Here is a 56,273-nt window from a genome sequence, read left to right as displayed (position 1 = left end):
CACGCATGATTTTGGCGGTCTGCCAGTCGGTAATGTCTTTTCCATCAAACACAATACGTCCGCTGGTGGCGCGCGGGTCACCGCACAATGTACCGAGCAGCGTGGTTTTACCCGCGCCGTTTGCCCCAATCAGCGTAACGATTTCACCCTGATTGATATGCAGGCTGACGTCGTGCAGGGCTTGGATTTTGCCGTAGTGGGCATTCACCTTGTCGAACGTTAACATCGCTTTTTCCATCTTATGCCTCACCGAGGTAGGCGCGGATCACGTCCGGGTTGTTACGAATCTCTTCCGGCGTGCCGTTCGCCAGCGGCGTGCCCTGGTTCACCACGTAAATACGGTCGGAAATCCCCATCACCAGCTTCATATCATGCTCGATCAGCAGGATGGTGGTGTCGTGATGGTTACGCAGCTCGACGATCAGCTCGTCCAGCTCTTTGGTCTCTTTCGGGTTAAGCCCCGCAGCCGGTTCGTCGAGCATCAGGATCTCTGGCTGCGTGACCATGCAGCGAATAATCTCCAGACGACGCTGGTCACCGTAGGCCAGGTTACTGGCCTGACGGTTGGCGTGTTGCAGCAGGCCGATACGGTCAAGCCAGGTGGCGGCGCGATCCAGTGCTTCATCCTGCGCCCGGCGGAAAGCCGGGGTTTTCAGCAGGCCAGCGAAGAGACCCGTTTTCAGCTGCTGATGTTGCGCCACCAGCAGGTTTTCAATCACCGTCATCTCACGGAACAGGCGCACATGCTGGAAGGTGCGCACCACGCCCATCCGTGCGATTTGCTGGCCCGGCAGGCCTTCAAGATGTTTGTCACCCAGCATGATGGTGCCACCCGTCGGCTTATAGAAACCGGTCAGGCAGTTGAACACCGTGGTTTTCCCCGCGCCGTTCGGGCCAATCAGGGAGACGATCTCTTTTGGGAACAGGTCCAGCGACACGTTGTTGACCGCCAGCAGGCCGCCAAAACGCATCATCAGGCCATTTACGGATAATAAGGGCTGGCTCATGCCTGCTCTCCTTTTGCCTGAGCGCTTTTTAGCTTCAGCTGCGGACGGGTCATCGGCAGCAAGCCCTGCGGACGCCAGATCATCATCAGCACCATCAAACCACCCAGCATCAGCATGCTGTATTCGTTAAAGTCACGCATCAGCTCGCGAGAAACCACCAGCAAAATGGCCGCGAGGATAACGGCGAACTGCGAGCCCATCCCGCCCAACACCACGATCGCCAGCACGAAGGCCGACTCTGCAAAGGTGAAGGATTCCGGGCTGACAAAGCCCTGACGCGCGGCAAACAGCGTTCCTGCAAAGCCCGCAAACGCGGCGCTGATGGTGAACGCGGTCAGCTTGATACGAGTCGGGTTCAGGCCCAGCGAGCGGCAGGCGATTTCATCTTCGCGCAGCGCTTCCCACGCGCGGCCCAGCGGCATACGCAGCAGACGGTTAATCACGAACAGCGTAATCACCACCAGCAGCAAAGCCACCAGATACAGCCAAATCACGCGGTCGGACGGATCGTACTTGATGCCGAAGAAATTACTGAAGGTATCCCAGCCGCCTTCGCGCGCGGTGCGACTGAACTCCAGACCAAAGAAAGTGGGTTTCGGGATCTGGCTGATGCCGTTCGGCCCGCCAGTGATCTCGGTATTGTTGAGCAGCAGAATACGGACGATCTCACCGAAGCCTAAAGTGACAATCGCCAGATAGTCACCGCGCAGGCGCAGTACCGGGAAGCCCAGCAGGAAGCCCGCAGCGGCAGACACCAGCCCTGCCAGCGGCAGACAGGTCCAGAATCCAAGACCGTAATAGTGGTTCAGCAACGCAAAGGTGTAGGCACCGATGGCGTAAAAACCACCGTAACCCAGCACCAGCAGGCCGGACAGCCCGACCACGACGTTCAGGCCCAGACCCAAAATGACGTAAATCATGGTCAGCGTGGCGATATCTACCGTACCGCGCGAAACCACAAACGGCCATGCCACCGCCGCAACCAGCAGTGCCACCAGGAACAGCTTCTGCTTAACGCTTGAGCCATCAATGGCGGGCAGGACAAACTTCGGCCCAGAGACGTTTTTCAGCGTCTTCTGGAAGATTGGCCGCAACAGCTGGAACAGGAACACGACACCCGTACCGACAAATACCCATTGCCAGCGGATATCACCAGCGGTATCGACGACCAGCTTAGTGCCGTCGAGTTCTAGCTGAACGCCCATAAAAACGCCCGCCAGCACGAAGAACATGGCCGCAGAAAGCAGCGCCATCGCAAAATGCATCGGTTTCATACTTTCTCTACCTCCGGGCGACCCAGAATCCCGGTCGGCATCACCAGCAGCACCACGATCAGCAGCGCGAACGACACCACGTCTTTATATTCGGTACTCAGATACGCAGAGGAGAGCGCTTCGGCCACGCCTAAAATCAGGCCGCCGATCATTGCACCTGGAATACTACCGATCCCGCCCAGCACCGCAGCGGTAAAGGCTTTCATCCCGGCCATAAAGCCGATATACGGGTTGATAACGCCGTAGAACTGCCCGAGCAGTACACCCGCCACCGCCGCCATCGCCGCGCCAATCACAAAGGTCAGCGCAATCACGCGGTCGGTGTTAATCCCCAGCAGACTCGCCATTTTCAGGTCTTCCGCGCAGGCGCGACAGGCGCGTCCCATGCGGGAATAACGAATAAAAATGGTCAAGGCGAGCATCGCCAGGAAGGTGACAATCCAGATAACCAGCTGCATGGTGGTGATGGTGGCAGAGAAGTTTTCGCTGGCACCGACGGTCCACTGGCCGTTAAACAGACTTGGCAGCGCCACGTCGCGCGAGCCTTCAGTCAGGCTGACGTAGTTTTGCAGGAATATCGACATCCCGATGGCGGAGATCAGTGCAATCAGACGTTTGGAGCTGCGCACCGGGCGATAGGCCACGCGTTCGATACTCCAGCCGTAGGCGCTGGCAATCACAATCGCGCCAACGAAACCGGCGGCCACCAGCATCCATCCTGTATCAATGCCCATCATCATTAGCGCGGCGATGATCATAAAGGAGACATAGCTGCCAATCATATAAACCTCGCCGTGGGCGAAGTTGATCATGCCAATAATGCCGTAAACCATGGTGTAGCCGATGGCGATCAGCGCATAGGTGCTTCCCAGCGTGACGCCGTTAAACATCTGCTGCAAGAAGTAGAGAAACTGCTCGGACATAAGGAAACCTTTTCATACCCGCCCGGCATGACCGGGCGGTGGGATAATTATTTGGCGACCGACGATGACCCGTCGGCGTGCCACTGGAAGACACCAAATTCAAATCCCTTTAGATCGCCTTTCTCATCCCAGTTCAGCGGCCCTATCACGGTGTTTGCCCCGTGCGCTTTTAAATCTTTCACCAGGTCCAACGGCGCTTTACTGCCGGTACGTTCCAGCGCGGTGGCCAGAGACTGTACGGCGGCATAGGTGATCCATATGTACGGACCGCTCGGATCTTTCTTCTGCGCCTTGAGCGCCTCTACGATAGCCTTGTTGCTCGGATCCTGGTCATAGCGTTTTGGCATCGTCACCAGCATGCCTTCACCCGCACTGCCCGCGATGTTGGACAACGAGGCATTACCCACGCCTTCCGGGCCCATGAACTGGGTTTTCATTCCGGTAGCACGCGCCTGACGCAGCATCTGGCCCATTTCCGGGTAGTAACCGCCGTAGTAAACGAAATCAATATTCTCTTTTTGCAGACGGGCAATCAGCGCCGAGAAATCTTTCTCACCTGCGGTAATGCCGTCGAAGAAGACGATATTTGCGCCGCCTTTTTTCAGGGCATCCTGTACGGAACGCGCCAGGCCTTCGCCGTACTGCTGCTTATCGTGAACAATTGCGATGCGCTGTGGCTTCACTTTTTCGAGGATGTATTTGGCCGCAGTCGGCCCCTGAGAGGAGTCCAGACCGGCGGTACGCATGATGTGCTGATAGCCACGCTGGGTCAGTTCTGGGTTCGTTGCGCCAGGGGTGATCATCAGAATGCCTTCGTCTTCATAGATATCGGACGCGGGCTGAGTCGAAGAAGAACACAGGTGGCCGATGACATACTGAATGCCATCGTTCACGATTTTGTTGGCCACGGCGACGGCCTGTTTAGGATCGCACGCATCGTCATATTCCACGCCGACCAGTTTATCGCCTTTGATTCCGCCTTTGGCGTTGATGTCTTTGATTGCCTGACGCGCACCGTTGAACTCCATATCGCCCCATTGGGCAACCGGACCGGACATCGCACCGACAACAGCAACTTTAATCTCTTCCGCCATAGCCGACTGCGAAATCGCCAGTGCAACCATTCCCGCGATAAAAGCCTTCGCGTTCCTTTTCATCTCTGAGTCCCCATTCGTGATGTCGTGTATATATTTTGTTTTATTATGGTTAAAAAGCATTCTGTACTTTTAATGCACAACACTATTTTTACCAGTGCCTTTAATGGTTTAGCGCAGTTTTTTGCTAAAAACCAGACTAAAATCTCTATTTTTCAGGCGATTAAGCAAAGATAATATTCTGAAATCAGACAGAGATAAACAAATAAAAGTGCAGTTTGCAGCATAAAATAACGGTACAAAGCGCCGAATAAATCACTACGCCTTAGGTTAAAATTCTGCTTATTTTTCGATCCCTGCGTTTTATAACCAGACATCACGCCGCTAAAAAAGTAATCACCTGGAGAATGCTTTGAAAAAGTGGAAGCCTCTGTTCAAAGAAATTGAGTACACTGCTTCACTCTTTTTGATTTGGACAAGCTGCTAATGAAACTGACTATCGTTCGTCTGGTGACCTTTAGCGACCAGGATCATATTGATCTTGGCAAAATCTGGCCGGAATATTCCCCTGCTTCACTGACCGTCGATGACACGCATCAAATCTATGCTGCCCGCTTTAACGAGCGTTTGCTGGGCGCGGTACGCGTGACGCTGAGCGGAACGGAAGGGGCATTGGATTCACTGCGCGTGCGCGACGTCACTCGCCGTCGTGGCGTGGGACAGTATCTGATTGAAGAAGTGATCCGCGAAAATCCGGGCGTAACGTCCTGGTGGATGGCGGATATCGGCGTGGAAGACCGCAGCGTGATGGCGGCATTTATGCAGACGTTAGGCTTTACGGCGCGGGCAAACGGGTGGGAGAAGCACTAAAAGAAAGCCGGGTAGCGGCTGCGCCTTACCCGGCCTGGATTCTCCACAACATTTTCCCAAGCATTTCGTGTTGCAGGAAGGCGGCAAGTTATGAAATCCCCGGGAGCTTACATAAGTAAGTGACCGGGGTTGAATAACGCAGCCAACGCACCTGCGGCGCGAAAGGCGACGGGAAAATTATTTTGCGTCAGTCGCCGTGCCGTCCGCATGCCAATCAAACACGCCGAACTCAAAGCCTTTCAAATCGCCCTTCGCATCCCAGGACAGCGGCCCCATTACGGTTTCAACGGTATTCGCTTTCAGGTATTTCGCGATTTCAGCCGGATCGGCTGACTGGTTCAGACCCGCCTGCAGAGATTGCAGCGCAGCGTAGGTGGTCCACACGAACGCGCCGCTTGGATCCTGTTTCTTCGCCTTGATCGCCTCAACGATAGGTTTGTTCGCCGGAACCTGATCGTAATTCTTCGGCTTGGTCACCAGCAGGCCTTCTGCGGATTCGCCAGCGATGTTAGACAGGGACACGTTCGCCACACCTTCTGGACCCATGAACTGAGTTTTCAGGCCAGCAGCACGTGCCTGACGCAGGATCTGGCCCATTTCCGGGTGGTAGCCACCGTAGTAAACGAAATCGATATTCTCTTTCTTCAGACGCGCCACCAGCGTGGAGAAGTCTTTCTCACCGGCAGTGATACCATCGAAGAAGACCACGTTAGCGTTGGCTTTCTTCAGGTTATCCTGCACAGAGCGCGCCAGGCCTTCACCGTACTGCTGTTTATCATGAACAATCGCGATGCGCTTTGGCTTCACTTTTTCGACAATGTATTTTGCGGCGGTTGGGCCCTGATCCGAGTCCAGACCGGTAGTACGCATCACCAGTTTATAGCCGCGCGCGGTCAGTTCCGGTGCGGTTGCTGCTGGAGTGATCATCAGAATGCCTTCGTCTTCATAGATATCAGACGCAGGCTGGGTAGAGGATGAGCACAGGTGACCGATAACGTATTTGATACCGTCGTTGATCACTTTGTTCGCTACCGCGACCGCTTGTTTCGGGTCACAGGCATCATCATATTTTACGATCTGCAGTTTTTCGCCTTTGATTCCGCCCTTGGCATTAATGTCTGCAACCGCCTGTTCTGCGCCAGTAAATTCCTGGTCGCCGTACTGTGCTACCGGACCGGACATTGCACCGACAACGGCCACTTTAATATCTGCCTGCGCCATCGTGCTAAATGCTAACGCGATACATCCTGCCAGCAGCGCTTTACCCTTCATATTCATCCTGAGATTCCCCATTATTATGGTTATTTCGATTGTTGTGATGTTGTTGTGTAGCGCTTTATTTCAGTTATAGGTGTACCACTCGCGCTTTTTCAGCACACTCTGCTAAAACATACCCCATTTTTATAGTTTTGGAATAGCTAATTTGAAATGAATATATGATTGGCCCGACAGGGATTTCTGCCGGGCAGATGGCTTTAACGAGTCAGCGTCACAGAAATAATATCCAGCGCTTTACGGAATTGCGCTTCAGGGATGGTGAGCGGATAGAGAAAACGAATCACGTTGCCATAAACGCCGCAGCTCAACAGCAATAATCCTTCCTTCAGGGCGCGGTCCTGCACCTGACGGGTGAACTCCGGCGAGGGCTCGCCGGTTTGTGGATCGGTAAACTCCACCGCCACCATTGAGCCTTGCGCGCGAATATCCGCAATAAACGGGCAGTCCGATTTAGCCTTGTTCAGCACTTCCACCAGATGCTGACCGAGATGCGCAGCGCGGGTACAAAGATCTTCTTCGTCAATGACCTCCAGCACCGCCAGTGCCGCCGCAATCGCCAGCGGGTTACCGGCATATGTCCCGCCGAGACCACCCGGCGCAGGGGCGTCCATCACCTCGGCCCTGCCGGAAACGGCAGAAAGCGGCATTCCACCCGCCAGACTTTTCGCCATGGTGATGAGATCGGGCTTCACGTTATGGTGTTCCATAGAAAACAGTTTGCCGGTACGGGCAAAACCCGTTTGCACTTCGTCGGCAATCAGCAGGATGCCGTGGGTATCGCAAAGCGTTCGCAGCCCCTGCATAAAGTCGGCTGGCGCGATATTAAAACCGCCTTCGCCCTGAACCGGTTCAAGAATAATGGCTGCAACCTGGTCTGGCGCGATATCGGCTTTAAAGATGCGCTCCAGGCTTTTTAGCGCATCCTGCGAGCTAATGCCGTGCAGTTCGTTTGGATATGGCGCGTGATAAACCGAACCAGGGAACGGGCCGAAGCCGATTTTATAAGGAGCCACTTTGCCGGTTAGCGCCATGGTCATAAAAGTACGGCCATGGAAAGCACCGCCGAAGCTGATAAGCCCTGGGCGTTTGGTGTAGGCGCGCGCAATTTTGACGGCGTTTTCGACGGCTTCTGCACCGGTTGAGAAGAACGCCGTTTTGGCAGGACCCTCGATGGGCACACGGGCGTTAATACGTTCCGCCAGCGCGATATACCCCTCGTATGGCACAATTTGATAGGCCGTATGGGTAAACGCGTGGAGTTGTTTTTCAATGGCGGCGACGACTTTGGGATGGCGATGGCCGGTATTCAGCACCGCAATCCCGGCAGCGAAGTCGATGACCTCGTTACCTTCGACGTCCCACAGCGTCGCGTTTTCAGCTTTATCAGCGTAGAACCCGCACATTACGCCGATACCGCGCGGCGTGGCCTGCAATCGCCGTTCGTTTAATTCGTTGTTTTTCACCCTGTCCCCCTAAGATGTCGCATGCTTAGCGCATCTGTAAGTGTTTGCCAGGGGGGAGGAATTCGCCAGAGCAGGCGCTAAAAAAACAAAACCCCCAGATTTTCATCCAGGGGTTATCGGGGACTTCGCGGAAATTACGCTTCGATAGCGATGCGAAGTTTTTTCATGGCGTTCTTTTCAAGCTGACGTACACGTTCAGCGGACACGCCGTAGCGGTCGGCCAACTCCTGCAGCGTGGACTTGTTATCTTCGTCCAGCCAGCGAGCGCGAATAATCGCCTGGCTGCGCTCGTCGAGACCTTCCATCGCGTGAGTCAGTTTGTTGGCGGCCTGATCTTCCCAGTTGTCTTCTTCAATGCCTTCAGCAAAGTTAGACGTTTTATCCTGGAGATACAGTACCGGTGCCATTGGATGGCCATCCTGCGCATCGTCGTCGGAAGACATATCAAACGTCATGTCCTGCGCGGCCATACGGGATTCCATCTCAAGCACATCTTTGCTGGATACACCCAGCTCGCGCGCCACCATTTCGACTTCATCCTGATTGAACCAGCCCAGACGCTGCTTGGCTTTACGCAGGTTGAAGAACAGTTTGCGCTGCGCTTTGGTCGTAGCGACTTTCACAATACGCCAGTTACGCAGGACGTATTCGTGAATTTCAGCTTTAATCCAGTGCACGGCGAAGGAGACCAGACGCACACCCACTTCTGGGTTGAAGCGACGTACTGCCTTCATCAGGCCGATGTTGCCTTCCTGAATCAAGTCCGCCTGCGGCAGGCCGTAACCCGAATAATTACGAGCAACGTGAACAACAAAGCGCAGGTGAGACAGGATCAGCGTTTTTGCTGCTTCCAGATCGCCCTGGTAATGCAGCTTTTCAGCAAGCTCCTTTTCTTCCTCGGCCGTCAACATAGGCCAGGTGTTAGCAGCCCGGATATACGATTCCAGATTACCAATAGGGGCTAAGGCTAAAGTTTGCATTTCTTTGGTCATTCATTCCTCTCAATTAATTCTCTTCTGGTCCAGGTTATCCCCATCAGGCAACAACCATGCCAAAGCATTTGAGCAACGAGAATATCATTCACACTTTTATCAGACAGTGATTTTATCCACAAGTTCCAGGTGCAACAGTGAACAAATTACGCACAAAATGTGACACGGAGATGGTTCTGCGAGGGAGAGACAACAGGGATCTCTTTCCCTGCAGAGCGAAGTACTCATTGCAGGGAAAGATTATATCAGAAAATTTTTATTGGGGAGTAAAGTGGCGTAAATGTTGTACCGTGGCAAGCCAGGCGGCGATCCAGCCGATCATCGAACAAACCAGCAGCAACAGCAGGCACTCATCAAAAGCTAAGCCACTGATATCAAACTTAGTTCCGAAAACCTGCGCCACTTCGGTCACGGCAGATGAAAGCCGCATCACCAAAATTTCTGACAAAATTAGTGAAAGAAATGCACCGGAAAAACCAAGCAATGCGCCGCCGTAAAGGAACGGACGCAAGATGAATCCATCCGTCGCACCAATCAGTTTCTGCACGTTAATGCTATCGCGACGCGAAAAGATGCTCAGACGCACGCTGTTACCGATGACGAGGAACACCGCCGCCACCATCAGCACGCCGATCATGGCCGCAACGCGCCCTACCAGCCCGGTCAGGGAGGCCAGACGAGCAAACCAGCTATCATCCATCCGCACTTCATCAATGCCATTTACACGGCTGATGCGATCACGCAGGGTATTGAGCGATTCTGTCCCCTGAAAATCGAGCTTCGGGATCACTACCGCCACGGCGGGCAGCGGGTTCTCTTCCAGCATATCCAGCGCGCCGCCAAAGCCGGACCAGTTGCGGAATTCGCCCAGCGCTTCGTCGCGCGACAAATAGTTAACCTTTTCCACGCCCTGCTCGGACTGGAGTTGCCCGACAACCTGTGCCGCCGCATTGTCGTCCAGCGCTTTATCCAGATACACCGTAATCTGCGGGGATGGATAATATTGCGAAGCCGCCTGGTTAACGTTTTTGTAGACCATGTAGCATACGCTCGGTAGCGTCAGGGAGATGGCGATAACCATCACCGTCAGGAACGTCGCCAGCGGTTTACTTTTCAGGTCTTGCACAGCGCCATGAAAGGCGTAGCGTACCTGTTCGTTAAAGACGTTGGTTTTACGCGAATTCGGCTTTGTTGTCGGCTTTGCACGCTTTGGCGCATTACGATTGCCATCCCCGCCCTGCGGCTTACGGAACCGATCGAAACGATTACCGAACTGCCGAATCTGGTTTATTGCATCACGCTTATTCACTCAGGCCTCCGTGCAAATGACCGTCGCTCAGGGACAGCATGCGGTACGAACGACGGGAGATAAGCCCGATATCGTGCGTTGCCATCAATACGGTTACCCCTACGCGGTTAAATTCCTCAAACAGACGCAAAATCCCTTCAGAAAGCGCATCGTCCAGGTTACCGGTCGGTTCATCTGCCAGCAGTACGGCGGGTTTGTTCACCACCGCACGGGCAATACCCACGCGCTGCTGTTCACCGCCGGAGAGCTGAATCGGGAAGTTCCTCGCTTTGTCCAGCAATCCAACTTTGTCTAATGCCGCCGACACGCGACGACGAATATCATCATAGCTGGCTCCCGCGATAATCAGCGGGATGGCCACGTTATCAAATACGGTGCGATCCATCAGCAGGTGGTGATCCTGGAAAATCATGCCGATCTGGCGACGTAAAAACGGCACCTCGCGGTTTTTCAGGCGGCTAATGTCATGGCCGCCAAACAAGATTTTCCCGGCACTTGGCCGCTCGATCCCACAGATAAGCTTGAGCAGGGTACTTTTCCCCGCGCCAGAGTGGCCGGTCAGAAATGCCATCTCGCCTGGCTTCAGGTGGAATGTGACCCCCTGTAGCGCTTGTCTCCCACCGAGATAGGCCTTGCTGACATGTTCAAAGCGAATCATTGTTAATCCTCTCGGGCAAAAAGTGCCTCAATAAAGTCGCCCGCATTAAACGGACGTAAATCCTCGATACGTTCGCCGACACCAATGTAGCGAATAGGAATACTGAACTGATCCGCAATAGAGAAAATCACCCCGCCTTTGGCGGTGCCGTCCAGTTTGGTCAACGTAATGCCGGTCAATCCAACCGCTTCATTGAACAGCTTCGCCTGGCTAACGGCGTTCTGCCCGGTGCTGGCGTCTAGCGTCAGCATAACTTCATGTGGTGCATCTTCGTCCAGTTTCTTCATCACACGGACGATTTTCTTTAATTCTTCCATCAGGTGCGATTTGTTCTGCAAACGCCCTGCGGTATCAGCAATTAGCACATCCACGTTACGCGCCTTCGCCGCCTGAATGGCATCGAAGATAACGGAAGCGGAATCCGCGCCAGTGTGCTGGGCAATTACAGGAATATTGTTTCGCTGTCCCCAAACTTGCAACTGCTCAACCGCTGCTGCACGGAAGGTATCCCCCGCCGCTAACATCACCGATTTGCCCTGCTGCTCAAACTGACGCGCCATTTTGCCGATCGTGGTGGTTTTACCCACGCCGTTCACACCCACCATTAGAATAACAAAGGGTGTTTTGCCTTCAATATTAAGCGGTTCATCAACTTTTGCGAGAATTTCGCCCATCTCTTCTTTCAGCAGACCGTACAACGCTTCGGCGTCACGCAGCTGTTTGCGGCTCGCGCCTTCCGTGAGGTTGTTGATGATTTTACGGGTAGTGTCCATTCCCACGTCGGCAATCAGCAGCTGTTCTTCCAGCTCTTCAAACAGATCATCGTCGATTTTTTTACCACGGAACAGACTGATAAATCCGGAACCGAGGTTTTCTTTGGTTTTAAGCAGGCTGCGCTTCAGGCGTGCGAAGAAACCTTCTTTGGTTGGTTTTTCCTGTTCCTGAGCAATTTCCTCAACGGGTTCTTCAATGTCTTCCACCGGAACGACAATAACCGCTTCTTCTGCGGCCACGGCGGCAAGCGCCTGTGCTTCCAGTTCGTCGTCAGAGACCGGTTCTTCTTCAATCTCTTCCGGCAGCGGCAGTTCTTCGTGCTCGACTACCGCTTGCGGCGCTTCTTCGACAACCGTCTCGATAATCTCTTCAACGACAACAGGCTCAGGCTCGATCGGCAACAGCTTCTCGCTTTCCTGTACCTGTTCGGTGACCTCTACCACCTCTTCGGCAAAGGCTTCCGTCTCGGCTTTACTGTGCGTTGGTTCTTCGGCTTCTACTTCCGCCACGGTTTCAACAGGTGTTTCTGGCTGAAGCGGTTCTTCAACTACCTGTTGTTCTTCAGTTTTTTGTTCTGTCTCTTGCTCTTTTTCACCAAAGCCCAACCAGGAAAAGAAGCCACGTTTTTTTTGTTTTGCCATCTGCGACTACACCCCTTGCGGTTAATTTCTGGCGCTATATACATGGAAGCTATAAAAATGATGAAATAGTCTAACACTTTACTTAAATGACATCACCGCCTGGAATCGCAGGCCAATTGTTAGCAGAGCTTTCCAGAAATGAAGAAAACTAACCGCCAGGCCGGACAAATTCGCATTATCGGCGGCCAATGGCGTGGCCGGAAATTACCGGTGCCGGACAGTCCCGGTTTGCGCCCCACGACAGACCGCGTACGAGAGACGCTTTTTAACTGGCTGGCTCCGTCAATGGTAGACGCGACATGCCTGGACTGCTTCGCCGGAAGCGGGGCATTGGGCATTGAAGCGCTGTCGCGTTATGCCGCCAGCGCCACGCTGCTGGAGATGGAACGCAGCGTCGCCCAGCAGTTACAGCAAAACCTCACTACGCTAAAAGCGACGAATGCCAAAGTGGTCAATACCAATACGCTCGCGTTTCTGGCAAAGACTGGCACGCCGCACAACGTGGTGTTTATCGATCCCCCGTTCCGTAAAGGGCTACTGGAAGAGACGTTAACGCTGCTTGAAAACAATGGCTGGCTGGCCGATGACGCTCTGATTTACATCGAAAGCGAAGTCGAAAACGGTCTGCCGCCAGTGCCACTACACTGGGATCTGCATCGTGAGCAAGTAGCGGGTCAGGTGGCCTATCGTTTATATCACCGTGAAGTACAAGGAGAGTCTCATGCCGATACTGATTAATGTTGGACGCTTGCTGATGCTGGGGGTTTGGGCCTTTTTGATCCTGAACCTGGTGCATCCGTTCCCGCGCCCGATGAACATTTTTGTTAACGTGGCGCTGATTTTCACCTCATTTATGCATGCCCTGCAAATGGTGATGCTGAAATCAGGCTTGCCGAAAGACGGCCCGCCGATGACCGGCTGGCAGCAACTGCGCGTGTTTATTTTTGGCGTGTTTGAGCTGCTGGTATGGATGAAGAAATTTAAAGCGCAGGCGAAGAAGTAACGAGCTCGCTTTTACCCGGTGACGCTGCGCTTACCGGGCCTACAACACCGTAGGCCGGGCAAACGCAGTGCCGCCCGGCAGATTACGGCTCCACGCTAAACGCCTCAAAGCGCGACCCTTTGTAACTCAACATTCCCTTATCCCCCACCGTTAACTGATGGTAACGCGCCTCGTCGAGGCGGAACGTCATCTCTAGCCCGCCGTTCTCCGGCTTAAAGCTTGCTTCGTAGCGCATAGCGGTTCCGGCGGGTGTGACCTGCTGCTGGCGAGAACGACGATCGTTAAGCGGTTTTTCACGTTTGTTACTCACCACCACCCGCTTTTGCTGTAACGGCGCGGCGTCGTTATCGGCTTTTACGCGACGCTGATTCACAAAACGAAACGACGCGGCGACAACGATAATCACCACCACGATAATGAAAAATAGCGGCATCTTGCTCATTATTGAATCTCATCAGATTATGCGGAAATCAGGATACCTTGCTCGATCCAGCATTGCCAAACGTCGGTCCACGTCACTACACTGAATCAGAGAATGTTTATTCAAAAATAACAGATACAGGGAGTTAATATGCTTTGGTCATTCATCGCTGTCTGTTTTTCCGCATGGCTCTACGTCGATGCGTCATACCGTGGGCCGACATGGCAGCGCTGGCTGTTTAAGCCGGTCACCCTGTTACTGTTGCTGCTGCTTGCCTGGCAAGCGCCGATGTTCAATGCCGTCAGTTACCTGGTACTTGCAGGTCTTTGCGCGTCGTTAATCGGTGACGCCCTAACGCTACTCCCGCGCCAGCGTATTCTGTACGCAGTAGGGGCATTTTTCCTTTCGCACCTGCTCTACACCATCTACTTTGCCAGCCAGATGACGCTCTCCTTGTTCTGGCCATTGCCGCTCATACTGCTGGTGATTGGCGCATTGCTGATCGCGGTTGTCTGGACGCGGCTTGAAGAGATGCGTTGGCCAGTCTGTACGTTTATCGCCATGACGCTGGTGATGGTTTGGCTGGCGGGTGAACTGTGGTTCTTCCGTCCCACCGCGCCGGCAATGTCAGCGTTCTTTGGGGCCACGCTGCTCCTGCTGGGGAATATCGTCTGGCTGGGTAGCCATTATCGTCGTCGCTTCCGCGCGGATAACGCTATCGCCGCCGCCTGCTACTTCGCCGGTCACTTCCTGATTGTGCGTTCGCTGTATATTTAAAAGCGCTTGACTCTGGAGTCGACTCCAGAGTGTATGCTGCGGTTAATGAGAAAATTATCATTGACCGGAGACTGCCATGTCGACTCCAGAAACACCTAAAAAAGTCCCACAATTTTCAGCACTTAAGCTCAGCCCTGCGCCAGTAAAAGATGACTGCTGCTGCGATAGCGGCTGTGAAGCACCCGATGCCCTCGCGTTGCCCGATCGTGGCGAACGCTTCACCTGGGTCGTCAACGGGATGGACTGCGCGGCCTGTGCGCGCAAAGTCGAAAATGCCGTGAAGCAGGTATCGGGCGTCAATCACGTTCAGGTGCTATTCGCCACCGAGAAACTGCTGGTAACCGCGGACTACGACGTCAGCGCCCAGGTCGAAGCGGCGGTAGCCAAAGCGGGCTATTCCCTGCGCAGTGAAAGTGCGCCCGTCGAAAAGACCTCTCCCCTGCGGGAAAACCTGTCGCTCATCACCCTGATTATCATGATGGCCCTGAGCTGGGGGCTGGAACAGATTAACCATCCGCTTGGCAATCTGGCCTTTATTGCCACCACACTGGTGGGGCTTTTTCCCATCGCGCGTCAGGCATTGCGCCTGATAAAAAGCGGCAGTTGGTTTGCCATTGAAACGCTGATGAGCGTGGCAGCCATCGGCGCGCTGTTTATTGGTGCGACGGCAGAAGCCGCGATGGTGCTGCTGCTGTTCTTAATCGGCGAACGTCTTGAAGGCTGGGCGGCGAGCCGCGCGCGCAAAGGGGTAAGCGCCCTGATGGCGCTCAAACCAGAAACCGCCACGCAGGTGTTCGACGGTGAGCGCAAAACGGTGGCGATCAATACCCTGCGCCCTGGCGATGTCATTGAAGTGTCTGCCGGTGGCCGTTTACCTGCTGATGGCGCGCTGCTGACCGCCACCGCCAGCTTTGATGAAAGCGCCCTGACCGGCGAATCTATCCCAGTCGAGCGTGAAGCGGGGGAGAAAGTGCCCGCTGGCGCGACCAGCGTCGATCGTCTGGTGCAGTTGAAGGTATTGTCCGAGCCGGGCAATAGCGCCATCGACCGTATCCTGAAGCTGATTGAAGAAGCCGAAGAACGCCGCGCGCCGGTCGAGCGTTTTATCGATCGCTTTAGCCGGATCTACACCCCCGTGATTATGCTGATTGCTCTGCTGGTTGCCGTCGCCCCGCCGCTCCTCTTTGCCGCATCGTGGGAAGAGTGGATCTACAAAGGCCTTACGCTGCTGCTGATCGGCTGTCCGTGTGCGCTGGTGATCTCCACCCCGGCGGCCATCACCTCTGGCCTGGCCGCCGCCGCGCGTCACGGCGCGTTGATTAAAGGCGGCGCAGCGCTGGAACAGCTCAGCCAGGTGCAGCAGGTGGCGTTCGATAAAACCGGGACGCTGACCGTTGGCAAACCGCAGGTCACGGGCGTTTACCCGCGTGACAGTAGTGAAGAAGCGCTGCTGGTGCTGGCGGCAGCAGTTGAACAAGGTTCCACCCACCCGCTTGCGCAGGCTGTGGTCCGTGAGGCGCAAAATCGAGGCATCGCGATTCCTCAAGCCTCCTCCCAGCGGGCGCTGATGGGATCGGGTATTGAAGCCATCGTTGACGGCAAAAGAGTGCTGATTTGTGCCGCCGACAAATTCCCCGGCGACGAGTTTAAGCAGCAGATCCGTGAGCAGGAAGAAGCCGGGCAAACGGTCGTGCTGGTGGCGCTGGAGGATGTGGCATTGGGCATCCTGACGCTGCGCGACACCCTGCGACCAGACGCGCGCGAAGCCGTCGATGCATTGCATCAGTTGGGTATTCAGGGCGTAATCCTGACCGGCGATAACCCGCGTGCCGCGGCTGCGATTGCTACGGAACTGGGTCTGGAGTTTAAAGCCGGACTGCTGCCAGCCGATAAAGTGAAAGCCGTTACCGAGCTGAACACGCAGTCGCCGCTGGCGATGGTGGGCGACGGGATTAACGATGCCCCAGCCATGAAGGCGGCGACGATTGGCATTGCGATGGGCAGCGGCACCGACGTGGCGCTGGAAACTGCCGACGCGGCGCTGACGCATAACCGTCTAACCGGGCTGGCGCAAATGATTCGCCTGGCTCGCGCGACCCGCGCCAATATTCGCCAGAACATTGGCATCGCGCTGGGGTTGAAAGGGATATTCCTGGTGACCACCCTGCTCGGGATCACCGGACTGTGGTTGGCCGTGCTGGCCGACACCGGCGCGACGGTGCTGGTGACGGCCAATGCCCTGAGATTGTTGCGAAGAAGGTAAAACACCAGGGCGGCGGTGATTGAACCGCATGCTCCCCTCACCCTAACCCTCTCCCCAAAGGGGCGAGGGGAATGTTTCGTGCAAAAATTAGACTGGGCAACCCTTAGTCTTTAGGGAGAAAAACACTTACTGCATCCCCAGTACTCCCGGCAGCCACAGCGAGATCGCCGGGATATAGGTCACCATTCCCAACACCACCAGCAGCATGGCGTAAAACGGTAGCATGGCGCGCACCACGGTTTCGATACGCTGCTTGCTCACCGCACTGGCGACAAACAGTACCGAACCGACCGGCGGCGTAATGAGCCCGATCCCCAGGTTCACCATCATGATCATCCCAAAATGCACCGGATCAATACCCAGCGAATTGGTCACTGGCAGCAGCACTGGCGTCAGGATCAGGATAAGCGGCGCCATGTCCATCAGCGTACCAATCAGCAGTAGCATGATGTTGAGATACATCAGGATCACGTACTTGTTATCCGACAGCGAAGTGAAGAACTCGGTGATCCGCGTCGGAAGCTGCATGTAGGTCATCACCGCGCCAAACGCCGCCGCAAAGCCAATCAGGATCATCACGATCGTGACCGTCTTCACCGTGCGGCACATCAGCTTCGGCAGCTCTTTCCATTTGTAGTCGCGATAGATAAACATGGTGACGAAAAACGCCCACAGGCAGGCGACGGCTGCCGACTCGGTGGCGGTAAATATTCCCGACAAAATGCCGCCAAGAATAATCACCACCGTCAAAAGGCCCCACAGCGCATCGAAGAAAATCCTCACCGCCTGCTTGAACGGGATTTTTTCACCTTTCGGATAACCGCGCTTGTGGGCAAACCCGAGGCACAGAATCATCAGGCAAAATCCCAGCAGCAGACCCGGCAACACGCCAGCGATAAACAGCGTGGCGATAGAGACCGTCCCGCCCGCCGCCAGCGAGTAAATCACCGAGTTATGGCTGGGAGGAATCAAAATCGCCTGCACCGACCCGCTGGCCGTCACCGCCGCCGCATACTCGCGCGGATAGCCCTTTTTCTCCATCTCCGGGATCATCACGCTGCCAATGGAGGCGGTATCCGCCACCGACGAGCCTGAAATTGCGCCGAAAAAGGTCGATGCCACGATATTCACCAGCGACAGCCCGCCGCGGATAAAACCAACGAAAATATAGGCGAAGTTCACCAATCGTCGAGCAATTCCCCCTTCCGCCATAATCGCTCCCGCCAGGATAAAGAACGGGATCGCCAGCAGAGTAAACTTGTTCACCCCGCTGGTGATTTGGATCATTAGCGCTTCCAGCGGCAAATCAATCCACAGCGCTCCGGCGACCGCACTCAGACCGACGGCAAACGCCACCGGCATTCCCAGCGCCAGCAAAATGGCGAGGGTGAAGAGCAAAATAAAAGCATCCATGGTTCACCCCTTAACTGTGATTGCCGATCAGCACGACCGGACGATTTTCCTGCGAGCCAAACAGCAGGCGCTCAATAACAAACAGGATCAGAATGGCCGACCCTACCGGCAGCGGCAGATAGCTTTCACCCGAGGTCAAAATCGGGAATTCGGCGACGGGCTGCTCCCACAGTTCGATACACAGCAATAGGCTGTACCAGAAGATGAGTCCGGAGATCAGCAGCATCAGCAGATCTACCGCCCGGGCACACAGCTTTTTGAGCACCTCCGGCAGCCTGTCAGTGAGCATATTCACCGCAATATGCGAGCCCGCGCGATAGCCCACCGCCGCGCCGATAAAGGTGAAGGTCACCATGCAGATAATGGCAATCGGCTCCGGCCAGGACTCACCGCGATTGAGCACGTAGCGCGAGAAAATGCCAATCGGGATAACGATGGTCATGATGAGCAGCGACACACCCGCCACGCCCATAGCGAACAGGTACAGACGGTCCATCCACTTCAGGTAGAGTTCGGACATACGTTCTCCGGTTTACTGGACGTCAGCGATGGCTTTCATCAGTTCCTGGTGTTTGTCGCCGTACTGGGCGCGCACCGGTTCTGTGGCTTTGATAAACACCGTTTTATCGATGTCGTGGAACTGCACGCCGCCCGCTTTCATTTTCTCCAGCGCCTGCTGGTTGTAGGCATCCCACAGTTTGCGTTGCTCAAACTGCGCTTCGCGCGCCAAGGTTTTGATTTTTTGCTGGTCTTCCGGGCTGAGCTTGTCCCATTTCACTTTGGAATAGAGCAGCATTTCCGGGGTGATGAAGTGACCGCTGAGGGTGTAGTTTTTGGCGATCGGCATGTAGTTGTGGGCGATAAACGTCGGCGGGTTATTCTCTGCGCCGTCAATGACCCCGGTTTGCATCCCGCTATACACTTCGCTCACGCCCATGGCGACAGAGTTAGCGCCCATGTCTTTCAGCGTTGCCAGCGCGACCGGGCTACCCTGCACGCGGATTTTCATCCCTTTCAAATCTTCCGGTTTCACCACCGGGTTCTTGGTGATTAAGTTGCGCGTGCCGGAGTCCATCCAGCCGAGGAACACCAGGCGTGATTTGGGGTTCGCAGTCAGCTTTTCGCCAATCGATTTGCCGATATCGCCGTCGATAACTTTGTGCATATGGTCTTCATCGCGGAAGACGTAGGGCAAAGTGAAAACTTCGATGTCCGGGAGGATGGCCGCGACCGGGGCCATGGAGACGCGAATGATGTCGATTGCCCCCATCTGCGCCTGCTCGATCATCTGTTTTTCGTCACCTAGCACGCCGCCGGGGAAGACTTTAATCTCCATCTTACCGTCGGTTTGTTGTTTCAGCTTTTCACCCATGTTCTGCACGGCAATCACGTTGGGATAGCCTTCAGGATGGACGTCGGCAGCTTTGATGGTTTGGGCAGAAACGGATGCAGCAAAAGCAGACAGACACAGAACGGCCAGTAACGGCTTGAGGGTCGTTTTCATCGAGTCAACTCCAGGGTAGTGAGAGTAAGCGTTAAAACGTTGTTTTAGTTTTACGCTTAAAAACTAGACTACGGTCTGGAATGCGGAGGTGAAGCGCCTCACAAAAAGCGCTAAATTATGAAACGATGGTTTGAATTCGTAGTTCCGATCACGTCAGAAGGTTTATTGACCCTTGCGCAGCAAATAGCGATACGGCAAAGCAGCCGTCTCTTGCGCCACCAGTTCATGCTCCATGAAGGTGCAAAAACCGGGGATATCGCGCGTAGTAGCGGGATCGTCGGCAATGATTAACAGGGTTTCGCCGGTTTGCATCGTGCGCACGGTTTTGCGCACCATCATCACCGGCTCCGGGCAGCGGAGGCCTTGCGCATCAAGGGTGTGGTCTGGGCTGGAGAACAGATCGGTCATTTTCTTCTCGTTCAAATCAAAAACGGCTGTAGTTTACGCCGCCTTCCTCCCAAAGCAAACCAGGTTAACGATTGCGTGAAAATTAGCCGTTGCATTGTGCAGTCAAAGCAGTATCATGCGGCGGCTTTATTGGGTTCCCTCACCCCAAATATTAATCAAAAAGGTCACAATATGACGCAGTTCTCTCAATCGCAGCGCGTAAAAGCGTTGTTCTGGCTATCGCTTTTTCATCTGCTGGTGATCACCTCCAGTAACTACCTGGTGCAGCTACCGATCTCGATTTTCGGTTTTCATACCACCTGGGGCGCGTTTAGCTTTCCGTTTATCTTCCTTGCTACCGATTTGACCGTGCGCATCTTTGGCGCGCCGCTGGCCCGTCGCATTATTTTTGCAGTGATGTTGCCTGCGCTGTTCATTTCTTACGTGATTTCGTCCCTGTTTTATATGGGAAGCTGGCAAGGCTTTGAAGCGCTTCTGCACTTCAACCTGTTTGTCGCCCGTATCGCCGCCGCCAGCTTTATGGCGTATGCCTTAGGGCAAATCCTCGACGTTCACGTGTTCAACCGCCTGCGTCAGAATCATCGCTGGTGGATGGCACCGACCGCCTCTACGCTGTTTGGCAACGTGAGCGATACGCTGGCCTTCTTCTTCATCGCCTTCTGGCGAAGCCCGGACGCATTTATGGCGGCACACTGGATGGAAATCGCGCTGGTGGATTACGGCTTTAAAGTGCTTATCAGCATCGTGTTCTTCCTGCCGATGTATGGCGTTCTGCTGAATATGCTGCTGAAAAGGCTGGCAGATAAATCTGAAATCTCGGCATTGCAGGCAGGTTAAGGGTTCGCTTTAGCAGTTGTGATAAGATGGATGAATGAGCCGTTATGGCCGTTTATCGAAAGGAAGATGTCAATGCGCAATCTGGTTAAATATGTCGGGATTGGCCTGCTGGTAGTGGGGCTTGCGGCCTGTGATAACAGTGACACAAAAGCACCTGCTCAGGGCGCGTCTGCTGAAAGCAATGCCACCGGTCAGCCGGTCAATCTGATGGATGGCAAACTCAGTTTCTCACTGCCTGCGGATATGACCGATCAGAGCGGTAAGCTGGGAACTCAGGCGAACAATATGCACGTCTATTCCGACGCCACCGGGCAGAAAGCGGTAATTGTGATTGTCGGCGACGACTCCAGCGAAGAGCTGGCGGTACTGGCGAAGCGTCTGGAAGATCAGCAGCGTAGCCGTGACCCACAGCTGCAAGTTGTCACCAACAAATCTATCGAATTGAAAGGCCACACCCTACAGCAGCTGGACAGCATTATCTCTGCTAAAGGCCAGACCGCTTATTCCTCCGTGGTACTCGGTAAAGTGGATGGTAAATTGCTGACCCTGCAAATTACGCTGCCTGCTGACGATCAGCAGAAAGCGCAAACGACCGCAGAAAATATTATCAATACCCTCGTGATTCAGTAATTTTCATCACGATTCTACGGCCTCCGCCGCTTGCGCCGGGGGCCGTTTTTTTAACCGCCACGTCAACAGTAACGCCACCGCGACCAGCCCTGCGGCAGCCAGATAGATAACCGGAACGCCCGCCCACGCCATCACCAGCCCCGCCAGCGGCCCGGTGATACCCAATGACATATCCATAAACACCGTATAGGTCGCCAGCGCCGATCCCTGATTTTGCTGCGGCACCGCTTTCACCGCCACCACGCCGAGCGCCGGGAACACCAGCGAGAAGCCTGCGCCTGCCAGGAAGACGCCCACTTTAGCCACCCAGGGTTCACTGGCAATGCCGGTCAGCAGCAGGCCCACAATCTCTACGGCAAAGCAGATCATCGCCACGTTAAGTCCGCCAAGGCGGTTGATTCCGTTCGGGAACAAAAGCCGCGCGCCCACAAACGCACAGCTGAACAGCGTCAGCGCGAACGCCGCGCCATCCCATCCTTTGGCGTCATAGAACAGTGTGATAAAGGTGGCGATCACGCCAAACCCCGCCGAGGCCAGCGCGAGCGCCATGCCATAGGGCCATACTTTTCCCAGCACCGCCCGAAACGGCAACGGCTTGCCTTTGCTGGCCTTCACTTTTGGGCGCGGCAGGGCGAGTAAAATGGCCAGCAGCGCGACGACCATAATCGTTATCGCCAGCCCGTACAGCCCGCCGTAGGCATAACACACCACGCCAAGCGGTGCGCCGAGCGCCATCGCGCCGTATGTCACAATACCGTTCCAGGAGATCACCCTGCCGATATGCGGCGCGCCTACCACGCCCACGCCCCACAGCGTCGAGCCTGTTCCCGCCAGGCTTTGCCCAATCCCCAGAATCACGCGCCCAAGGCACAGCAGTGCCAGGCTGATTAACGGCCAACCGCTGGTCGCCGCGGCCATCAGGTAGCTCAGCCCACTGAGGAAGCAGCCACACAACCCGACCACCACAATACTTTTCGGCCCAAAAAGATCCGCATAACGCCCGGACTGCGGGCGACTCAGCAGCGTGGCGAAGTATTGCAGGCTGATAACCAACCCCGCCCAAAAAGCGCTATACCCCATCACGTCATGAACGTATCCCGGCAAAACCGCCAACGGCAAACCGATCGTGAGGTAGCTTGCGAAATTAAACATGACGACGGAAACAATGCGCAGATTAAGGCGCACACCGCTGAGCGCTGGCTCGGCGTTGGGAACGGGCATGAGGTTCTACCTGGATTTTTGCAACAGTGTTTCACTATTACCACGTCGCGCCATGAAAATCAGCAGCGACTTTCAGATTATCAACCCAGACGGCAGGCACAGAGCGCACTACACTTAGACGCAACACAACAAAAGGAATTCGTATGACATCCTCTCAGCCCGACAAAGCGGGTCTACACATTCTGCTTAAACTCGCCTGTCTGGTGGTGATCCTCGCCGGTATTCATTCCGCAGCGGATATCATAGTTCAGCTCTTGCTGGCGCTCTTTTTTGCCATCGTCCTGAATCCTCTGGTGACCTGGTTTATCCGTCGAGGAGTAAAAAGGCCCGTCGCGATCACCATCGTGGTGATGGTGATGTTAGTGGTCCTTACCGCGCTATTTGGCGTGCTGGCGGCGTCTCTGAGCGAATTTTCCACCATGCTGCCGAAGTACAATAAAGAGCTGACGCGTAAGGTGCTGGATTTACAAGAGATGCTCCCTTTCCTCAATTTGCATATGTCGCCCGAACGCATGCTGCAACGCATGGATTCAGAAAAGATAATGACCTTCGCTACCACCCTGATGACCGGGCTTTCCGGCGCGATGGCGAGTATTTTGCTGCTGGTAATGACCGTCGTCTTTATGCTGTTTGAAGTGCGCCACGTGCCGTATAAACTGCGCTTTGCCTTGAATAACCCGCAGATCCATATTGCTGGCCTGCACCGTGCGCTGAAGGGCGTCTCTAAGTACCTGGCCCTCAAAACGTTGCTGAGCTTGTGGACCGGGGTGATTATCTGGCTGGGCCTGACGCTGATGGGCATACAGTTTGCCCTGATGTGGGGCGTGCTGGCGTTTCTGCTGAACTACGTGCCCAACATCGGCGCGGTGCTTTCGGCCGTACCGCCGATGATCCAGGCGTTCCTGTTCAACGGTTTCTACGAATGTATGCTGGTCGGCGCGCTGTTCCTGGTCGTGCATATGCTGCTGGGCAATATCCTTGAGCCACGGATGATGGGCCATCGGCTGGGAATGTCGACGCTGGTGGTGTTCCTGTCATTGCTGGTCTGGGGATGGCTGCTGGGGCCGGTGGGTATGTTGCTGTCCGTACCGCTCACCAGCGTGTGTAAAATCTGGATGGAAACCACCAAGGGTGGCAGCAAACTGGCGATTTTACTCGGACCAGGCCGACCCAAAAGCCGACTGCCGGGATAAGCATGAACTCGCCCATCCTTATCCTTTTTTCAGAAAACCGGATGAGCAATGTGGCGCGTTAAAATATATGATGGGAGATGTCCGCCAGAAGGTGCAAAGCAATAACTTCGCATTTGGCGGCATCAACACCTCCATTATCATCAAACGCTGAGCTTAACTATGTACCAGTTTATACTGGGAAAAATCTCGACCCTGAGCGCTGGGCCATTGGCTTTAGCGTATACAGAACAGGCACCACAGGGTGCCCGACGTGCCGCCTGGCTGGCGGGACGGACGCTGCTCGCCCATGCTTTGTCGCCCTCTCCTTTGCCTGAAATCGTATTTGGCGAACAGGGTAAACCTGCGTTTGCAGACGCCCACCCGTTCTGGTTTAACCTGAGCCATAGCGGTGACGATATTGCGTTATTGATAAGCGATGAAGGTGAAGTCGGCTGCGATATTGAAGTAGTTCGCCCACGTGATAACTGGCAAGCGCTGGCTAACGCGGTCTTCAGCGTGGCGGAACATCATGAGCTGGAACGCGAAACGCCGGAGGATAAACTGTCGGCGTTTTGGCGGATCTGGACGCGCAAAGAGGCCATCGTCAAACAACGCGGCGGCAGCGCCTGGCAGATAGTCAGCGTTGACAGTGCCGCCACGCAGTTGCATTCAGTCAGCCATTTATCGCTTGGTTCGCTGAGCCTGGCGGTATGTACGCCGACCCGGTTTGCGCTCACCGCCGACGCGATTCTGTCGGCAGAAATATCACCCGAACCCCAAGCACGATAAAACAGACCCCGGCCAGACCCTGCCATGAAAAGCTATCGCTGCTGCCGGGCAGGATCAGCGCCGCGCCCCACACCAGAATGTAGCTTAAGCTCAGCAGGGCATACGCTTTGCTGAGCGCAAGATGGTGCAGGGCCAGATACCAGCATCCCATTGAAACGACGTAGCCTGCCAGGCCCAGCGCCAGCGCGCCCGTACCCGGAGCCACATCTTTCAGCGCCACCAGCAGCGTCAGCGGGTCCGTCACAGAAGGCAGATTCACCATCGCGTGACGCAGCAGCAGTTGCGCCACGCTGACCAGCAACACGCTGCATAGCGCCCACGCCACCCCTTTCACAGACTGCCTCCCAGCAACACGATACCTATCATGATAAAACCGACGCCCAGCCAATGATGGCGAGCGACGCGCTCGCCCCAGAAGGCTTTTGCCGCCAGCGTAACCCAGACAAAATTAAGACTGAGCATGGGATACGCAATGCCTACCGGCAGGCGTTGCAGCACCATCAGCCACAGCACCATGCCGCTACCCAGCGCCAGCAGCGCTAACCCCAGCCAAAACGCAACGTGCTGGCGTCGCCGACCGTTACGCGCCGGGCGTGTCGCTTGCTTCTGGCACAGTTGCCCGAGACAGCTCAGCACACTTGCCAAAACCAGCCATAACCAGGTCATCATTGCGGCAAATACTGCAAGTAGGCCAAACGGCCCTGAACGTACATGCTATCGGGCTTCGGCAGTTGCGCACGTTCAATATCATCGTTTTTCGACAGCAGGATAACCAAAGAGACCCTGCCCTGCTGGCGATGTTCGGCAAGCCAGTCGCTCAGTTCACCTTTATCGACGAAACGCCCCTGCGCGTCCGGGAAATTAAGTCCGTATTTCAGTTCACCGGTTTGACCGAACAGAATGATATCGTCGCGCTTAAGTTCCCACGCCAGGGCAGAAGCCACACCGACGTTGTTTGCCAACACGTATCGGCTGTTTTCCAGCGGATAGCGCACGGTATCAACCAGACTCTGAGGCTGTTTGGAATCCACCACTCGGTTCGGTACCGCAAACCCTATCAACATCGCCACTCCCAGCGGGCACAATGCCGCCAGCCACCAGCGCTGCTGCGTCTGGCGCAGCGTAAACCAGCCAACCAGTGCCCAAACCAAAAAGGCCACCACCGCGCAAAAGATTTTATAGAGTTCAATCGATACCCAAACCGGGTGCGCAAGCGGCCCCCACGGGGAGACCACCAGTGCGGCTATCACGCCGAGTGCGCCAAAGGCCAGATTGATTCCGCCGTTTATCCGCAGCACGGTGATGCGTTTGTCCACCGCCTCGCAGGCATAGCGCGCCATCAGGATCGCCAGCGGTGCAAAGCACGGCAGAATATAGGTCGGCAATTTTCCCTTAGCGATGCTGAAGAAAATCAGCGGCATCACTATCCAGCCCAGTAGATACAGCGCACCGCGATCGTTCTCGCGGTTACGCAAGCCGAGCCGCAGCGCGCCGGGCAGCAGCGCCAGCCACGGCAGGCTTCCGGCAATCAGGAACGGAAGGTAATACCAGAACGGGGCTTTATGCTGGGCGTCGCTCTGGGCAAAACGCTGGATATGCTCGACCCAGAAGAAATAGCGCCAAAAGTCAGGCTCGCGCTGGGCAATAGCCAGCCCCCATGGGAGCACAACCAGAATGCAGCTCAGCACCGCCAGCCAACCGAACAGCAAGACTTCTTTCCAACGTTTTTGCGCAATGACCCACGGCAGCACGCCAATGACCGGCACCGCCAGCGCCAGAAAGCCTTTGGTCATCACCCCCATTCCGCAGGCAACCCCAAGCAGCAGATAGCCCCCGACTTTTCCCGCAAGGGTTGTAGATTGGGCAGCAAGCCAGAAGCAGCACATTGCCGCCACCAGCCAAAGGGAGACTATCGGATCCAGAACCGCGTACGTCCCGATGCCGTAAACAAGGAACAACGTCAGGAAAATCACGCAGGAAAAGAGTGCCACCTTTTTGTCACGCCAGATGCGCCAGGCGAGCCAGCCGACCAGCAGAGCAGTCAGGCCAGTGGAGAATATTGCCCCCGCACGCACGGCAAAGTTACCGTGGCCGAAAATCATCTGCCCGATACTATTGATCCAGTAGCCTGCGATGGGTTTTTCAAAGTAGCGCAGCCCCAGGAAATGCGGCACGACCCAGTTACCCGACGCCAGCATCTCGCGGCTGATTTCGGCGTAACGTGTTTCATCGGGCTGCCAGAGCAGCCGAATGTCGACCGGTAACAAGTAATACACGGCAAATAAAGCAAACAGGACAAAACCGTAGCGGGCCGCTTTCATCAGGCAGAACTCACAGTGTGTTGATAACCCAGCCAACCTTCCCGGCCAGCCATATAGTTGCGAACAATTTTGCCAACCGGCAGCGTGCTCAGGTCGTCTGGTAACAGCTCGCTTAACGGACAGAACTGAATACCTTCCTGCGCCGCCAGACGCAGCAGCTCAGCAAAATCGTTCTGATACGCAATGCCTTCTACCTCGGCGTGGATGGTGTAAACCGGCGTCCCGGCATCCTGATGGATGCGGTCCAGGATATAGCGATTAAAACCCGCGGCGCTGACCTCGCGCCCCACCACTTCATCCCAGGTGGGTAGCGTCACCGGAATTTGAACGGTACCGACGCGATTTTCACTTAGCTGCGGCAAAAACGGTCCGGTCCCGCGGCAGTCGCTGTTGTAATGAAATCCGAACGGTTCTTTGGCTCGCACTACGCGCTGATCGGCGCGCCAGCCCGCCACCGCAGAACATCTGACCGGCTTACCCAAAATGGCTTCCAGTTCCATCAGGCCGCGCTCAACCTCTTTCATCAGGCGGGGAATATCCCATACCCCGCACCACGCCTGCCAGGCGTGGTGATCCCAGGCATGCAGGCCGACCTCATGGCGTTCTGCCGTTGCCCGGACGATCTCTTCATTGCCCGCACCGATGCGTTTACCGGGCCACGCGGTGCCCGCCAGCAAAATATCCCAGCCATAAAGAGAAGCCGCTCGCGAGCGCAGCATTTTGAACAGAAATGTCGGTTTAAACAGACGCCACAAATGGCGTCCCATGTTGTCAGGCCCGACGCTGAAGAAAAAGCTGGCGCGCACGTGGTGCGCGCTCAGCAGTGCCAGCAGCGTTGGCACGCCGTCGCGAGTGCCGCGAAAGGTGTCGACATCAATGCGTAAACCGACTTTTTTCATGATGCCTGTTCCGTTAACTCCACGGTGCGCAAGAAGAAATCGAGCGTTTCATCGATGGTCTGCACCATATCGACCGTCGGCTCCCAGGCCAGGCAGCGCTTCGCATTACGGATGTTAGGCTTACGATGTTCCACATCCTGATAGCCTTTGCCGTAATAGCTGCTGCTTTCTACTTCGCGGAAACCAGCGAACGGTGGGAAGCGGCCTCGCAGCGGATGACGCTCAAAGCTTGCCAGCAGCATTTCCGCCAGCTCGCGAATGCTCGCTTCGTTTTCCGGGTTGCCGATGTTGATGATTTCCCCATCGCAGCGGCCATTTTTGTTCTCAATGATGCGGAACAGTGCTTCGATGCCGTCGCTGATATCGGTAAAGCAGCGTTTCTGTTTGCCGCCTTCAATCAGCTTAATCGGCGAGCCTTCCACCAGGTTGAGGATCAACTGAGTGATGGCGCGGGAGCTGCCGATGCGCGCGGCATTAAGGTTATCCAGGCGTGGCCCCATCCAGTTAAATGGGCGGAACAGCGTAAAGCGCAGACCCTCTTTTTCGCCGTAGGCCCAGATAACGCGGTCCAGCAGCTGCTTGGACACCGAGTAAATCCAGCGCTGCTTGTTAATCGGCCCGACCACCAGGTTTGAGCTATCTTCATCGAAGTTTTTATCGGTACACATGCCATACACTTCCGACGTCGACGGGAAGATAATCCGTTTGTTGTACTTCACGCAGTCGCGAATGATTTTGAGGTTCTCTTCAAAATCCAGCTCGAACACGCGCAGCGGATTGCGGGTGTATTCAATCGGGGTGGCAATGGCCACCAGCGGCAATACCACGTCGCATTTCTTAATGTGATATTCGATCCATTCAGAATGGATGCTGATATCTCCTTCGACAAAGTGAAAACGCGGGGAGTCGAGGAAACGGCTGATGGCGTCAGAGCCGATATCCAGGCCGTAAATTTCATAGTTATCGTCTTTGAGCAGGCGTTCGGTCAGGTGGTTACCAATGAACCCGTTCACGCCGAGAATTAACACGCGCGTGCGGCGCTTAATGGCAGCCATCGGCACGCTGGAAATCAGCGCCCCGGCGACAAGCCCCAGCGACTGCGCAAGCTGCGTGCCCTGTACGTAAACGCCGTTTTCGGTTTGCCCGGTGACCACTTCAAGCGCCCCTTCACCGCAGGCGATAATCAGCGGGGCAACGGACATGACCGTACCCGGTTTCGCCGCCGGAATATCGCTGCGCACGCGGGAAGTCCAGACGATAAACTTGCTCGCCCCGACAAAGCTAAACGCCCCCGGCCACGGATCGGTCACCGCGCGCACCAGATTGTGCAGTTGCTGCGCAGGCTTTTCCCAGTCCAGACGCCCGTCTTCCGGCGTGCGGCCACCAAAGCAGGTCGCCTGGTCATGGTTCTGCACGGTTTCGCTAAGGGTTCCCTGACGCAGCGCGGGTAGCGCATCGCTCAGCAGCGTTTGTGCGGCGGAGCACAGCTTGCGGTGCAGGCTCAGCGCGGTGTCATCGCCCTCGATGCCCACGTGCAGTTGGGCAACAATATTGCCCGCATCAGCGCGGTGTACCATGCGGTGTAACGTGACGCCGGTTTCGGTTTCGCCGTTGACCAGCGCCCAGTTCAGCGGCGCGCGGCCACGGTATTTTGGCAGCAGCGAGCCGTGCAGGTTAAACGCGCCCGCCGGGGCAATATTCAGGATTTCCTCGCACAGCAGGTTGCGATAGTAGAAAGAGAAAATCACATCCGGAGACATCGCCTTAATGCGATCGACCCACAGCGGATGGTTGACGTCTTCCGGCGCGTAAACCGGGATCCCGCGCTCGGCGGCAATACGTGCGACGGAGCCAAAGAAGTGGTTTTCAGCGGCGTTATCCGGATGCGTGAAGATCGCCGCGATGTCATAACCCGCTTCCAGCAGAGCCAGCGTGCCCGTACAGCCCATATCGTGATAGGCAAAGACGACAGCGTTCATGGGTGTTTTTCCTCTTGAGAGACGTGGTGTTCCTGACGGACGACACGTTGAATAAAGTAGCGCGGACGTGCGCGTACATCGTTGTAAATGCGGCCGATGTACTCACCGAGTAACCCCATGCCGACAAACTGTGCGCCGATAAACATGAACAGCACGGCAAACAGCATAAAGACCCCTTCCGCCGCCCACTGCGGGCCATAGGCCAGACGCAGTACCACCAGCAGAACGGAAAGCGCGAAGCCCGCTAGCGCAATCACGCTACCGAACACGCTGAGTAAACGCAGAGGCGTGGTGGTCAGGCAGGTGATCAGGTCGTACATCAGGTTAATCAGACGCATAAAGCTGTATTTCGACTCTCCGTGCTCGCGCTCGGCGTGCAGCACTGGGATCTCAGTCGCCTTGCGGGCAAAGGTGTTGGCGAGAATCGGGATAAACGTGCTGCGTTCGTGGCAGTGCAGCATGGCGTCGATAATGTGGCGGCGATACGCTCGCAGCATGCAGCCGTAATCGCCCATCGCTTTACCGGTGGTGCGCTGAATCAGGCGGTTAATGGTGCGCGAGGCCAGCTTGCGGAACAGACTGTCCTGACGGTTCTGCCGCACGGTGCCCACCACGTCATAGCCTTCGTCGGCCTTGGCAACCAACCGCGGGATCTCCTCCGGCGGGTTTTGCAGATCGGCATCGAGAGTAATAACCAGATCGCCCGTCACATGGCTGAAACCGGCCATGATCGCCGAGTGCTGGCCATAGTTACGGTTCAGCAGAACCGCGACAATGTGGCTCCCCTCAGCCTGAGCGGCCTCAGTGAGCATCATCGCGGAATCATCGCTACTGCCGTCGTCGACCAGTAAAATTTCGTAGGCTTTGCCCATCGTGTCGCAGGCCGCCGTGGTGCGACGAATCAGCTCCGGCAGGCTCTCCTGCTCGTTATAAACCGGGATCACCACGGAGACTTTTTGCACGGGCGGCACGCTAAACATGTCCATGTCCTGCAAGCTGATGGAGCGCGGTAATGACGCGGGTTGTGTCGTCATGGGTCATGTCCGGAAAGAGAGGCAGTGAACAGATGCGGGCGCTGTTCCATTCGGTGTTCGGTAACGACACGTCGGGAAAGCGTTCGCGGTAATATTTTTGTGTGTGTGCGGCGCGAAAATGCAGGCCGGTGCCGATGCCTTTCGCCTTCAACGCCTCCATCAGCGCATCGCGGGTAAATCCGCACGTCGCTTCGTCCACGCGGATGATGAACAGATGCCAGGCGTGAAGATGCGGCCACGTCGGAATGCGCAGTGGCGCAAATGGCGTGTCGGAAAGTTCAAGCAGGTAGCGATTCGCGATTTCACTGCGGCGACGGTTGGCCTCCCCAAGCTTGCCCAACTGCACCAGCGCCAGTGCAGCGTTGATATCCGCGAGGTTGTATTTAAAACCCGGTGAAATCACCTCTGCCTGCGGCGCGCGGCCAAGCGTCTGGCGATCAAAGGCGTCAACGCCGAGACCATGAAATTTGAGGCTACGGATACGTTGCGCCAGCATGTCATCGTCCGTCACAACTAACCCGCCTTCAGCACAGGTCATGTTTTTAATGGCGTGAAAGGAAAAAATAGCCGTCCCCTGCCCGCCCACATGCTTATCGTGGTAGTAGGTCCCGGCGGCATGGGCGGCATCCTCAATGATCGGGATACCGTGGCGCTGGCCCACGGCGCGAATGGCGTCGATATCACAAGGCGCGCCAGCATAATGCACCGGGATAATGGCTTTCGTGCGTGGCGTAATGGCCGCTTCCACGGCCTGTGGCGTGACCATCAGCGTGTCACGATCGACATCGATCATGACTGGCGTTGCGCCCAGCAGCACGATCATATTGAGCGTTGAAACCCAGGTCATGGAAGGCGTAATCACCTCGTCACCCGGCCCAATCCCCATTGCCATCAGCGTGACGTGCATCCCGCCCGTTGCGGAGCTGACGGCAATCGCGTGGCGGTTACCCGTCAGTGTGCAAAATGCCTCTTCAAGCGCCTGATTTTTAGGCCCAGTGGTGACCCAGCCTGACGCTATCACGTCTTGCAACGCCGCTATTTCTTCTGCGCCCATCGATGGACGGGAAAAAGGCAGAAAATCACTCATCATTAATTTCCTTAACCTGACAAGATATCGATTTATATAATAATCAGAGGTCTTAAACTTTATTTAAATGAACCATCAACTCATGACAAGCTAACGTTCATTTCTTAGGAAAAAATTAAGATGCGAATGAAACAAGAAGGCTGAAAATGAAATAAACAGAATTTAAATTCATAAATAACAACAAGCTATCATGAATTTAGTTTATTTTTATTTTCTGTGCATTAGCTCAAAATAGTGATTTTATTTAATAGTTCGCGTGACACGTGATAACTAAACCAATTATCAACAAACAAAAAAAACCGCCGTATTTCATAAAAAAATATGAAATACGGCGGGAACTTTTCTTTTCAATCAATTGTCGCGTTTATCTAAGATTATCCGGAAAGTTTTTTGGCAACTCGCTCGCCGCGCAGGCAATCACGCTTTCATTGTTAGCTCCGCAGTCGCGTACAAAGGTGATGGTAGCAAATTCATCAATCACCTCAGTTGGATAAGCAGGGCCAGCATCGCGCAAGGCGTTCATTAGCGGAATGTGATCGTTTTGGAAGCAAACGGTTTTTTCTGGATTGTTCATCACCCAGCGCGGGAAGAAGATGGTGCCGTGGAACAAATTGTCTGCCAGGTTCGCAATCAGACTCACGTCGGTACCAGTCGGTTCGGTCCAGGAAATTTTGTAGATATTTTCCCCCACGCGCACAATATACGCCTGCTGATCTTTTACCCAACGATTTGCCACCAGGCCGCTGTGAATACGGTAATCAAGAGTGGTGTCGTTTTTCACGTAGATCTCGTAGTTCCAGCCATTATCGTAGGTATAAACCAGATGTTTGCCGACGAAGCCGCTCAAATCATTTTTATCAAATGTGCTCATAATATGTCTCCTCATGTTTCGATGAAGCAATCTTAGACCTTTAAAAAATGAATGAATAACGCTATGTTTTAATCAAATTCATCCATTTTTTAGATGTATTATGCATAAAACCACGCTGGAACAATGGGCCTTGTTGGAAAAGGTGATCGAGGTCGGCAGCTTTGCTCGCGCGGCGGAAGAAACGCATCGCAGCCAGTCTTCCGTTAGCTATAACCTGTCGGTTTTGCAAGAGCGACTGGGAGTGCCGCTGTTGATGCAGGAAGGCCGTCGGGCGGTGCTCACACCCGCTGGAGAGCTACTGCTAAATCAGGTAAAGCCGTTACTAAAAGCGTTCTCCTACGTCGAGACGCGGGCTGCTACGTTGCAAAGTGGTATGCGTACCCGCCTCGATCTGGTGGTGGACAGTATTTTCCCTCGTCGCCGTCTGTTTGAAATCTTGCGCCAGTTCCAGCAACGCTACCCGCAAACGCAGGTGCGGCTTACCGAAGTACTGGAGAATGCCCGTATCGACGTCGCCAGCCGCGAGGCCGACGTGATGGTACTCACTCGCCGCCAGGATGTGACCGGGCGGGGTGAATGGTTAATGAATATCGATTTTGTCGCCGTCGCACATCGCGATCATCCACTTTTCACCCTCGACGCGCCGCTCAACGATGAGATGCTAAGCCGATGGCCGTTGATTCAAATTGCCGACAGCCGTTCCAGCGCGAACGCATCCAATGAATCATGGACATTTTCTACCATCGATGCCGCTATCGAAGCGGTGATGTATCAGGTGGGGTACGGCTGGCTGCCGGAAGAGCGGATACAGGCCCTGCTAAAACAGAACTTATTACGACCGTTGCCGCTCAGCCACGGTCTGCGCCGCGCCACGCCGCTGCACTTAATTGTTAAACGTACACTCGCTCCGTTGGATGAGCAGGTAGAAACCTTGCTGAACCTGTTTAGCCAGCCGCCGGAAACGTCACCTGCTACGCTTTAAGGTCTGAACTTTTATCATCATAAGGAACAGACCATGAAAATCGATCTTACGGGGAAAGTCGCGCTGGTTACCGCTTCAACGGGTGGGATTGGCTTTGCCATCGCGCGGGGCCTGGCAGAAAGCGGGGCCGAAGTGATTGTTAACGGACGCAGTACAGAATCGGTGAATCGGGGTATTCAGCACCTGCAACAGGCAGTGCCAAGTGTACAGGTTCGCGCGGCAATTGCCGATCTGAGCTCGCAGGAAGGCGTAGCCTCGCTGCTAAAAGTGGCCTCGAACGTCGATATTCTGGTCAACAACGCCGGGATTTACGGGCCTGAGGATTTTTACTCGGTCGATGACGAAACCTGGAACAATTACTGGCAAACCAACGTGATGTCCGGCGTGCGCCTGTCGCGTGCGTTGCTGCCCGGCATGGTGCAAAAAGGTTGGGGCCGTGTGGTGTTTATTTCATCCGAATCAGCCTGCAATATTCCTGCGGATATGATCCACTACGGCGTGACCAAAACAGCGCAGCTGTCACTGGCTCGCGGGCTGGCAAAGTTCGTCGCGGGCAGTGGCGTAACGGTCAACAGCGTGCTGCCGGGGCCGACGATGTCAGACGGCTTTGCCGAGATGATGAAAGAAGAGATGGAGAGAACAGGAAAATCGCTCGAAACGCTGGCGAAAGCGTTCGTGATGGCCCATCGTCCAAGCTCAGTTATTCAGCGGGCCGCCACGGTGGAAGAAGTGGCGAATATGGTGGTTTACGTCTGCTCGGCTCAGGCCTCCGCCACCTCCGGCGCGGCGCTGCGCGTCGACGGTGGCGTGATAGACGATATTATTTAACGACTCAGGACGCTTCGCCCGCCACCCGGCGGGCGGTGATAAAGTGCGAGTGCCAGTAATTATTGGCAAGCGTTGAGACCGTCACTCCCTGGCTGCTTGAGGCGTGAATAAACTGATGGTCCCCAATATAGACGCCCACATGACGGCGGTTCGGTCCGGTCTGGAAGAAGAGTAAATCCCCTGCCTTTAAGCCATATTCTGCCACCTGTACACCGCGGCCGATCTGCTCGCCCGTCGTGCGCGGCAGTGAAAGATTGGCGGCATCGCTAAACAGATGCTGCATCAGCGCAGAGCAATCTACGCCGCGATGGCTGGTGCCACCCCATAAATAATGAGTGCCTTTCCACTTCTGATATTGCGCGAGGATACGGCCACGAAGCGGGCCGGACTCCTGATGCTCCAGCGCGGCTCTGGCCGGAGATGCTGAGAGCTCGCCGTGCGGCGATATCATGGATGCAGGAAGCTGAAAACTAAAAGCAGAAAACGAGGCGAAGCTTAACAAGAGTATTGAAATAAGAAGTCTAAAAGTCATAAAAGTAACAGGCAGTAAGTGAGGTTTTCCTTACGGGTGAGGAGACAAAGTCCTTCGAATCACCTTTCGATGTGGTGATAATATAGACAGTTCACTTTTTATCCAAAATCTATCGAGTCTAAAATAAGACACATTCATCGATCGCAAGATTGAGAAAAAAATGCACCCGATTTAAGGACTGTGGAGGCAAAACAGGTAAACTGACGGACAGAATGTGTATTTAAGCAAAGACGTATTTATGACCAATATGATTGCCGATGAGGCAGTGGCAAAATCTCGCGTCCTCTCCGTCTTTGATTTTGACGGAACCTTGACGCACCACGACAGCTTTATCCCGTTCTTGCGCTTTGCCTTTGGTAAACGCTACTTCGCTGGGCGTCTGGTGCGCATGGCGCTGCCGACGATCCACTGCGTGCGCCGTAAATTGACACGCGATGAGTTGAAAGAGGTGCTGATTCGGACCTTCCTGACCGGCGTGGACGAACGCTGGATGCGTCAGCAGGCCGAATCATTTTGCGAGAAGTACTGGAAGAAACTGATGCGCCCGGCCGGCGTGCTGGCCGTCGCGGCGGAAGTGAATGCCGGTGCGGAAGTGACGATTTGTTCAGCGTCTCCGGCACTGGTTTTACAGCCGTGGGCCGATAAGCTGGGCATTAAACTGATCGGCACCCAACTGGAAGTGAAGGACGGCAAGCTGACGGGGCGTATCACCGGACACAACTGCCGTTGCGCCCAGAAGGTGGCGAGACTGGAGCGGGTTTACGGCAATCTAAGCGATTACCACCTGCGCGCCTGGGGCGACACGCGTGGCGATCATGAATTGCTGGCCGCCGCGCAGGATCCGCACTGGCGGCATTTCCATTCGCCAAAAGCGCGACGGAATTCACCGATTAAATAAATGCAAAAAGGCAACGCACGTTGCCTTTTTTAATGGGTGAGGGCGTCAGGCCTCACGCTTACCCGGGAACATCACGCTGGTTATAATCCCCAGCGCCAACACGCCCAATACCACAAACAGGCTCGCCGTCGCAGAAATACTGTATCCGTGATGCCAGAAGTGATCGGTAGCATTCAGACCCAGCTTAAGCGCCACGAAGAACAGCAGCACCACCACCGCTTTCTCCAGATGCACCAGATACTGCTTCAACGCTTCGAGCACGAAATAGAGCGTACGCAGGCCGAGGATCGCAAACATCATCGCACTATAGACAATCAGCGGTTCACGGCTGACGGCGATAATCGCGGGCACCGAGTCGAACGCAAACATCACGTCAGACAGTTCAACCACCGCCACGCACAACAGCAGCGGCGTGGCGTAGCGTTTCGCTTTCTTCACCCGCCCGACCATCACGTCCTGGTTTTCCGGCTTTTCGAGTTCAGCATCCACCTCTTTCTGCGTCAGGATAAACGCATTGCTGCTGATTTTTGGCCAGACCGGATAAAAACGCTTCACCAGACGGTAAGCCAGATGACCGGAGTAGTCTTCGACCTCATCGCTCTCTTCGTTACGCTTGAGCATCATTATCGCCGTCCAGGCAACGATAATCGCGAAAACCACCTCAACGTACGGCCCCAGGCTTAACAGGCTGGTGCCGATTGCCACGAATATCCCACGGAAGACAATCGCCCCCAGCACGCCCCAGTAAAGCACGCGGTGGCGATACTTATCCGGTACGCCGAACCAGGCGAAGATCGCCATCATCACGAACAGGTTATCTATCGACAATACCTCTTCCAGCGCGTAACCGGTGAGGAACAGACTCGCCACTTCGGCACCGTGATGAACATAAAGGAACCCGGCAAACACCATCGCCATCGAGACCCAGAAGAGGGACCACATTGCGGCGCTTTTAAGAGAGATGGGTTTGTCGTGACGGTGCATGAAGAGGTCGATAAACATCGCCCCGACGGCCATCACAACAAATACAACGACGGTTTCCGTTGGGAAACCGAGATGAGCAGAAGCCATAAACAACCCTTTTAGAGGACAAAACACACACCATGCAGACTGGGGTAAACCAGCAATTGAAAAGGACGGACTGTTGACCAGTTTCTACGCCCTCAAAGCCGCGACAGTGAAGCTCGCGCAAGCGGTCTACTTTACCTCAGAAGGAGGGTGCCTTGCATCTGCCGATTAGGCACTCATCCCGCGCAATCTCTGCAAAACCGCAACCAACACCGCGACTGACCAGCCAACCATTAATGCTCCGACCAGCCCTTCAACACCACCGATCAACCGCCAGTGCTCGGGTAGCGTAACGTCGCCGTATCCCACTGTGGCGTAGCTCACCAGCGAGAAGTAGAAACTGGTATTCCAGTCTTTGAAAGCGTCGACAAAATAGTAAAAACCTGCGAACAGGCTTGCTTCTATAAGGTGCGCAAACAGCATGGAAATGACGATCGCGACGTTGCGAAAGACGATACGAAATACAGCGTCGACGTTCAGGTTGATGAATTTTAGAACGATAAACATCCACACGGAGTGAATGACCACCGTTAGGGTGAGCAAGATAATAATGCTGATTAGCTGCATGGGAAGCTCTGAGTGAGAAGGCTAGAGTGCCGCATGCTCTCACAATGAAAGGATACGGCTAACGGTATAGGTCTTCATCAAAGCTTAGCGGAACGGCGAAATAAAAAACGCGCAATAATTGCGATGGGTGATTATTTCTCTTTTAGCGCCTGCGCACATGCCCATGCGCTCGCCCAGGCCCACTGGAAGTTATACCCACCCAGCCAGCCGGTGACGTCCATCACTTCGCCAATAAAATAGAGCCCCGGCACGTTGCGGGCTTCCATGGTGCGTGAGGAGAGTTCATCGGTATCCACGCCGCCGAGCGTTACTTCTGCCGTGCGATAGCCTTCCGTACCGTTTGGCTGGACGCGCCAGTTCGTCAGCGTGTCGACCAGCGTTTGCTGTTCACGGCTGTTGAGCTGCTTGAGCGTGACGTCCGGGATTTGCCCCAGCAGTTGCAGGCATTCGATCAGGCGTTTCGGCAGTTGCATTGCCAGGGTGTTTTTAAGGCTCTGGTTCGGATGCTCGGTACGCTGTTCGTTAAGGAAACCGTCCAGATCGCAATCCGGCACCAAATTCACCGTGACGAACTCGCCCGGCTGCCAGTAGCTGGAAATTTGCAATACCGCAGGGCCGGAAAGGCCGCGATGGGTGAAGAGCAGATTCTCGCGGAAAACGGTGCCGTCTTCGGCGGTGATGGTGGAGGCAACGGACACGCCGGACAAGGTCTGCAACTGCTCCAGAAGTGGTTTATGCAAGGTAAACGGCACCAGGCCTGCGCGAGTGGGCAATACCTTTAAGCCAAACTGCTCAGCAATTTTGTAGCCAAACGGGGTGGCCCCAAGTCCAGGCATCGACAGCCCACCGCTGGCAATCACCAGGCTTGCGCAGCTAACGGCGTCACCGTTCAACTGAAGGGTGTAGCCGTCATCGTTGCGCGCCACTTCCAGCACTTCGCTACGCAGACGCGTCACGACGCCGCCCTTTTCGCATTCGGCCACCAGCATGTCGACTATCTGCTGCGCGGAGTCATCGCAGAACAGCTGGCCCAGCGTTTTCTCATGCCAGGCGATGCCATGCTTGCCCACCATTTCGATAAAATCCCACTGGGTGTAACGCGCCAGGGCTGATTTGCAAAAATGACGGTTTTGACTCAAATAAGCCGCGGGCTCAACGTACAGGTTAGTGAAGTTGCAACGTCCCCCGCCGGACATCAGGATCTTACGTCCCGGCTTCTTGCCATTATCCAGCAGCAGCACACGACGACCCGCCTGCCCGGCCATCGCCGCACAGAACATACCCGCCGCACCGGCGCCAATAATAACGGCATCAAACCTTTCCACGTCTAAATCCTCTTATTTAAGTGGCGCGAATTGTAAAGTTTCCGCAGTGGTCGCACCAGCATAAAGATCCCAGATCACAAGCATTTGCTTGAAATATAAAATATATTTCTTTACCAGACGCAGACAAAGCAGAAGGTATATCAAAAAAAAGCTATATTTCACTTTGCCCGTTGCGCGTTTGTCCTGGATAATGCGCCGCGTTCATGTCCTCCAAAATGGCGTAACGTCCTATGCTACATTTGTTTGCTGGTCTGGATTTACATACCGGGCTTTTACTTTTGCTTGCTCTGGCATTTGTCTTGTTCTACGAAGCTATCAATGGCTTCCACGACACGGCGAACGCAGTAGCTACGGTTATCTACACTCGTGCATTGCGATCGCAGGTTGCGGTAGTGATGGCGGCTGTCTTTAACTTCTTTGGTGTGCTTCTTGGTGGTCTAAGCGTAGCTTACGCCATCGTCCATATGCTACCGACAGATCTTCTGCTGAATATGAGTTCAGCCCACGGTCTGGCGATGGTATTTTCCATGCTGCTTGCTGCCATTATCTGGAACCTCGGAACCTGGTATTTCGGTCTGCCTGCATCCAGCTCACACACGCTGATCGGCGCAATTATCGGTATCGGGTTAACCAACGCCCTGATGACCGGCACTTCTGTTGTTGATGCGCTGAACATTCCAAAAGTTATTGGAATCTTCGGATCACTTATCATTTCCCCTATTGTGGGTCTGGTCGTTGCGGGTGGATTGATTTTCATCCTGCGTCGTTACTGGAGCGGTACTAAAAAACGCGCCCGTATTCACCTGACGCCTGCAGAACGTGAAAAGAAAGACGGCAAGAAAAAGCCGCCATTCTGGACTCGTATCGCCCTGATCATCTCTGCTATCGGCGTGGCCTTCTCTCATGGCGCAAACGATGGTCAGAAAGGCATTGGCCTTGTCATGCTGGTGTTGATTGGCGTGGCACCGGCAGGCTTTGTGGTTAACATGAATGCTTCCGGCTACGAAATCACCCGTACTCGCGATGCTATCAACAACGTCGAAGTTTACTTCCAGCAGCATCCTGCGCTGTTGAAGAAAGCCACTGGCGTTGACCAGCTGATTCCTTCTCCTGAACTTGGTGCAGCGACTGCGCCTGGCGAGTTCCATTGCCATCCGGCAAATGCGATCAACGCGCTGGAACGCGTTAAAGGAATGCTGGGCGATATCGAAAGCTACGACAAATTATCTGTCGATCAACGTGGTCAGCTGCGTCGCATTATGCTCTGCATCTCTGATGTGACCGATAAGGTCGCGAAGCAGCCAGAAGTGAACGCTGACGATAAGCGTCTGCTGAAGAAACTGAAAAGCGATATGCTCAATACCATTGAGTACGCGCCAATCTGGATAATCATGGCGGTCGCGCTGGCACTGGGTATCGGTACGATGATTGGCTGGCGTCGTGTGGCGACCACCATCGGTGAGAAGATTGGTAAAAAAGGCATGACGTATGCGCAGGGTATGTCCGCGCAGATGACAGCAGCCGTTTCTATCGGCCTGGCGAGTTATACCGGTATGCCGGTCTCGACGACGCACGTTCTGTCTTCGTCCGTAGCAGGTACGATGATTGTCGACGGTGGCGGTTTGCAGCGCAAAACCGTGACCAACATTCTGATGGCCTGGGTATTTACGCTCCCGGCATCGATTCTGCTGTCAGGCGGTCTGTACTGGATCTCTCTGAAGCTGATTTGATATCAGAATGAATAAAAAGCGGGTCAGGAAACTGACCCGCTTTTTTTTTGCTCAATGCCAGATCAGGAGCGCCACCATACTCACTACAACCAGACCGCACAGGGCGCTGGTTAAAATGAACTGGCAACGCAACCGGTCGCAACGACGGATAAACTCGTCGTCATGATGATCGCGATAGCGCTGGGCGTAGATATACCACACCAGACGCATCTGTTTGCTGGGCTGTCCATGCGACGTGAAGAAGCCTCCACCATCCACATACTGATAAAGCAACGGATCGCAACCACGAAGTACTACTAACAGCGCGCGTAACGAAGAGAAATAACGCGCCATATTCACTATGCAAACCACACATAACGCCCAAAACAATGCGATGGTGCTAATCATACTTCCTCCCCGGCGCAGGCCCATGAAGCAAGGCTTCTGGACAATCGCACCCCAATGCCATGACAGACAGATCAGTGAAAGAATGACGAAAGTCGACCGGGTTCACGTTTAATTATCCGAACGGCTCATTAAATAGTGTAGGAGATCCGTTAATTTTTTTGCCACAAGGTTAATCGTTATCAACACCAAAGCTTGAAAAAATTGTTTAACTGGGCCGTAATAAAGGCAGATAGACGACGGCTTAACTCATTAGTCATCGATAACTTAAGGAAGGAGTAACACTATGGCTTACAAACACATTCTCATCGCGGTAGACCTCTCCCCGGAGAGTAAAGTGCTGGTTGATAAAGCGGTATCCATGGCACGCCCCTACAACGCGAAAGTTTCTTTGATTCACGTTGATGTGAATTACTCCGATCTCTACACCGGTCTCATTGATGTGAATCTTGGCGACATGCAAAAGCGCATCTCCGAAGAGACTCACCATGCATTATCTGAGCTCTCTACCAACGCGGGCTACCCTATCACCGAAACCTTAAGCGGTAGCGGCGATCTGGGTCAGGTGCTGGTTGATGCAATTAAGAAATACGATATGGATCTGGTGGTGTGCGGTCATCATCAGGATTTCTGGAGCAAGCTGATGTCTTCAGCGCGCCAGCTGATCAACACCGTACATGTGGATATGTTGATTGTTCCGCTGCGTGACGAAGAAGACGAATAAGTCGAACTTTACCCCTCACCCTGGCCCTTGCACCTATGTGGAACAGGGTACAATTGAGCCCCTCGCCCCATGGGGTGAGGGGATCAGACCGCACTATTCCGCGGTACCCGAATAAATATCAAACCGGTGTCCCTTGGTCACCACGGCATTCGTCGTCGCAACATCTGCCAGCGGCGGCGCATAGTCCGGACGTTTCACCACCACGCGTTTTGTCGCCAGCAGTCGAGCAGGCTCCAGCAAACCATCGGCATCCAAATCCGGCCCCACCAGCGACTGAAACACGCGCATTTCCTTCTTCACCAGCGCGCTTTTCTGCTTATGCGGGAACATCGGATCGAGATAGACCACCTGCGGACGAGGGCTGATATCCGTTAGCGCCGTCAGGCTCGATGCGTGAATCAACTGCAAACGCTCCTGTAACCACGGGCCAATCTCAGCATCGGCATAACCGCGCGCCAGACCATCGTCGAGCAGCGCGGCGACCACCGGATTGCGTTCCAGCATCCGCACGCGACAGCCGACAGAGGCCAGCACAAACGCATCGCGCCCCAGCCCCGCCGTAGCGTCTACCACATCCGGCAAATAACTCCCCTTAACGCCGACCGCCTTTGCTACCGCTTCACCGCGACCGCCGCCAAACTTGCGCCGATGCGCCATCGCGCCATCCACGAAATCAACGAAGATGCCGCCGAGCTTGGGCTCATCACGCTTGCGCAGTTCGAGATGCTCAGGCGTCTTCACCAGCGCCATCAGGTTTTCTTGATCGTGTTCAAGCCCCCAGCGGGCCGCAAGAACAGATAAGGCGCCGTCTCCGGCGCCTGATTCATCGACTAAACAGATCTTCACGTAGCAGTTAGCCTTTGATTCCGTAATGTTCAAGCATCGCATCCAGCTGCGGTTCACGGCCACGGAAGCGTTTGAACAACTCCATTGGCTCTTCAGAACCGCCGCGCGTCAGGATGTTATCCAGGAACGACTGACCGGTTTCGCGGTTGAAAATACCTTCTTCTTCAAAGCGAGAGTAGGCATCTGCCGCCAGCACATCGGCCCACAGATAGCTGTAGTAACCCGCCGCGTAGCCACCAGCAAAGATATGGCTGAACGCGTGTGGGAAACGGCCCCACGTTGGGCCTGGGATCAGCGCAACCTGCTTCTTAATCTCGGCCAGGGTTTCGAGGATTTTCGCCCCTTGCTCCGGGCTGAACTCTGCATGCAGACGGAAATCAAACAGGCCAAACTCCAGCTGGCGCAGGATAAACATAGCCGCCTGGTAGTTTTTCGCGGCCAGCATTTTATCCAGCAACGCTTTCGGCAACGGCTCGCCGGTCTCATAGTGACCTGAAATAAAGGCCAGCGCGTCCGGCTCCCAGCACCAGTTTTCCATAAACTGGCTCGGCAGCTCGACGGCATCCCACGGCACACCGCTGATACCCGAAACACCCGCCGCTTCGATACGGGTCAGCATATGGTGCAAACCGTGGCCGAATTCGTGGAACAGGGTGATCACTTCATCGTGCGTGAACAGCGCAGGCTTACCGCTAACCGGACGGTTAAAGTTACAGGTCAGGTACGCGACTGGCTTTTGCAGCGAGCCGTCGGCTTTACGCATCTGGCCGACACAGTCGTCCATCCACGCTCCGCCGCGTTTGTTTTCACGCGCATACAAGTCCAGATAGAAACTGCCGCGCAGCTCGTTTTTATCGTCATACAGCTCGAAGAAGCGCACTTCTGGATGCCAGACGTCCACATCGGTACGTTCTTTGGCAGTAATGCCGTAAATGCGTTTCACCACTTCGAACAGGCCGTTAACGGCTTTGTTTTCCGGGAAGTACGGGCGCAGCTGTTCATCGCTGATGCTGTACAGATGCTGCTTCTGCTTTTCGCTGTAGTAGGCAATATCCCACGGTTGCAGGTCTTCAACGCCGCATTCGGCTTTGGCAAATTCGCGCAGTTGAGCCAGCTCTTTCTCGCCCTGAGGACGCGCACGTTTTGCCAGATCGGTTAAGAATTCGAGAACCTGCTGTGGGTTTTCCGCCATTTTGGTGGCGAGCGATTTGTCGGCATAGTTGTCGAAGCCCAGCAGTTGCGCCAGCTCGTGGCGCAGAGCAAGGATTTCCGCCATCACCGGGCTGTTATCCCATTTGCCCGCGTTCGGCCCCTGGTCGGAGGCGCGGGTGCTGTATGCGCGATAAAGTTCTTCACGCAGCGCCTGGTTGTCGCAATAGGTCATCACCGGCAGATAGCTTGGGATATCAAGCGTTAACAGGAAACCTTCCTGTTCTTTGGCTTCGGCCTGGGCTTTGGCGGCGGCCAGCGCGCTTTCCGGCATGCCCACCAGCTCGGCTTCATCGGTGATCAGTTTTGACCACCCCATAGTGGCATCAAGCACGTTGTTGCTGTACTGGTTGCCCAGCTCAGACAGACGCGCGGCAATTTCACCGTAGCGAGTCTGTTTGTCTTTTGGCAAACCAATACCGGACAGTTCAAAATCACGCAGCGCATTATCGACGGCTTTCTTCTGGGCGATATCCAGCGTCGCATAATGCTCGCCATCACGCAGATCGCGATAGGCGTTATACAGTCCTTCATGCTGTCCAACCCAGGTGCTGTACTCGGACAGCAGCGGCAGAGTTTGCTCGTAGGCTTCGCGCAGCTCCGGGCTGTTTTTCACCGAATTCAGATGACTAACCGGCGAAAACAGGCGACCCAATACGTCATCCACTTCAGCCAGTGTCTGGCACAAATTTTCCCAGGTATACGGCGCGCCGTGTGCGACCACGCTTTCTACCGCCGTGCGGCAATCATCCAGCGCTTTGGTAACGGCTGGGACCACATGCTCTGGCTGGATTTTAGAAAACGGCGGCAACGAGAAAGGGGTCAGTAATGGATTGGTCATAAGCGCTGTCCTGTGAAAGAAGATGAATGAAGCGCGCATCCGGCGCTGTGCATATTGTTTGTAGAATGGGGTTAAGTGTAGTGAATTTCAATGCCAGACGTTGCGCTTTCGCGGCGAGAGTGACTTTTCTGTATACTGTGGCGATACGCTTGATTTTTACCTACTGGAACACCTTTACCCATGCTCAGTTATCGCCACAGCTACCACGCGGGCAACCATGCCGACGTCCTGAAACACACCGTTCAGAGCCTGATTATCGAGTCTCTGAAAGAGAAAGATAAGCCATTTCTGTATCTGGACACCCACGCTGGCGCTGGCCGCTACCAGTTAAGCAGCCAGCACGCAGAGCGTACCGGTGAATATCTGGAAGGTATCGCCCGTATCTGGCAGCACGACGACCTGCCCGCCGAGCTTGAACCGTACATCAGCGTGGTAAACCATTTCAACCGTAGCGGCCAGTTGCGCTACTACCCTGGCTCTCCGCTGATTGCGCGTCAGCTGCTGCGTGAGCAGGACAGCCTGCAAATGACCGAGCTGCACCCGAGCGACTTCCCGCTGTTGCGCTCTGAGTTCCAGAAAGACAACCGCGCTCGCGTCGAAAAAGCCGACGGCTATCGCCAGCTAAAATCTAAGCTGCCACCCGCTTCTCGTCGCGGCCTGGTCCTGATTGATCCGCCTTACGAAATCAAAACCGACTATCAGGCCGTGGTCACCGGCATTAACGAAGGCTACAAACGCTTTGCAACCGGGACGTATGCCCTGTGGTATCCGGTGGTGATGCGTGCGCAAATCAAGCGCATGATCAAAGAGCTGGAAGCGACCGGCATTCGCAAAATTATGCAGATTGAACTGGCCGTTCGCCCGGACAGCGATCAGCGCGGCATGACCGCTTCCGGCATGATTGTGATTAACCCGCCGTGGAAGCTCGAAGCGCAAATGAACAACGTGCTGCCGTGGCTGCACAAAGTGCTGGTCCCAACGGGAAATGGCCATGCGACCGTCAGTTGGATTGTGCCTGAGTAATCGCAGTCATCGGTGGAACCTATTGATTTCAGGTATACAATCGCGGCAATCAGACATTAAGGATAAGACCCATGAGCAAGCATTATGACTACATCGCCATCGGCGGCGGCAGCGGCGGCATCGCCTCTATTAACCGTGCAGCCATGTACGGCCAGAAGTGTGCGCTAATTGAAGCCAAAGAGCTGGGCGGCACCTGCGTTAACGTCGGTTGTGTACCGAAAAAAGTCATGTGGCACGCGGCACAAATCCGCGAAGCTATCCATATGTACGGCCCGGACTATGGTTTTGATACCACTATCAACCACTTTGACTGGGACAAGCTGATTGCCAGCCGCACCGCTTACATTGACCGTATTCATACTTCTTACGATAACGTACTGGGTAAAAATAACGTCGATGTCATCAAAGGCTTTGCCCGCTTCGTGGATGCGAAAACGATCGAAGTGAACGGTGAGACGATCACAGCCGATCACATTCTGATCGCCACCGGTGGTCGTCCCGCCCGCCCGAGCATCCCTGGCGCGGAATACGGTATCGACTCCGACGGTTTCTTTGAGCTGCCTGCCCTGCCAAAACGCGTTGCGGTTATTGGCGCAGGTTATATCGCCGTGGAACTGGCGGGCGTCATTAATGGACTGGGTGCAGAAACGCATCTGTTCGTACGTAAACACGCGCCGCTGCGTAGCTTTGATCCGCTGATTGTCGAAACGCTGGTTGAAGTGATGAATACCGAAGGCCCGACCCTGCACACTCAGGCCGTACCGAAAGCGATTGAGAAAAACGCCGACGGCAGCCTGACGCTGACGCTGGAAGACGGTCGCAGTCAGACTGTGGATAGCCTGATCTGGGCTATCGGTCGTGAACCGGCGAACGATAACTTTAACCTGGCGGTCACGGGCGTTAAAACCAATGACAAAGGCTATATCGTTGTCGATAAGTTCCAGAATACCAGCGTACCAGGCATTTACGCGGTGGGCGATAACACCGGCGCGGTTGAGCTGACGCCAGTTGCTGTGGCCGCAGGCCGTCGCCTGTCCGAGCGCCTGTTTAACAACAAGCCGGACGAGCATCTGGATTACAGCAATATCCCGACCGTGGTCTTCAGCCACCCGCCAATCGGCACCGTCGGCTTAACCGAACCGCAGGCGCGCGAGCAGTATGGCGACGACCAGGTGAAAGTGTACAAATCGTCCTTTACGGCGATGTACACCGCCGTCACCTCTCACCGTCAGCCGTGCCGCATGAAGCTGGTTTGCGTAGGACCGGAAGAGAAGATTGTCGGTATTCACGGCATTGGCTTTGGCATGGATGAGATCCTGCAAGGCTTTGCGGTGGCACTGAAAATGGGCGCAACCAAGAAAGACTTCGACAATACCGTGGCGATTCACCCAACCGCGGCAGAAGAATTTGTGACCATGCGTTAATGTCGATGCCCCTCTCTTGAGGGGCATTTTCTGTTAACATTCATAAATCGTTGCAAAACGAATGCTCTGAATTCACGTTCAAATAAAAACCTCTTACACTTCTCTTTAATACAGCAAAATCAAACAGATACACCATTTTTGGCGTCATAATGCCCAACAATAAAACGTGATCGACCGCACACTTCGCAACCCACACACCGAAGCGAGTGTCTACGCTTATGTGATACCCGGAATAACTGACTTTGTGAAATCACAACCGGAGGTCCTGACCACCATGTTCAACCAGAAACTACATGCAGCTGATATCGTTGAATTCGAAATTGCAGAAGAGCTGCGCTACGAAACCGATCCCTGCGAGTTAAAACTGGATGAGATGATCGAGGCGGAGCCGGAACCCGAAATGATTGAGGGGCTACCCGCATCCGATGCGTTGACCCCTGCCGATCGCTATCTTGAACTGTTCGAACACGTTCAGTCGTCGCGCCTGTTTGCCGACAGCAAAACCTTTCCTGACTGTGCGCCTAAGATGGATCCGTTGGATATCCTTATTCGCTACCGTAAGGTTCGTCGTCATCGCGACTTCGACCTGGCCCGGTTTGTCGAGAACCACTTCTGGATGCCGGATAATCTCACCACCGAATATGTCTCCGACCCAAGCCAGACGCTCAAAGAGCACATCGATAACCTGTGGCCGGTGCTGACGCGGGAACCGCAGGATCACATCCCGTGGTCGTCTCTGCTGGCGCTGCCACAGGCCTACATCGTGCCCGGTGGGCGATTCAGTGAAACTTACTACTGGGATTCGTATTTCTCGATGCTGGGCCTGGCGGAAAGTGGCCGCAACGATTTACTCAAATGTATGGCGGATAACTTTGCGTGGCTGATCGAACGCTACGGCCACATCCCTAACGGCAACCGTACCTACTATCTGAGCCGCTCGCAGCCGCCAGTGTTTGCCCTGATGGTTGAACTGTTCGAGGAAGATGGCGTGCGCGGTGCGAAACGCTACCTGGATCATCTGAAGATGGAGTACGCCTTCTGGATGGACGGCGCGGAATCGCTGATGCTTAACCAGGCCTATCGCAGCGCCGTACGTATGCCGGACGGTTCGTTACTCAACCGTTACTGGGACGACCGAGATACGCCGCGTGACGAGTCCTGGATTGAGGATGTCGAAACCGCGCGGCATTCTGGGCGACCACCCAATGAGGTGTATCGCGACTTACGCGCGGGCGCGGCATCCGGCTGGGATTACTCGTCACGCTGGCTGCGCGATCCGGGCCGCCTGGCCAGCATTCGCACCACCCAGTTCATCCCCATCGATCTGAACGCGTTCCTGTTTAAGCTGGAAAGCGCAATTGCCAATATTTCTGCCTCAAAAGGCGAGAAAGAGACCGCAGACCTGTTCCGCCAGAAAGCGAACGATCGTCGTGCGGCGGTCAATCGTTATCTGTGGGATGACGAAAACGGCTGCTACCGCGATTACGACTGGCGACGCGAAGAGATGGCGCTGTTTTCTGCCGCCAGCATCGTACCGTTGTACGTTGGTATGGCCACGCACGAGCAGGCCGATCGGCTGGCCGACATCATTAAAGCGCGCCTGCTGACGCCGGGCGGAATTATGGCCACCGAATATGAAACCGGCGAGCAGTGGGATAAACCTAACGGCTGGGCACCGCTGCAATGGATGGCGATTCAGGGCTTTAAGCAGTATGGCAACGATTCGTTAGGCGATGAAATTGCGTGGAGCTGGCTGCAAACGGTGAATCATTTCTACAAAGCGCATCACAAGCTTATCGAGAAATACCATATTGCCAGCAGCACGCCGCGTGAAGGCGGCGGCGGCGAATATCCATTGCAGGATGGCTTCGGCTGGACGAACGGCGTGGTGCGCAGGTTGATTGGGCTGTACGGGGAGCCTTGAGTGTAGGTTCCCTCTCCCGCGGGGAGAGAGAAATATCAGCGAATCACATCATAAATGGCGGTCTGAATGGACTGCCATTTTTTGGTGCTGGCGTCCGGCTGCGCCAGCGTTCTGAGTTTCGCCTGGTCGACTTCATATTTCTGACGCTTAATCACCGCCGGTACCGTACAAAATGCCTGCAAATACTGTTTACGCATCGACGTTAGTGATTCCCCAGTCGACATGGCATGACTCAGCGTTGTGATAAAACGCCGACAGGGTTTTTGCTCCACCATTTGCAGGCGGTAGCGCATTAACACCTCAAGCACGTCGTCGTAACCGGCGGCCATCGCCTGTTCCGTCCAGGCCAGTTTCCAGTCCATCCCACCCTGGAGGAACAGCAACGTCACGCGCGTGTCGTTACGGTCAATGGCCGAGCGCAAGTTGTTCTCATCCCAGGTCACGCCCATGCGCGTGAGCGTTTCTCGCGAGGAAGGCGTTTCACGCATCTCTTTCGGCGCGGCCTGAGCCTCTGTATTGACGACAGAAACTGGCGGAGTCGTGCTGGTGACTAACCAGAACCCGCCTACCACGATCGCAATAACCATCACCCCAACCGCTCCCCAGAGCGCACCCGAGATCAACCGATCGCGCTGTTCAGGCGTACGGGGCGCGCGTTGAGTTGGCTTTTCGATGCTGTCGCGGATTTCAAAAAGATCGCCGCCGGTCAGTCGATCCATTTTTTGCGCATTTTCCCAGAAGTTGTGCAGTTCACTCGCGTCAACGGCCATCAGTCCTGTTGGGTTGATACGCGTCCGCCCTTCTTCAAATGCCCGCTGGATGGGGCCTGCGATTTGGGCGTAATAGTTATCCAGCAACAAAAGCTGAGCGGAACTGAGCGGCTGCTGTACGGTGAGCGCGTTGCGAATTTGACGGATATCATCGAGGAAGGTTTGCAACGTTTTGCGCGGTTCAACAAACAACGTCAGGGCGTTGCGATCGTTAAACAGCGGCGAGTAATAGCGGCTGAACTCTTTTTTATCCACCACCATCAACGCCAGTTCGCTGAACATCATCCCGCTGAGTACGTCGTTACGGTCGGCCATTTTTAACCAGCGCCGGACACGGTCAGCGTTAAACAAGGTTTTTAGATGATTGTTGAGCCGCACCGGGTCGGGCCATGCCTGCATGATCAGCGACTTAAGCATCAGCTCCAGCGCGCGCACCTGTTTGTGTGCTTGCTGCTGCTGAGCCTCGCCGCCCACTTTCAGTTCGGTGCTGTAGCCCAGCAGTGGCTGCTGCGAGCGCAGATGTTCAAGCGCAGTGACAAAGCGCATCGCGGCGATAAGCTGGTTCTGCGTCACATCCTGACCGTTCTCATACTGTGGAACGCGCTGCTGTAAAAGCCGAAGCTGTAGCGTGAAATCCGTCATTTCTGCATCGTTGAGGTTCAGGCGTTTTGCTACGACCGTCCAGCCACCCAGTGCCAGGCGGGCCGTATCGAGCTGTTCCAGAAACCAACGCGGGTCTTTTCCTTCCGAGACGTGAACATCAAGAAGGAGCAGGATCTCTATTGAGGCCTGACGAATAATGGCGAGGCAGTGTTCAAACTGCTCGCGGACGTGATGTGATGGACTTAAAGTCATCATTTTCCTTAATGTACAACGAAGCAGACTAAGTTGGCCGTATGGTCATTTTTCTTTTTATTTATACGCGGTTAAACATAACTGAGATTATGGATAAATAAAGTGACAACTCTATAATCATTGAAAATTGTTATAGGAGAACCGGATGCCTGTACTGACGACTTCTCGATTAACGTGCTCGCCCTTGCAGGAGCATGACTGGCCCTTTTATCTGTCGCTACAACAGCATCCCGATGTGATGCGCTACGTGGGCGATAAACGCCCTGTTGCAGACATCAGGGCAGCATTCGAACCGCGCCTACAGCCCTGGATGCCCGGCAGCGCACACTGGCTGTGTCTGGTGGTGCGTGATGCGCAAAGCCAAACGCCGCTCGGTATGACGGGATACATTCATCGAGAAGATGATTGTGCAGAAGTGGGTTTCCTGTTCGCTCCTGAAGCTCAGGGAAAAGGTTATGGGTACGAGTCGTTACGTGCGGTGTGTGATTTTGCCTTTGAACAGGGCAGAATTCGCCGTCTGATGGCTACCGTGACGGCGGGTAATCTGGCCTCCCGTGGCTTGCTGGAAAAGACCGGTTTTGTCCTCGAAGGTGAGCTACGAGAAAACTTTGCGCTCTCCGGGCAATGGTACAACGACTGGATCTTTGGCCTGCTTAAGCACGAATATCACGTCGATCAACTGCCATTTGGCTGATTCTTTCTCGTCTTTGTTTCCTCTACAGTGTCGCCTGACATGAGGAAACGAAGATGACATACCAATTACTGCAAATTTCCCTCGCAGGAATTAACCTGATAAAAAAATATCAGGGACTTTCACTGGAAAAATATCGCGATGAAAGCGGATTATGGGTAATTGGATATGGACATATTGTCTCTCCAGCCGATTGCTTTGGCGATATCATTACGCCATCTCAGGCCGAAATATTGTTAAGTTCGGATATCGATATATGCGAACAGTTCCTGCATGAAAATATCGGGATAACGCTTGGGCAATTTCAGTACGATGCGTTGATTTCGCTGATATTCAGTTGCGGTAAAACGCAAGTGATGCAAACGGGAATACTTAATGATATTGCGCAGGGAAATTACGCGAAAGCCACTGAGATATGGCGGCATGAGCAGATGCTTAACGGGAAATATATTCCCAGCCTGGCGGCACTTCGTCAGGCTGAGTGTGAGTTGTTTACGATAAACGACTGCCCGCAATCGGCGTTAAGCCACGCGGGTGTATAGCATGGCAGCCTGAGTACGATTTTTAACATCCAGCAGACGAAAAAGCGTTTCGAGATGCGCTTTGACTGTGCCCGCACTGATGTTAAGCGCTCGGCTGATTTCCTTGTTAGATTCCCCTTCGGCCAGCAGCTTTAGCACTTCTCGCTGGCGCTCGCTCAATGAGGCCAATTCATATTGTGGCTGTAAGGCCGATTTTAGCCACTCTCCAGGACAACACATCATCCCGGATGCCACCATCCGCAGAACCGAGGCATACATATCCGCCGAGGAGTGGCGCGGAACGATCGCCATGACGTTGCGCTGCACCAGCTGTTCAACCCAGTCGGCCTCTTTTTTCGCCAGCACCATCACCACTCGCAGCGCCGGAAAACGCGAATTGAGTTCGTCCAGCAACCACAGGCAATATTCACGATGCAGACTGCCGTCGATCATAACAATAGCGGCAGGTGAAGCCGTTAATAATGGCCACAACTCATCAGCCTGACTCGTTCCGTCGATATTTATTTCAGGAATAATCCCGCGCAGACTGCTTATCGCTCCATGAATAAATATTGACTGCCTGTCAAACATGATGACTCGCATGAATGTGCATCCTTCTAATATGTAATCATAACGAAGGCATTCTACAGAGATGCGTTTTAGCGGAAAGCGTATTACCCATAAGGGTTACAAATCTGCTTCAACAAAGAACAATTATAAATTTTTGAAATAATTTAATTAAGGATCATCTCAATGCAAAATGCGGGGGATCCCTCCCCTTTATTCAGCTATTACAGGAACATGCCGCCAGAAACTTCGATACGCTGGGCGTTCATCCAACCTAGCTCATCGCTCAGCAACGCTGCAATGGCATCGCCAATGTCATCTGGCAGGCCAACGCGTCCAAGCGCGGTTTGCGAGGCAATCATCTGATTAATATGTTCATTATCACGTACGCGCCCGCCGCCAAAATCAGTTTCAATCGCCCCAGGCGCAATGATATTAGCCGTTATTCCTCGCGCGCCCAGCTCTTTGGCCTGGTAGCGAGTGAGCACTTCCATCGCCCCTTTCATCGCCGCATAGGTACTGGAGCCCGGCTGTGCGAAACGAGCAAGCCCGCTGGAGACATTAAGGATGCGCCCGCCGTTTTTAAGCATCGGCAGCAGTCGCTGGGTCAGGAAGAACGGCCCTTTGAAATGGATGTTCATGGCATCATCAAACTGTTCGACGGTGGTTTCCGCATAAGGAGCGTATAAACCGGTACCCGCATTGTTCAATAAATAATCGAAGGAGTCGCGCTGCCACACATGCTTAAGCTGCGACCGCACTTCGGCGGCAAATTTTTCGAAACTGGCGATTTCGCCGACGTTCAGCGGTAAAGCCACGGCTTTTACGCCCTTTTCTTCAATTTCATGCACAACATGACGTGCTTCTTTCTGGCTGCTGTTATAGGTCAGAATAATTCCTGTTCCCTTCGCTGCCAGCTTCAATGCCGCATTCTTACCCAGGCCACGGCTCCCGCCAGTCACTAATGCAATACGTTCACTCATGATAAACCTCGTTTCGCTTGTTACGGTGATTGAGAAAGAGCTTATTAGGTGATAGAAAATCAATAAAGACGCTGAAAAACGCTTCACTGTTTCAATGACAACAATAATGAGCGCAGCCTATGGATAAAATTCACGCAATGCAGCTCTTCATCCGCGTAGCGGAACTGGAGAGTTTTTCTCGCGCCGCCGACACGCTGGGCCTTCCTAAAGGTAGCGTATCGCGTCAAATCCAGGCGCTGGAGAACCTGCTGGGAACACAGCTTTTGCACCGCACCACGCGCCGCGTAAGCCTTACGCAGGACGGCATGGTCTATTACGAGCGGGCAAAAGATCTGCTCGCCAACCTCGATGAACTGGACGGACTTTTCCAGCATGATCCCACCAGCATTAGCGGTCGATTACGCGTCGATATGCCCGTTGGGGTTGCGCGAAATTTAGTCATCCCGAAACTACCCACTTTTCTCCAGCAGTATCCTGGCATTGAGCTAGAACTGAGCAGTAGCGATCGCCTGGTCGACGTCATTCGTGAAGGATTTGACTGCGTGGTACGCGTCGGCACGTTGAAAGATTCTGGGCTGATTGCCCGACCGCTTGGCAAACTCTCAATAATCAACTGTGCCAGCCCCGATTATCTGGCGCGTTTTGGCTATCCCGAGAATCTGGATGATTTGGCCTCGCATGCGGTGATTCATTACGCGGTGAATCTCGGTGTCCGCCCGCAGGGTTTTGAGTTTTATCAGGGTGATTCAACGCGATGGATAAAAACCGGAGGCGTATTAACCGTCAACAGCACTGAAACCTACCACGCAGCCTGTCTTGCCGGTCTGGGGATTATACAGGTACCGCGAATCGGCGTGCGCGAAGCGTTACGCAGCAAAAAACTCCTGGAAATTCTGCCGCAATATCGCGCCGAACCGATGCCGGTTTCGCTGATTTATCCTCACCGCCGTAACCTCTCCCGTCGCGTTCATCTGTTCATGGAATGGCTTACCGGGATAATGAAAGCTTACGTTGACTAGCCGCAGGCTATACTTCCCATTACATCCAGCTAAACGAAAAGGAAAATGCGTGTGACGCCGGAAAACAACCAGCAACGACCGACCCAGGAACTGGAATACGATCCCATCAAAAAGATGGAAACAAAGCCTGACGAAGATAAATCCCACAGCAAAGCGAACAAGGCGCTGGAAACGGTCACCGATACCGCACAAAAGATTCAGCGTCGCCCGATGATTGCGCACTTGATACGCGCTACCGAGCGCTTCAACGACCGTATGGGGAACCAGTTTGGTGCCGCTATTACCTATTTCTCGTTTTTATCGATGATTCCCATTTTGATGGTGTCGTTTGCCGCGGCGGGCTTTGTTCTCGCCTCGCACCCTACGCTGCTACAGGACATCTTCAATAAAATTCTGACCAACGTCAGCGATCCGACGCTCGCCGCCACGCTGAAAAGCACCATTAGCACTGCCGTGCAGCAGCGTACCACCGTGGGAATAGTGGGGCTGTTGATTGCGCTGTATTCGGGTATTAACTGGATGGGCAATCTGCGTGAAGCGATTCGCGCCCAGTCGCGTGACGTGTGGGAACGTACGCCGCAGGATCAGGAGAAAATCTGGATTAAGTATCTGCGCGACTTTGTTTCGCTGATAGGGCTGCTATTCGCGCTGATTGTGACCTTATCGATAACCTCAGTGGCAGGTTCGGCGCAGCAAATGATTATTTCTGCGCTGTACCTCGACTCTATCGAGTGGCTCAAACCGGCCTGGCGGTTGATTGGTCTGGCGATTTCTATTTTTGCCAACTATCTGCTTTTCTTCTGGATATTTTGGCGACTGCCGCGCCACCGTCCACGTAAAAAAGCGCTGATTCGCGGTACATTCATCGCCGCTATTGGCTTTGAAGTGATCAAGATTGTGATGACCTATACCCTCCCGGCGCTGGTGAAATCACCTTCGGGTGCGGCGTTTGGTTCGGTGCTGGGTCTGATGGCATTCTTCTACTTCTTTGCCCGCCTGACGCTGTTCTGCGCCGCATGGATCGCCACCGCCGAGTATAAAGATGACCCGCGAATGCCGGGTAAAACACATAAGTAAATCGCCCTTCGGGCTGTACAGAAAAGTAATCTTTCAGCCCGAATCATCATTTCAGCATATAAATCCAGCCCGTAACTTTTATTTAACCTAAAACTAGTTTTATCATCTGATATATAAATTCTGTGAAGCATTTCATAGAAGGATTTTCGTCAGTCTGAACATTATCCCCTTTTTGCCTATATTATCGCCGCTACGTCGCTTTGTTACAGATTGAAATGTCGCTTTTGCTATGCGTAATATGGCCGTTCGTTCGCCAAAAAATAAGAAAATTTTATGCAAGCCACATCCACAACCATTGATTCAGAGCAGGAAAGTACGCCGGTTAACTCGCGTAATAAAGTTGTCGTTGCCTCACTGATTGGCACCGCAATCGAATTTTTCGATTTCTATATTTACGCCACTGCCGCGGTCATCGTCTTTCCACATATCTTCTTCCCGCAGGGCGACCCGACGGCCGCAACGCTACAATCACTGGCAACGTTCGCTATCGCATTTATCGCCCGTCCAATTGGTTCAGCAGTCTTTGGCCACTTTGGCGATCGCGTCGGTCGCAAGGTGACTCTCGTGGCATCG

The 56,273-nt window shown here is 54.4% G+C and carries 57 protein-coding genes and 1 pseudogene (2 of these 58 cut by a window edge); 23 read left to right on the top strand and 35 right to left on the bottom strand.

Annotation, left to right across the window (positions count from 1 at the left end; genetic code table 11):
* The 5 genes in view from livF to livK are tightly spaced (at most 47 nt apart) and all read right to left on the bottom strand, a layout consistent with a single transcriptional unit that may run on beyond the window.
* A protein-coding gene (gene livF / locus AC6EMZ_RS16465) for a high-affinity branched-chain amino acid ABC transporter ATP-binding protein LivF (RefSeq protein WP_498403744.1) crosses the window boundary here: on the bottom strand, positions 1-238 show its 5' portion. The gene continues 476 nt to the left of window position 1, outside the view; the window shows 238 of its 714 coding nt (coding positions 1-238); it begins with the start codon at positions 236-238; its stop codon lies beyond the left edge, outside the window.
* Position 239: 1 nt separating this feature from the next.
* On the bottom strand, positions 240-1,007 hold the full coding sequence (gene livG, locus AC6EMZ_RS16460) for a high-affinity branched-chain amino acid ABC transporter ATP-binding protein LivG (protein WP_498403742.1): 768 nt from the start codon (positions 1,005-1,007) through the stop codon (positions 240-242).
* Complete coding sequence (locus AC6EMZ_RS16455) at positions 1,004-2,281, bottom strand: high-affinity branched-chain amino acid ABC transporter permease LivM (protein WP_498403740.1); 1,278 nt, start codon at positions 2,279-2,281, stop codon at positions 1,004-1,006. Before AC6EMZ_RS16455 ends, livG begins: the two co-directional genes overlap by 4 nt.
* Positions 2,278-3,204 (bottom strand): high-affinity branched-chain amino acid ABC transporter permease LivH, encoded by a 927-nt coding sequence (gene livH, locus AC6EMZ_RS16450; protein WP_498403738.1) that lies wholly within the window; start codon positions 3,202-3,204, stop codon positions 2,278-2,280. Before livH ends, AC6EMZ_RS16455 begins: the two co-directional genes overlap by 4 nt.
* Positions 3,205-3,251: 47 nt before the next feature.
* The gene (gene livK / locus AC6EMZ_RS16445) at positions 3,252-4,361 is read right to left on the bottom strand and encodes a high-affinity branched-chain amino acid ABC transporter substrate-binding protein LivK (protein ID WP_498403737.1); all 1,110 of its coding nucleotides are present in this window, start codon (positions 4,359-4,361) and stop codon (positions 3,252-3,254) included.
* Positions 4,362-4,784: 423 nt separating this feature from the next.
* Between livK and panM the strand changes: the two genes are divergently transcribed.
* Positions 4,785-5,168, top strand: coding sequence for an aspartate 1-decarboxylase autocleavage activator PanM (gene panM / locus AC6EMZ_RS16440; protein ID WP_498403735.1), 384 nt, complete (start codon positions 4,785-4,787; stop codon positions 5,166-5,168).
* A 177-nt stretch (positions 5,169-5,345) separates the two neighbouring features.
* Here panM and livJ read toward each other — a convergent pair whose 3' ends face one another.
* The 6 genes from livJ to ftsY form a co-directional block, all read right to left on the bottom strand.
* A complete protein-coding gene (livJ, locus tag AC6EMZ_RS16435) occupies positions 5,346-6,446 on the bottom strand; it encodes a branched chain amino acid ABC transporter substrate-binding protein LivJ (protein WP_498403733.1) in 1,101 nt (366 codons plus the stop codon).
* Positions 6,447-6,643: 197 nt separating this feature from the next.
* Positions 6,644-7,909 (bottom strand): 4-aminobutyrate--2-oxoglutarate transaminase, encoded by a 1,266-nt coding sequence (locus AC6EMZ_RS16430; RefSeq protein ID WP_498403731.1) that lies wholly within the window; start codon positions 7,907-7,909, stop codon positions 6,644-6,646.
* Positions 7,910-8,043: 134 nt separating this feature from the next.
* Positions 8,044-8,901 (bottom strand): RNA polymerase sigma factor RpoH, encoded by an 858-nt coding sequence (gene rpoH / locus AC6EMZ_RS16425; RefSeq protein WP_498403730.1) that lies wholly within the window; start codon positions 8,899-8,901, stop codon positions 8,044-8,046.
* 256 nt (positions 8,902-9,157) lie between these two features.
* Positions 9,158-10,210: a permease-like cell division protein FtsX gene (gene ftsX, locus AC6EMZ_RS16420; protein WP_498403728.1), complete on the bottom strand. Its 1,053-nt coding sequence runs from the start codon at positions 10,208-10,210 to the stop codon at positions 9,158-9,160.
* Positions 10,203-10,868, bottom strand: a complete 666-nt coding sequence (gene ftsE / locus AC6EMZ_RS16415) for a cell division ATP-binding protein FtsE (RefSeq protein ID WP_498403726.1) — start codon at positions 10,866-10,868, stop codon at positions 10,203-10,205. Before ftsE ends, ftsX begins: the two co-directional genes overlap by 8 nt.
* A 2-nt stretch (positions 10,869-10,870) precedes the next feature.
* Positions 10,871-12,283: a signal recognition particle-docking protein FtsY gene (ftsY, locus tag AC6EMZ_RS16410; RefSeq protein ID WP_498403724.1), complete on the bottom strand. Its 1,413-nt coding sequence runs from the start codon at positions 12,281-12,283 to the stop codon at positions 10,871-10,873.
* A gap of 138 nt (positions 12,284-12,421) precedes the next feature.
* Here ftsY and rsmD point away from each other — a divergent pair, with 138 nt between their 5' ends.
* The gene (gene rsmD / locus AC6EMZ_RS16405) at positions 12,422-13,021 is read left to right on the top strand and encodes a 16S rRNA (guanine(966)-N(2))-methyltransferase (protein WP_498403723.1); all 600 of its coding nucleotides are present in this window, start codon (positions 12,422-12,424) and stop codon (positions 13,019-13,021) included.
* Positions 13,005-13,286, top strand: coding sequence for a DUF1145 family protein (locus AC6EMZ_RS16400; RefSeq protein ID WP_498403721.1), 282 nt, complete (start codon positions 13,005-13,007; stop codon positions 13,284-13,286). The genes rsmD and AC6EMZ_RS16400 overlap by 17 nt, the downstream gene beginning before the upstream one ends.
* Positions 13,287-13,368: 82 nt before the next feature.
* Here the strand turns inward: AC6EMZ_RS16400 and AC6EMZ_RS16395 are convergent, their stop codons facing one another.
* Entirely contained in the window at positions 13,369-13,728 is a 360-nt protein-coding gene (locus AC6EMZ_RS16395; RefSeq protein WP_498403719.1) for a DUF2500 domain-containing protein, read from the bottom strand.
* A gap of 129 nt (positions 13,729-13,857) precedes the next feature.
* Between AC6EMZ_RS16395 and AC6EMZ_RS16390 the strand changes: the two genes are divergently transcribed.
* Both AC6EMZ_RS16390 and zntA read left to right on the top strand, forming a co-directional pair.
* Entirely contained in the window at positions 13,858-14,484 is a 627-nt protein-coding gene (locus AC6EMZ_RS16390; RefSeq protein WP_498403717.1) for a lysoplasmalogenase, read from the top strand.
* Positions 14,485-14,560: 76 nt separating this feature from the next.
* Entirely contained in the window at positions 14,561-16,747 is a 2,187-nt protein-coding gene (gene zntA, locus AC6EMZ_RS16385; protein WP_498403715.1) for a Zn(II)/Cd(II)/Pb(II) translocating P-type ATPase ZntA, read from the top strand.
* A 126-nt stretch (positions 16,748-16,873) separates the two neighbouring features.
* Here zntA and AC6EMZ_RS16380 read toward each other — a convergent pair whose 3' ends face one another.
* The 4 genes from AC6EMZ_RS16380 to tusA form a co-directional block, all read right to left on the bottom strand.
* A complete protein-coding gene (locus AC6EMZ_RS16380) occupies positions 16,874-18,160 on the bottom strand; it encodes a TRAP transporter large permease (protein ID WP_498403713.1) in 1,287 nt (428 codons plus the stop codon).
* Between the two features lie 10 nt (positions 18,161-18,170).
* A complete protein-coding gene (locus AC6EMZ_RS16375; protein ID WP_498403711.1) occupies positions 18,171-18,680 on the bottom strand; it encodes a TRAP transporter small permease in 510 nt (169 codons plus the stop codon).
* A gap of 12 nt (positions 18,681-18,692) precedes the next feature.
* Positions 18,693-19,664 (bottom strand): TRAP transporter substrate-binding protein, encoded by a 972-nt coding sequence (locus AC6EMZ_RS16370; protein WP_498403709.1) that lies wholly within the window; start codon positions 19,662-19,664, stop codon positions 18,693-18,695.
* 162 nt (positions 19,665-19,826) lie between these two features.
* A complete protein-coding gene (gene tusA / locus AC6EMZ_RS16365; protein WP_498403707.1) occupies positions 19,827-20,072 on the bottom strand; it encodes a sulfurtransferase TusA in 246 nt (81 codons plus the stop codon).
* Between the two features lie 171 nt (positions 20,073-20,243).
* Here tusA and AC6EMZ_RS16360 point away from each other — a divergent pair, with 171 nt between their 5' ends.
* Positions 20,244-20,909 (top strand): 7-cyano-7-deazaguanine/7-aminomethyl-7-deazaguanine transporter, encoded by a 666-nt coding sequence (locus AC6EMZ_RS16360; RefSeq protein ID WP_498403705.1) that lies wholly within the window; start codon positions 20,244-20,246, stop codon positions 20,907-20,909.
* 72 nt (positions 20,910-20,981) lie between these two features.
* Positions 20,982-21,539, top strand: a complete 558-nt coding sequence (locus AC6EMZ_RS16355; protein WP_498403704.1) for a DcrB family lipoprotein — start codon at positions 20,982-20,984, stop codon at positions 21,537-21,539.
* Positions 21,540-21,545: 6 nt separating this feature from the next.
* Here the strand turns inward: AC6EMZ_RS16355 and AC6EMZ_RS16350 are convergent, their stop codons facing one another.
* Positions 21,546-22,760 carry an MFS transporter gene (locus AC6EMZ_RS16350; protein ID WP_498403702.1) on the bottom strand — a complete coding sequence of 405 codons (1,215 nt, stop codon included), beginning with the start codon at positions 22,758-22,760 and terminating at the stop codon, positions 21,546-21,548.
* Between the two features lie 143 nt (positions 22,761-22,903).
* On the opposite strand from AC6EMZ_RS16350, the gene AC6EMZ_RS16345 reads away from it, so the two are divergent.
* The 3 genes and pseudogenes from AC6EMZ_RS16345 (at position 22,904) to acpT (ending at position 24,721) form a co-directional block, all read left to right on the top strand.
* Positions 22,904-23,953: an AI-2E family transporter gene (locus tag AC6EMZ_RS16345; RefSeq protein ID WP_498403700.1), complete on the top strand. Its 1,050-nt coding sequence runs from the start codon at positions 22,904-22,906 to the stop codon at positions 23,951-23,953.
* A 34-nt stretch (positions 23,954-23,987) separates the two neighbouring features.
* Positions 23,988-24,104: pseudogene (locus AC6EMZ_RS16340) on the top strand (hypothetical protein); the annotation flags it as partial.
* Between the two features lie 8 nt (positions 24,105-24,112).
* Positions 24,113-24,721, top strand: a complete 609-nt coding sequence (acpT, locus tag AC6EMZ_RS16335; RefSeq protein ID WP_498403698.1) for a 4'-phosphopantetheinyl transferase AcpT — start codon at positions 24,113-24,115, stop codon at positions 24,719-24,721.
* Here acpT and arnF read toward each other — a convergent pair.
* The 8 genes from arnF to AC6EMZ_RS16295 form a co-directional block, all read right to left on the bottom strand.
* Positions 24,666-25,055: a 4-amino-4-deoxy-L-arabinose-phosphoundecaprenol flippase subunit ArnF gene (gene arnF, locus AC6EMZ_RS16330; protein WP_498403696.1), complete on the bottom strand. Its 390-nt coding sequence runs from the start codon at positions 25,053-25,055 to the stop codon at positions 24,666-24,668. The two genes, acpT and arnF, sit on opposite strands and share 56 nt — an antisense overlap.
* The gene (gene arnE / locus AC6EMZ_RS16325; RefSeq protein ID WP_498403694.1) at positions 25,052-25,390 is read right to left on the bottom strand and encodes a 4-amino-4-deoxy-L-arabinose-phosphoundecaprenol flippase subunit ArnE; all 339 of its coding nucleotides are present in this window, start codon (positions 25,388-25,390) and stop codon (positions 25,052-25,054) included. Before arnE ends, arnF begins: the two co-directional genes overlap by 4 nt.
* On the bottom strand, positions 25,387-27,042 hold the full coding sequence (gene arnT, locus AC6EMZ_RS16320; RefSeq protein WP_498403693.1) for a lipid IV(A) 4-amino-4-deoxy-L-arabinosyltransferase: 1,656 nt from the start codon (positions 27,040-27,042) through the stop codon (positions 25,387-25,389). The genes arnE and arnT overlap by 4 nt, the downstream gene beginning before the upstream one ends.
* Positions 27,042-27,941, bottom strand: a complete 900-nt coding sequence (arnD, locus tag AC6EMZ_RS16315) for a 4-deoxy-4-formamido-L-arabinose-phosphoundecaprenol deformylase (RefSeq protein WP_498403691.1) — start codon at positions 27,939-27,941, stop codon at positions 27,042-27,044. The genes arnT and arnD overlap by 1 nt, the downstream gene beginning before the upstream one ends.
* Positions 27,938-29,920 carry a bifunctional UDP-4-amino-4-deoxy-L-arabinose formyltransferase/UDP-glucuronic acid oxidase ArnA gene (arnA, locus tag AC6EMZ_RS16310; RefSeq protein WP_498403689.1) on the bottom strand — a complete coding sequence of 661 codons (1,983 nt, stop codon included), beginning with the start codon at positions 29,918-29,920 and terminating at the stop codon, positions 27,938-27,940. Before arnA ends, arnD begins: the two co-directional genes overlap by 4 nt.
* Complete coding sequence (gene arnC / locus AC6EMZ_RS16305) at positions 29,917-30,900, bottom strand: undecaprenyl-phosphate 4-deoxy-4-formamido-L-arabinose transferase (RefSeq protein ID WP_498403975.1); 984 nt, start codon at positions 30,898-30,900, stop codon at positions 29,917-29,919. Before arnC ends, arnA begins: the two co-directional genes overlap by 4 nt.
* Positions 30,893-32,041: a UDP-4-amino-4-deoxy-L-arabinose aminotransferase gene (gene arnB / locus AC6EMZ_RS16300; protein ID WP_498403973.1), complete on the bottom strand. Its 1,149-nt coding sequence runs from the start codon at positions 32,039-32,041 to the stop codon at positions 30,893-30,895. The genes arnC and arnB overlap by 8 nt, the downstream gene beginning before the upstream one ends.
* Before the next feature lie 364 nt (positions 32,042-32,405).
* Positions 32,406-32,912: a phenolic acid decarboxylase gene (locus AC6EMZ_RS16295; protein ID WP_498403687.1), complete on the bottom strand. Its 507-nt coding sequence runs from the start codon at positions 32,910-32,912 to the stop codon at positions 32,406-32,408.
* Positions 32,913-33,012: 100 nt separating this feature from the next.
* Here AC6EMZ_RS16295 and AC6EMZ_RS16290 point away from each other — a divergent pair, with 100 nt between their 5' ends.
* Positions 33,013-33,894, top strand: coding sequence for a LysR family transcriptional regulator (locus AC6EMZ_RS16290; protein ID WP_498403685.1), 882 nt, complete (start codon positions 33,013-33,015; stop codon positions 33,892-33,894).
* A gap of 33 nt (positions 33,895-33,927) precedes the next feature.
* Positions 33,928-34,722 (top strand): SDR family NAD(P)-dependent oxidoreductase, encoded by a 795-nt coding sequence (locus tag AC6EMZ_RS16285; RefSeq protein WP_498403683.1) that lies wholly within the window; start codon positions 33,928-33,930, stop codon positions 34,720-34,722.
* Between the two features lie 4 nt (positions 34,723-34,726).
* Here the strand turns inward: AC6EMZ_RS16285 and AC6EMZ_RS16280 are convergent, their stop codons facing one another.
* Entirely contained in the window at positions 34,727-35,254 is a 528-nt protein-coding gene (locus AC6EMZ_RS16280) for a C40 family peptidase (RefSeq protein ID WP_498403680.1), read from the bottom strand.
* A gap of 238 nt (positions 35,255-35,492) precedes the next feature.
* Between AC6EMZ_RS16280 and AC6EMZ_RS16275 the strand changes: the two genes are divergently transcribed.
* Positions 35,493-36,152, top strand: a complete 660-nt coding sequence (locus AC6EMZ_RS16275; RefSeq protein WP_498403678.1) for an HAD family hydrolase — start codon at positions 35,493-35,495, stop codon at positions 36,150-36,152.
* A 45-nt stretch (positions 36,153-36,197) separates the two neighbouring features.
* Here AC6EMZ_RS16275 and AC6EMZ_RS16270 read toward each other — a convergent pair whose 3' ends face one another.
* From AC6EMZ_RS16270 to AC6EMZ_RS16260, 3 genes are all read right to left on the bottom strand, one after another.
* Positions 36,198-37,223: a TerC/Alx family metal homeostasis membrane protein gene (locus AC6EMZ_RS16270; protein ID WP_498403676.1), complete on the bottom strand. Its 1,026-nt coding sequence runs from the start codon at positions 37,221-37,223 to the stop codon at positions 36,198-36,200.
* 165 nt (positions 37,224-37,388) lie between these two features.
* Positions 37,389-37,787 carry a potassium channel family protein gene (locus AC6EMZ_RS16265; protein ID WP_015960865.1) on the bottom strand — a complete coding sequence of 133 codons (399 nt, stop codon included), beginning with the start codon at positions 37,785-37,787 and terminating at the stop codon, positions 37,389-37,391.
* Positions 37,788-37,918: 131 nt separating this feature from the next.
* On the bottom strand, positions 37,919-39,112 hold the full coding sequence (locus tag AC6EMZ_RS16260) for a BaiN/RdsA family NAD(P)/FAD-dependent oxidoreductase (RefSeq protein ID WP_498403674.1): 1,194 nt from the start codon (positions 39,110-39,112) through the stop codon (positions 37,919-37,921).
* A 230-nt stretch (positions 39,113-39,342) separates the two neighbouring features.
* Here AC6EMZ_RS16260 and pitA point away from each other — a divergent pair, with 230 nt between their 5' ends.
* Entirely contained in the window at positions 39,343-40,842 is a 1,500-nt protein-coding gene (gene pitA / locus AC6EMZ_RS16255) for an inorganic phosphate transporter PitA (RefSeq protein ID WP_498403672.1), read from the top strand.
* Positions 40,843-40,893: 51 nt separating this feature from the next.
* Here the strand turns inward: pitA and uspB are convergent, their stop codons facing one another.
* Positions 40,894-41,229, bottom strand: a complete 336-nt coding sequence (gene uspB / locus AC6EMZ_RS16250; RefSeq protein ID WP_498403670.1) for a universal stress protein UspB — start codon at positions 41,227-41,229, stop codon at positions 40,894-40,896.
* A 283-nt stretch (positions 41,230-41,512) separates the two neighbouring features.
* Here uspB and uspA point away from each other — a divergent pair, with 283 nt between their 5' ends.
* A complete protein-coding gene (gene uspA / locus AC6EMZ_RS16245) occupies positions 41,513-41,950 on the top strand; it encodes a universal stress protein UspA (protein WP_003861223.1) in 438 nt (145 codons plus the stop codon).
* A gap of 93 nt (positions 41,951-42,043) precedes the next feature.
* Here uspA and rsmJ read toward each other — a convergent pair whose 3' ends face one another.
* Together rsmJ and prlC are read right to left on the bottom strand one after the other, a co-directional pair.
* Positions 42,044-42,796, bottom strand: a complete 753-nt coding sequence (gene rsmJ / locus AC6EMZ_RS16240; protein WP_498403667.1) for a 16S rRNA (guanine(1516)-N(2))-methyltransferase RsmJ — start codon at positions 42,794-42,796, stop codon at positions 42,044-42,046.
* 7 nt (positions 42,797-42,803) lie between these two features.
* The gene (prlC, locus tag AC6EMZ_RS16235; RefSeq protein ID WP_498403664.1) at positions 42,804-44,846 is read right to left on the bottom strand and encodes an oligopeptidase A; all 2,043 of its coding nucleotides are present in this window, start codon (positions 44,844-44,846) and stop codon (positions 42,804-42,806) included.
* A gap of 180 nt (positions 44,847-45,026) precedes the next feature.
* Between prlC and AC6EMZ_RS16230 the strand changes: the two genes are divergently transcribed.
* From AC6EMZ_RS16230 to AC6EMZ_RS16220, 3 genes are all read left to right on the top strand, one after another.
* On the top strand, positions 45,027-45,869 hold the full coding sequence (locus AC6EMZ_RS16230) for a 23S rRNA (adenine(2030)-N(6))-methyltransferase RlmJ (RefSeq protein ID WP_498403663.1): 843 nt from the start codon (positions 45,027-45,029) through the stop codon (positions 45,867-45,869).
* Positions 45,870-45,940: 71 nt separating this feature from the next.
* Entirely contained in the window at positions 45,941-47,293 is a 1,353-nt protein-coding gene (gene gorA / locus AC6EMZ_RS16225; protein WP_498403661.1) for a glutathione-disulfide reductase, read from the top strand.
* A gap of 274 nt (positions 47,294-47,567) precedes the next feature.
* A complete protein-coding gene (locus tag AC6EMZ_RS16220) occupies positions 47,568-49,217 on the top strand; it encodes an alpha,alpha-trehalase (protein ID WP_498403971.1) in 1,650 nt (549 codons plus the stop codon).
* Positions 49,218-49,252: 35 nt separating this feature from the next.
* On the opposite strand, the gene AC6EMZ_RS16215 is transcribed toward AC6EMZ_RS16220, so the two are convergent.
* Positions 49,253-50,842 carry an STY4199 family HEPN domain-containing protein gene (locus AC6EMZ_RS16215; RefSeq protein ID WP_498403969.1) on the bottom strand — a complete coding sequence of 530 codons (1,590 nt, stop codon included), beginning with the start codon at positions 50,840-50,842 and terminating at the stop codon, positions 49,253-49,255.
* 145 nt (positions 50,843-50,987) lie between these two features.
* Here AC6EMZ_RS16215 and AC6EMZ_RS16210 point away from each other — a divergent pair, with 145 nt between their 5' ends.
* Both AC6EMZ_RS16210 and AC6EMZ_RS16205 read left to right on the top strand, forming a co-directional pair.
* Positions 50,988-51,536 (top strand): GNAT family N-acetyltransferase, encoded by a 549-nt coding sequence (locus AC6EMZ_RS16210; protein WP_498403659.1) that lies wholly within the window; start codon positions 50,988-50,990, stop codon positions 51,534-51,536.
* Positions 51,537-51,589: 53 nt separating this feature from the next.
* Complete coding sequence (locus AC6EMZ_RS16205) at positions 51,590-52,075, top strand: lysozyme (RefSeq protein ID WP_498403657.1); 486 nt, start codon at positions 51,590-51,592, stop codon at positions 52,073-52,075.
* Here AC6EMZ_RS16205 and AC6EMZ_RS16200 read toward each other — a convergent pair.
* On the bottom strand, positions 52,055-52,657 hold the full coding sequence (locus AC6EMZ_RS16200; protein ID WP_498403655.1) for a response regulator transcription factor: 603 nt from the start codon (positions 52,655-52,657) through the stop codon (positions 52,055-52,057). The two genes, AC6EMZ_RS16205 and AC6EMZ_RS16200, sit on opposite strands and share 21 nt — an antisense overlap.
* Positions 52,658-52,845: 188 nt before the next feature.
* A complete protein-coding gene (locus AC6EMZ_RS16195) occupies positions 52,846-53,604 on the bottom strand; it encodes an SDR family NAD(P)-dependent oxidoreductase (protein ID WP_498403653.1) in 759 nt (252 codons plus the stop codon).
* 119 nt (positions 53,605-53,723) lie between these two features.
* Between AC6EMZ_RS16195 and AC6EMZ_RS16190 the strand changes: the two genes are divergently transcribed.
* The 3 genes from AC6EMZ_RS16190 to AC6EMZ_RS16180 all read left to right on the top strand — a co-directional run.
* The gene (locus AC6EMZ_RS16190; protein ID WP_498403651.1) at positions 53,724-54,623 is read left to right on the top strand and encodes a LysR family transcriptional regulator; all 900 of its coding nucleotides are present in this window, start codon (positions 53,724-53,726) and stop codon (positions 54,621-54,623) included.
* 51 nt (positions 54,624-54,674) lie between these two features.
* Entirely contained in the window at positions 54,675-55,700 is a 1,026-nt protein-coding gene (yhjD, locus tag AC6EMZ_RS16185) for an inner membrane protein YhjD (RefSeq protein WP_498403650.1), read from the top strand.
* A 273-nt stretch (positions 55,701-55,973) separates the two neighbouring features.
* Positions 55,974-56,273, top strand: the beginning of a protein-coding gene (locus tag AC6EMZ_RS16180; RefSeq protein WP_498403648.1) for an MFS transporter. It continues 1,023 nt past the right edge of the window; the window shows 300 of its 1,323 coding nt (coding positions 1-300); its start codon is at positions 55,974-55,976; its stop codon lies off the right edge, out of view.

The sequence above is a fragment of the Enterobacter sp. SCRI0065 genome, assembly GCF_059766475.1.
This window is presented reverse-complemented; position numbering and strand designations above follow the sequence as displayed.

Bases quoted from the DNA above. Each gene is read 5' to 3' on its own strand.
- tusA (WP_498403707.1), bottom strand. From the start codon at position 20,072: ATGACCGATCTGTTCTCCAGCCCAGACCACACCCTTGATGCGCAAGGC.
- AC6EMZ_RS16190 (WP_498403651.1), top strand. From the start codon at position 53,724: ATGGATAAAATTCACGCAATGCAGCTCTTCATCCGCGTAGCGGAACTG.
- AC6EMZ_RS16395 (WP_498403719.1), bottom strand. From the start codon at position 13,728: ATGAGCAAGATGCCGCTATTTTTCATTATCGTGGTGGTGATTATCGTT.
- AC6EMZ_RS16345 (WP_498403700.1), top strand. From the start codon at position 22,904: ATGACATCCTCTCAGCCCGACAAAGCGGGTCTACACATTCTGCTTAAA.
- AC6EMZ_RS16355 (WP_498403704.1), top strand. From the start codon at position 20,982: ATGCGCAATCTGGTTAAATATGTCGGGATTGGCCTGCTGGTAGTGGGG.
- livJ (WP_498403733.1), bottom strand. From the start codon at position 6,446: ATGAATATGAAGGGTAAAGCGCTGCTGGCAGGATGTATCGCGTTAGCA.
- arnB (WP_498403973.1), bottom strand. From the start codon at position 32,041: ATGAGTGATTTTCTGCCTTTTTCCCGTCCATCGATGGGCGCAGAAGAA.
- AC6EMZ_RS16290 (WP_498403685.1), top strand. From the start codon at position 33,013: ATGCATAAAACCACGCTGGAACAATGGGCCTTGTTGGAAAAGGTGATC.
- arnC (WP_498403975.1), bottom strand. From the start codon at position 30,900: ATGTTTAGCGTGCCGCCCGTGCAAAAAGTCTCCGTGGTGATCCCGGTT.
- arnT (WP_498403693.1), bottom strand. From the start codon at position 27,042: ATGAAAGCGGCCCGCTACGGTTTTGTCCTGTTTGCTTTATTTGCCGTG.
- panM (WP_498403735.1), top strand. From the start codon at position 4,785: ATGAAACTGACTATCGTTCGTCTGGTGACCTTTAGCGACCAGGATCAT.
- AC6EMZ_RS16210 (WP_498403659.1), top strand. From the start codon at position 50,988: ATGCCTGTACTGACGACTTCTCGATTAACGTGCTCGCCCTTGCAGGAG.
- AC6EMZ_RS16275 (WP_498403678.1), top strand. From the start codon at position 35,493: ATGACCAATATGATTGCCGATGAGGCAGTGGCAAAATCTCGCGTCCTC.
- livK (WP_498403737.1), bottom strand. From the start codon at position 4,361: ATGAAAAGGAACGCGAAGGCTTTTATCGCGGGAATGGTTGCACTGGCG.
- AC6EMZ_RS16220 (WP_498403971.1), top strand. From the start codon at position 47,568: ATGTTCAACCAGAAACTACATGCAGCTGATATCGTTGAATTCGAAATT.
- AC6EMZ_RS16200 (WP_498403655.1), bottom strand. From the start codon at position 52,657: ATGCGAGTCATCATGTTTGACAGGCAGTCAATATTTATTCATGGAGCG.
- zntA (WP_498403715.1), top strand. From the start codon at position 14,561: ATGTCGACTCCAGAAACACCTAAAAAAGTCCCACAATTTTCAGCACTT.
- rsmD (WP_498403723.1), top strand. From the start codon at position 12,422: ATGAAGAAAACTAACCGCCAGGCCGGACAAATTCGCATTATCGGCGGC.
- AC6EMZ_RS16375 (WP_498403711.1), bottom strand. From the start codon at position 18,680: ATGTCCGAACTCTACCTGAAGTGGATGGACCGTCTGTACCTGTTCGCT.
- AC6EMZ_RS16455 (WP_498403740.1), bottom strand. From the start codon at position 2,281: ATGAAACCGATGCATTTTGCGATGGCGCTGCTTTCTGCGGCCATGTTC.
- arnE (WP_498403694.1), bottom strand. From the start codon at position 25,390: ATGATGACCTGGTTATGGCTGGTTTTGGCAAGTGTGCTGAGCTGTCTC.
- AC6EMZ_RS16230 (WP_498403663.1), top strand. From the start codon at position 45,027: ATGCTCAGTTATCGCCACAGCTACCACGCGGGCAACCATGCCGACGTC.
- AC6EMZ_RS16400 (WP_498403721.1), top strand. From the start codon at position 13,005: ATGCCGATACTGATTAATGTTGGACGCTTGCTGATGCTGGGGGTTTGG.
- AC6EMZ_RS16280 (WP_498403680.1), bottom strand. From the start codon at position 35,254: ATGACTTTTAGACTTCTTATTTCAATACTCTTGTTAAGCTTCGCCTCG.
- AC6EMZ_RS16285 (WP_498403683.1), top strand. From the start codon at position 33,928: ATGAAAATCGATCTTACGGGGAAAGTCGCGCTGGTTACCGCTTCAACG.
- AC6EMZ_RS16270 (WP_498403676.1), bottom strand. From the start codon at position 37,223: ATGGCTTCTGCTCATCTCGGTTTCCCAACGGAAACCGTCGTTGTATTT.
- pitA (WP_498403672.1), top strand. From the start codon at position 39,343: ATGCTACATTTGTTTGCTGGTCTGGATTTACATACCGGGCTTTTACTT.
- livH (WP_498403738.1), bottom strand. From the start codon at position 3,204: ATGTCCGAGCAGTTTCTCTACTTCTTGCAGCAGATGTTTAACGGCGTC.
- livG (WP_498403742.1), bottom strand. From the start codon at position 1,007: ATGAGCCAGCCCTTATTATCCGTAAATGGCCTGATGATGCGTTTTGGC.
- uspB (WP_498403670.1), bottom strand. From the start codon at position 41,229: ATGATTAGCACCATCGCATTGTTTTGGGCGTTATGTGTGGTTTGCATA.
- AC6EMZ_RS16390 (WP_498403717.1), top strand. From the start codon at position 13,858: ATGCTTTGGTCATTCATCGCTGTCTGTTTTTCCGCATGGCTCTACGTC.
- AC6EMZ_RS16360 (WP_498403705.1), top strand. From the start codon at position 20,244: ATGACGCAGTTCTCTCAATCGCAGCGCGTAAAAGCGTTGTTCTGGCTA.
- AC6EMZ_RS16380 (WP_498403713.1), bottom strand. From the start codon at position 18,160: ATGGATGCTTTTATTTTGCTCTTCACCCTCGCCATTTTGCTGGCGCTG.
- AC6EMZ_RS16265 (WP_015960865.1), bottom strand. From the start codon at position 37,787: ATGCAGCTAATCAGCATTATTATCTTGCTCACCCTAACGGTGGTCATT.
- ftsY (WP_498403724.1), bottom strand. From the start codon at position 12,283: ATGGCAAAACAAAAAAAACGTGGCTTCTTTTCCTGGTTGGGCTTTGGT.
- AC6EMZ_RS16295 (WP_498403687.1), bottom strand. From the start codon at position 32,912: ATGAGCACATTTGATAAAAATGATTTGAGCGGCTTCGTCGGCAAACAT.
- rpoH (WP_498403730.1), bottom strand. From the start codon at position 8,901: ATGACCAAAGAAATGCAAACTTTAGCCTTAGCCCCTATTGGTAATCTG.
- AC6EMZ_RS16215 (WP_498403969.1), bottom strand. From the start codon at position 50,842: ATGACTTTAAGTCCATCACATCACGTCCGCGAGCAGTTTGAACACTGC.
- gorA (WP_498403661.1), top strand. From the start codon at position 45,941: ATGAGCAAGCATTATGACTACATCGCCATCGGCGGCGGCAGCGGCGGC.
- AC6EMZ_RS16195 (WP_498403653.1), bottom strand. From the start codon at position 53,604: ATGAGTGAACGTATTGCATTAGTGACTGGCGGGAGCCGTGGCCTGGGT.
- ftsE (WP_498403726.1), bottom strand. From the start codon at position 10,868: ATGATTCGCTTTGAACATGTCAGCAAGGCCTATCTCGGTGGGAGACAA.
- AC6EMZ_RS16205 (WP_498403657.1), top strand. From the start codon at position 51,590: ATGACATACCAATTACTGCAAATTTCCCTCGCAGGAATTAACCTGATA.
- prlC (WP_498403664.1), bottom strand. From the start codon at position 44,846: ATGACCAATCCATTACTGACCCCTTTCTCGTTGCCGCCGTTTTCTAAA.
- arnD (WP_498403691.1), bottom strand. From the start codon at position 27,941: ATGAAAAAAGTCGGTTTACGCATTGATGTCGACACCTTTCGCGGCACT.
- acpT (WP_498403698.1), top strand. From the start codon at position 24,113: ATGTACCAGTTTATACTGGGAAAAATCTCGACCCTGAGCGCTGGGCCA.
- AC6EMZ_RS16350 (WP_498403702.1), bottom strand. From the start codon at position 22,760: ATGCCCGTTCCCAACGCCGAGCCAGCGCTCAGCGGTGTGCGCCTTAAT.
- arnA (WP_498403689.1), bottom strand. From the start codon at position 29,920: ATGAACGCTGTCGTCTTTGCCTATCACGATATGGGCTGTACGGGCACG.
- uspA (WP_003861223.1), top strand. From the start codon at position 41,513: ATGGCTTACAAACACATTCTCATCGCGGTAGACCTCTCCCCGGAGAGT.
- AC6EMZ_RS16370 (WP_498403709.1), bottom strand. From the start codon at position 19,664: ATGAAAACGACCCTCAAGCCGTTACTGGCCGTTCTGTGTCTGTCTGCT.